Genomic DNA, 57,671 nt, shown 5'->3' with positions numbered 1-57,671 from the left:
TGCGGATCGGCGAGCTGGCGCACCAACTCCGACGCTATCCGCTGCCGCGTCGGCGATTGGGAACGGTAGTACCTGTCCATACCGGACAACACCACCGCGGCCGTCTCCGGCTCCAAACTGTCGACCATATCCGCAAATTCGGCATAATCGCGGCTGCTGTTACGGCACATGATCAGGTAGCCCTTCAGGCGCAGCGTCTCGGCGCCGGTCGGAACCTGCAGGCGATCTCCGGTGGGCAGCTGGACGATGGTGGTCTCGACCGGGCAGCGCCGGGCGTACGCCGGCCGGTCGCCGCCACCGGAGGTGGTTTCCAACGCGTCGATGGCGACCGACAGCCGCCCCCGCCACAGCGTGACGGGGTGGACGGGCCGGTCACCCCAGGGCATCGAACGGGCAATGCCGTTGCGCGACGCCAGGCCGTCGACGAGCTTCTTGGCGCCCGACGGCCCCCGGTTATGGCCGTTGTTGCCGTTCTTCGGCGTGTCGGCGCCGACTACGGCTCCGACGCCGTCGTCGGTGAGGTTCACCTGATGCGGAATTTGCCCCGGGCCCTGCCCGCGGACCTCCCCGGCGCCGTTGGCGTTACGCCCGCAGCCGGTGAAGGCCAGCGGATCGGGTACGGAGACGGCGTCGGGCGCAAGGTGCTTGAGCTTGGCGGCGGACTTGACCACCATGCGCAGGTCGCCGCTGGGCGCGGTGAGCGCCGAAATGTCGTCGGGGATGACCACGACGTCGGCGAGGTCGACCTCGGGCAGCGGTCGGTCGAAGTCCACCGACGGCAGCAGCCGCGCCAGCCAGCGGGGCAGCCACCAGTTCCATTGGGCGAACATCGCCATCAGCGCCGGCACCAGCACCAACCGCACGATGGTGGCGTCGACGGCGATCGCGACCGCACACGCCACCCCGATCTCAGCGACCAGCGGCATGCCGGCGAACGCGAACCCGATGAACACCGCGATCATGATCAGCGCCGCGCTGGTGATGGTGCGCGCGCTGGTGCTCACGCCGTAGGCCACGGCATCGCGGGTGTTGCCGGTGTGCAAGAAGCGCTCCCGGATACGGGTCAGCAAGAAAATCTCGTAGTCCATCGACAACCCGAACGTCATCGCCAGCACCAGCGGCGGGACGGTGCTGTCGATCGACGTGATCTGAGCGAAGCCGAGGTCCTTCAACCAGCCCCACTGGAAGACCATCACCAGACTGCCGTAGGCGGCGGCGACCGAGAGCAGGGTCATCAGCACGCCCTTGAACGCCAGGAACACCGAGTGGATGGACAGCAACAGCATCGCGAACGCGATGAGGGCGACGAACAACAGCACCCACGGCTCGGTCTTGGACACCTGGTCGTCGAAATCCTTGATCAACGCCGTTGAACCGCCGACGTCGACGTGCGCCGTGCCCTCGGCCGGCACCTTGGGCAACTGAGTGCGCATCCAGTCGACCGTGTGCCGGGCGCCCATGTCCTCCGGATCAACCGACAACACCCCCGATAACAGCGCGCTGCTGTTGTCGTCGGCGAATTGCACCGGCCCCACCGAAACGATGTTGGGCGCCTGGGTCATGCGCTGCCGGATCGCCGCCAGCGTCTGGCTGTTCTCGGGCGCTGCGGCGGTGCTGTCAGGGAAAGTCACCAGCACCTGAACCGGGCCCAGCGCACCGGGCCCAAGCGCTTGGGACGCCCCGGCGACCCCGGCACGGATCTCGTGCGAGGAGTCGAACTGGCGCAGCAGGCTGTTACCCAGCACCATCGACGCCGCGGGCGCGGCCATGGCCAGCAGCACCGACGCCGCCAGCACCGACGCGATCCAGGGCCGCCGCATCACCGCCCCGATCCAACGGTTCCAGAACCGCGACTGCGTGCTTTCCGGCCGGCGCGACCAGTGCAGCAGCGCCGACCGCTTGGCCGCCGCCCGCCCGAAGGTACCGAGCACCGCGGGGGTCAGCGTCGTCGACGTCAGCATCGCGACCGCGACGGCCAGAATCGCGCCGGTCGCCATCGATTTCAGTGCCGGGGTATTGATCAGGTAGATGCCGGTGAGGGACGCGACCACGGTGAGGCCGGACAGCACCACCGCCAGGCCGGAGGTGGCCATCGCGGCGTCGACGGCCTCGCGGTGTTCCCGGCCGGCGCGCAGTTCCTCGCGGAACCGCATCAGGATGAACAGCGAATAGTCGACCGCGAGCGCGATGCCGAACATCGACACCGTCGACGTCACGAACACCGACATGGTGATGTAGGCCGACAAGAAATAGACCAGGCCCATGGTCACCACGACCGTGCACACGCCGAGGGCCAGCGGGATCGCCGCGGCGGCCAGCGAACCGAACACGGCGAGCAAGACGATCAGGATGATCGGCAGGTTCCACCGCTCGGCCGCGGCAATATCGTGTTTGGTGTTGGCCGCGGCGGCCGCGGACAGCGCGCCCTGCCCGATGACATAGAGACGCACCCGGCCCTCGGAGGTCTGACCGGGCTGGTCGCCTTTGACGCCGACCTGCTGCCGTAGCCGCTTGGCGATGTCGCTGGTCCCCGAATTGCGGCCGTCCAGCCGCAGCGACAGCACGTACGGTCGGTCGGGCTGCGGCGGGCGCTGCGTGGGGTTGGTTTTCTCGGTGACACCGGGGAATTCGCCGGCGATCTGGCGCAGCTGCGCCACGGCGTTGTTCATGTCCTCGTAGCTGGCGTCCGGCCGCGGGGCGGCCACCAGCGCGAGCGAGGACGCGCCCTGGTCGTGATATTGCGACTCGAGTTGGTCGTGGACCTTCAGCGATTGCGAACCGGCCACTTCGAAGCCGCCGCCGGTCAAATTTCCGGACTGGGTCAGGGCCAAATAGATCGCGGGGACCAATGCGAGCAACCAGCCTGCGAAGACCAACCAACGGTATCTGCGCAGGCTGCGGCTGAGGCGCATCATGAACTGCTGGATTTCAGGCTCCCCGAGTATCTCGCTTACGCGTGGTGGCGACGATACCGCAGCCGACTGTGCATTAGTTGGGCTTAGCGAATTCGTGAGCTGGGCAGACGGCTCTGTATCCAACCCGCAGCCAAGTCGTTGCCGACCGGTGATCTACGGGATCCCGGTCACACCTGGTGGCAGGGCTCCCACCCGGATGGCAGGATGACGCTGGGCCAGGCGGGGGCAGGGGATCCCCGCGATCCGACGGCCATTCATCGCAGCAGTTTGCCGGAAGCCGCGACGACGACGGCGTGAGCAAACCGTGAGGAGTTTTTCGCATGGGGACACGAATTTTCGCGGGCCGGCGCGGGCTGGTCGCGGGATTGATCGCCGCCGCGGTGCCGGCCGCGGCCGTCGCACTGATGGCCGAGCCGCCGGCGAGCGGTGCCAACGACCCGTGCGCGGCCAGTGAAGTCGCCCGCACGATCGGGTCGGTCTCCAAATCGATGGGCGACTACCTGGATTCGCATCCCGAGACCAACCAGTCGATGACGACGATGCTGCAGCAGCAGGCCGGTCCGCAGTCGGTCACGGGACTCAAGACATATTTCGAGGGTCACCCCAAGGTGGCCACCGACATGACGTCGATTGCGCAGCCGTTGACCAACCTGTCGATGCAGTGCAAGCTGCCGATCAGCATTCCGCAGGTGATGGGCGTGATGCAGCAGGCGCAGGGCGCCGGCGGCATACCGGGCGGGCTGCCCGCCTTGCCCGCTTCGCCAGCGGCTGGTCTGGGGGCTGCGCCGGGCGTGACCGCGCCGGCGCCGTCGACGGCGGGCGGCACGCTGCCGGGCCCCTCGCGGCAGAACACCGTCGGCTAACAGGGCCGACTAAACAGGGCCGGTGCGTTAGTGTCGGCCAGCGTCTAACCGGCGCCGCGGGGTTCGGGCGGGGGTAGCGGTCCCTGCAGCGCCGCCTCGTCGACGGTGGCGTCGTCCCAACGCAGCAGTTGCGGCTCGATCGGCGGCAGCGGCCCGGTGGGCGGGTCGTCGTCGGCGCCGCCCGAATTCTCGGTGCGGAACATGAAGAAGAACACCACCCAGCCGACGGCGGACATGAGCAGCCAGCTGATCAGCCGGTAGAGCAGCATGGCCGAGATCGCGTTGGGCAGCGACATGCCGCTGGACACCAGGCCGGGCACCAGCACCGCCTCGACGACCAGCAGACCCCCCGGCATCAGGGGGATGGTGCCAACGGCCCGCGCGGCCGCGTAGGCGACCGTCAGCCCGGCGACCGATGCGTGATCACCGGCCGCGTACGCGGCGAAGGCCAGGCAGGCCACGTCGGCCACCCAGTTGAACATCGACCAGCTGAACGCCACCGCCATGTCGCGTCGGCCCAGGCTCACCGACTCGAGCTGCATCAGGATCTCGCGCCACTTGCCCAGGCCGGTGTCGGCGGGCTTGCCGCGCAGCGAGTTGAACCACGACAGCACCCGGGTGCCGATGCCCTCGATCAACTCCGGGCGCGACGCGACCGCCTGGGCCAGTAACAGCAACGCGACGAAGCCGCCGAGTGTGAACAGCAGCGAGAAAGGGTTGTTCTTGGCGCCCAGGAAGAAGGCCCCGCCCAGCCCGAGCAGGGCCAAGCCCACCGCCTGCAGCACGCCCGACATCACCAGCTGCCAGGACGCCACCACCGTGGAAGCGCCCCAAATGCGTTGCTGCCGAAGCAAAAACGTCGCCGACAGCACCGGACCGCCGGGCAGCGTGGTGCTCAGCGAGTTGGCGGCGTAGAAGGCGGCCTCCGAGCGCAGCTGTTTGACGTGCACCCCGGCGGACTTCAGCAGTGTGCGCTGAATCTGGGCGAAACTGTGCATCGACGCGGCCGCGGCCAGGACGGCGGCGCACAGCCACCACCAGTTGGCTTGGAACAGGCTCGTCCAGGCCTTGGCCAGCTGATCCCAGCCCAGCGCGATCTCGACGGCCAGCACGATCGCGACCAGCGCCAGCACCACCCACCGCACCCACCAGTATTTGCCGCGTGACGTCTCGCGCTCGGGCGCCGGCGAGTCGTCGTCGCGAGCGAATGCGCCGCCGCCCGGCAGGCGGAGGTTGCGGATCGCGGCGCGGTGCGGCACGGGTTTTAGGGTAACCGCGCAGGTGGTGAGGCCCTCAAGGCGCAACTCCGCGCGTGTCGCCGTCGTGACCGGATCGTGTCGACCCGGGCGTTGAGTTCATCCCGCCACGTAGGCTGACCGGATGCCGGCAAACCCCGACGATGCATCCGTCGAACCCCTGGTCCGCAAGACCGCCGCCTGGGCGTGGCGTTTGCTGGTCATCCTGGCCGCGGCGGTCGCCTTCCTGTGGGTGGTGGCGAAACTCGAGATCATCGTCGTCCCCGTGCTGCTGGCCCTGATGCTGAGCGCGCTGCTGGTACCGCCCGTGGACTGGCTGGATCGGCGCGGGCTGCCGCGCGGCGGCGCGGTCGCGCTGGTGCTGCTGGGCGGCTTCGCCTTGCTGGGCGGCATCCTGGCCTTCGTCGTGACCCAATTCGTCGTCGGTTTGCCGGACCTGACCGAGCAGGTCAGCCGCAGCATCGACTCCACCCGCCGGTGGCTGATCGAAGGGCCCGCGCATCTGCGCAGCGAACAGATCACCAACGCGGGTAACGCCGCGATTCAGGCGCTGCACAACAATCAGTCGAAACTGACCAGCGGGGCGCTGTCCACCGCCGCCACCATCACCGAATTGCTCACCGCGGCGGTGCTGGTGCTGTTCACGCTGATCTTCTTCCTCTACGGCGGCCGCAACATCTTCGCGTACGTGACCAAGATTTTCCCGTCCGGCGTGCGCGATCGGGTCGTCGAGGCGGGTCGCGCCGGGTACGGCTCGCTGATCGGCTATGTGCGGGCCACTTTCCTGGTGGCGCTCACCGACGCCGCCGGGGTAGGCGCCGGGCTGGCCATCATGGGTGTGCCGCTCGCCCTGCCGCTGGCCTCGCTGGTGTTTCTCGGTGCCTTCATCCCGCTGATCGGTGCGGTGATCTCCGGGTTGGTGGCCGTGGTGGTCGCGCTGCTGGCCAAGGGCATCGTCTATGCCCTGCTCACGCTGGGGTTGCTGGTCTTGATCAACCAGATCGAGTCGCATCTACTGCAGCCGCTGGTGATGGGACGCGCCGTGTCGATCCACCCGCTCGGCGTGGTGCTGGCGATCTCCACCGGAGGTGTGCTCGCCGGCATCGTCGGCGCCTTGCTGGCCGTCCCGACGGTGGCGTTCCTCAACAATGCGGTCCAGGTGCTGCTGGCCAGGGAGCCGCAGGAGGAAGCCGAACAGCTCGGCGAGGACGACGGAAGCATGGTCCAGGCCGAACCGGACCATCCGAAGCAGAACGCCGACGACTCGGCGGGCCTATAGCCGTCCCTCGCGCCGCAGCAGATCCTGCGCGGACACTCCGCCGCCGGCGCGGCGCCGGGGACGCGACGCGTCGCCGTTATCGCCCTGCCCGCGCGCGTTCATCTTCTCGGTGGCCGCGTCGGTGTCGTTGCCTTCCGACCGGGCCACCGGAAGCGCGGTAGTGGGTTCGGCGGGGTCGACCTTGGGCTCGTGATTCCCCGGCACGGGCATCGCCCGGGTCTGCCCCGCCGACGGCGGCGGCGCGGGCGGGGGTGCGGCCGGGGGCCGCGCCGCGGGCTCGGAGTTACCGGGGGCCGCGAAGCGTGTGGTCTTGGCTTCCGTCGGCTGGCTCGGCCGCGGCTGAATGCGGGGTTTCGCGCCGGCGGGTAGTTCCGCGGCGGGCCGGGGCTCCGCCGGCGCCGGGCCGGGACGGGTCGCGCGTGACGGCTCCGGCGGCGGACCGGGATGCGTCGGGTCGTGCGGCGCGCGGGGTTTGGCGGCCACCAGGCTGGCCGCGACGGGTGGGCGGACCGGCCGGCCGTTGACACCGCTGCGCTTGCGCTCGTCGGGCAGGTCGATCTCGCCCAGCCCGAGCTTGTTCTGCAGCCGCCGGGCCCACCGGGGAGCCCACCAGCAGTCGTCGCCGAGCAGCTTCATCACCGAGGGCACCAGGAACATCCGCACCACGGTCGCGTCCAGCAGCAGCGCCGCCGCCAGGCCGAATGCCAGGTACTTCATCATCACCAGGTCGGAGAACATGAACGACCCGGCTACCACCGCCAGCACCAGCGCGGCGGCCGTGATCAACCGCCCGGTGGTTGCGGTACCGATCCGGATGGCCTCCGCCGTCGACATGCCGCGTTCGCGGGCCTCAACCATGCGCGATACCAAAAACACCTCGTAGTCGGTGGCCAGGCCGAAGCCCACCGCGACGACGAGGGCGATAAGCACCACCATCAGCGGCGTGGGCGTGAAGTTCAGCACGTTCGAGAAGTGCCCGTCGACGAAGATCCAGGTCAGGATGCCCAGCGTCGAGCCGAGCGTCAGCGCACTCATCAGCGCCGCCTTGATCGGCAACACCACCGAGCCGAACGCCAGGAACATCAACAACAGGCTCGCGCTGAGCAACAAGAGCAGCATCAGCGGCGCCTTGTCGAACAGGCTGTGGATGCTGTCCTGCTCGAGCGCGGGCGTGCCGCCGACCAACAGCGTCAACCCCTTGGGTGGGGTGACCGCTCGCAGCTCCTGGATTTTCTTCTCGGCGTCGTTCTTGTTGACCAACCCGTTCTGGATCACCCGGACCGTATCGTCCTTGGGCTGTGTGGTGCCGTTCGGACCGGCGACGCAGGGGTTTCCGGCGATCGTCGGGCATGGCCGCTCCTCCCACGTCTTGTCGGTGAAACCGGTGATCCCCGCGATCCGGTTACGAATGTCGGCGACCTGCTGGTCGGTGACCTTCGTGTGGTTGTTGCTCTGGATCACCACCGTGAGCTGCTCGGTGCGGTATCCCGGGAATCGCTTGTCGAAGTGCTCCTGGGCCAGGCGCACCGCGTTGTCGGGCGGCAGGTATTTCTCGCTCATGCCGCCCAGCGACAGGTTGCCCAGCGGGATGACCAGCAGGATCATCCCGACGGCGATCGGGATGGCGAACGCCAGCGGCCGCTTCATCACCCAGGTGACCAGCTTGCCCCAGAAACCGGCTTCCACCTCTTCGCGGGTCTTGGTCTTCTGCAGCCGGTCGGCGAGCCAGTTGAGGTAGGCCCGCGAATACTTCCAATTCCGCAGGAAGGGCACGCGGAACGCGGTCCGCACGCCCAGCGCGTCGACGTGCCGGCCGAGGATGCCCAGGCAGGCCGGCAGCAGGGTGACCGACAGCAGCGCGGCCAGGCCCACGGCGGCGAAAATCGCGTAGGTCAGCGAGTGCACGAAGCCCTGCGGCAAGACCAGCAGGCTGGCGCTGCAGGCGATGATCAGCGCGGCCGAGAACACGACGGTTCGGCCGGCCGTCATCACGGTGCGCCGCACGGCGGCCTCGGTGTCGTAGCCCTCGGCGATCTCCTCGCGGAATCGGCTCACGATGAACAGCCCATAGTCGATGGCGATACCGAAACCGATCAGCGAGACCACGGGCTGGGCGAAGAAGTGCACCGGGCCGAAGATGGCCGCGAACCGCAGGATGCCCAGCGCCCCGGCGATGCTGAGTCCACCGACGATGACGGGCAGGCCGGCGGCCACCGCCCCGCCGAACACCAGGAACAGCACGACCGTCACCAGCGGCAGCCCGAGATACTCCAACAGCTTCTGGTCGCTGGCAATGGTGCCGGTCAGCGCGCTCGCGACGGGTTCCAGGCCGGCCAGTTCAACCTTGCCGCCGTCGAGTTTTTGCAGGGCGGGCGCGACGGCCTTGTAGTTGTTGAGGATGGTGTCGTCGTCGTCGCCCTTGAGCGGGATGGTGACGAACGTATATTTACGGTCCTCGCTGACCATGCCCTTGATCAGCGGGCTGGTGCTGTCGGGCGCCGCCAGCCAGCCGGCCCAGCCCACGATTTGGTCGGAGTGGTCGGTCTTGAGCTTGTTGAGTTCGCCGACGACCTGATCGCGCCAGGCCTGATCGTCAACGGTCTTGCCGTTGGGGGCGGGCAGGGTGGCCACGATGTGGCTGGTTCGGTCGCGGCCGTAGGTCTGGTCACCCAGGATCGAGGCCTTGACGGACTGGCTGCCGTCGTCGTAGAAACCGCTTTGCGTGACGTGCTTACCCAGGCTCATCCCGAAGATGCCGCCGCCAAGGCACAGAGCCACCATGACCCCGATCACGATGTACCGGTAGCGGTACACGGTTCGACCCCACCAGGCGAACACGTAAGCTCCTTACTGGATCACTAACAGCGACCCGCGCAGCGTCTTTCGGTTTTTCAAGCCAGTGTCACACACGCGTGGTCAATAGCGCGGACAGCGGCCGGAACGGCTGCAGCCACGCTCCCTGCTCGGGCAGCGAATCTAGGCCGATCCGCGGCAATGGTTCCCGGAAGACGCCGTCGATCTCCTCCAGATCAACGAACTCCAAGGTATCCGACGCTAGCGCCCAACTCGCGTGTTCGCGAAATCCGATCACTTGGACGGGGGTGCTGCCGCCGACCCCGGCGCGGGCGATTTCTTCCAGCGGCTGACGGAACGCCTGCCCGTCGGCGGAGGCCACCACCAGCGCCACGAGCCCTTCTCGACGGCGTAGTTCGATGTGCTCGAGCATGTCGCGGTCGACATCGCTGTCCTCGTCGATCTTCGGCTTGGCAAACACCGCGAAGCCCACGTTACGCAGCGCGTCCACCCAGGGCCGGACAACGTCGGCGCTGCCCGGGGCGATGTTGGTGAACACGGTGGCCTCGGGCTCGACGACCATGCCCGGCCGGCTGGCGCTGACCTCCGCGGTGCGCGCCAGCAACCAGCGACCCAGCGCGTCGAAACGGGGCCGCTCCAGCGCGGTGGGGCGACGGCCCAAAATCGAGCCCAGGCCCATGTCGAGGTTGGGGGCGTCCCACACCAACAACACCCGCCGCGGGGCCACGTCGAAGTCGACCATGTCGTCGACCGGCGGCGCCGCCGGCGCTGCGGCGGCCGCTGCGGCGGTCGTTTCTTCTGCGAGGCTCATACTCATCGTCTTTTCCACAAGAATTCCGAGACAGAGCTACCCACTTCTCGGGCTTTCATCTCGTACTTGGTGGTGGGGCGGGCGATCGAGACCGGCAGCTCGCTGTCGGGCTCGACGCGACACAGCAGCGGCTCGGCGTCGCCGACCTCGGCCATGTGCGCGGCGTAGCCCGGATGGTCCGTCGCGGCGTGCAGGATGCCGCCGGGGGCCAGCCGGTCGGCGATCAACTGCGCGGTGCCCGGCTGCAGGAACCGGCGCTTGTGGTGGCGCGCCTTCGGCCACGGGTCGGGGAAATACAACCGGACTCCGGTCAACGAAGCCGGCGCGATCAGGTGCTGCAGGACGTCGACGCCGTTGCCGCGGATCAATCGGATGTTGCGCACCTGTGCGCGATCGATCGCGCACAGCAGCTGGGCCAGCCCCCGCTTGTAAACCTCCACCGCGATGACGTCGACCTCGGGTTCGTTCTGCGCCATTGCCAGCGTCGAGGTGCCGCTGCCGCAGCCGATCTCGAGCACCAGCGGTGCCCGCCGCCCGAACCAAGCAGCGGTGTCCAGCGGGGCGTAGCCACGGGGAAGGTCGGACAGTCCCAGGGTCGGCCACAACCGATCCCAGGTCTCCCGCTGGGCGTCGGACAGAGTGGAACGCCGCGAGCGGAAGCTCGTTGCGGGCAGGTAGCCGCGTGGCGGTGCGCCCGAACCCGACGGCTCCGGCGTCACGGCGTCATCAGTGTCCAGGCCGGATCCCACCTCCACCAGTGCATCCGAACAGGTCCCGACGCCGGGTTGCGCATGCATTTGTCCATCGTGGCCCATGAACGCCCGATGTAGCCGCCCCTGGTCCAGATTGATACCCAACAGTTGCCTTCAACTGGTAACAGATAAACAGTGGCTCGCAACGAGATGACGCAAGTGCCACTATTCGGTGGGGGTTCATGGGGCCCGGCACACAGTCCGGCACCGACGGCGACCCGGCCGTGCGGCCGACGCAAACGCCCGACGCACGCGGCCGGCCGATCGGATCGAATAGGCATCGAGTGGGCAAGGAAATGAAGGTACGGGGGAACCAGCTTTTCGTCGACGAGCTGGCGCGATTTGCCGCCGAGTGCGCCGACCCGCGGGTGACCGCAATCGCCGCCAGGGCCGCCGCGCCGCTGCGGGTGGCGGTCGGCGGCCGACCGCGGACGGGCCGGGACACCGTCGCGCGCGCCCTGGCGCACGTCGCACGCGGAATCACGGTGATTCCTTCGCAGGCCGGCGCCGACTTGGTCGTGCACGTCCTGGCTGAGGTGGTCAAACCCGAGGACACCGACGCCATCGCGGCCGCGGGGCGACCGGTGGTGGCGGTGCTGAACAAGGCCGACCTGACCGGGTTTTTGTCGAGCCGCGACGGACGCGGGCCCGTCGCGGCCGCCCGGGCTCGGTGTGCCCGTCTCGCCGAGCTCGCCGGTGTTCCCGTCCAACCGCTGATCGCGTTGCTGGCCGTCGCCGCCTTCGAGGCGTTCAGCGACGGCACATCGTGGGCGGCGCTGCGGACGCTGGCCGACTGCACCGACGCCGCGGCGGGCCTGGACGGCTCCTTCGCCGGGTTCACGTCGGCCGACAACCCGGTGCCGGCCGGCGCGCGGGTTCGCCTACTGGACAGTTTGGACATGTTCGGCACAGCGCTGAGCGTCGCGGCCGTGCGCCGGGGCGGCAGCCCCGCTCAGGTCCGGTCGCTGCTGCGCCGGGTCAGCGGCGTGGACACGGTCGTCGCCGCGTTGACCGCCCGCGCGGCGGAGCTGCGCTACCAGCGGGTGCTCGAGGCCGTCGCGGAACTCGAGGCGCTGGCCGTCGGGACCGGGGTCGGGGATCGCATCTTCGACTTCCTGTCCTGCGACGCGACGGTGATCGGGCGGATGGCCGCCGCACTCGAGGTGGCCCCGACCCCGGCCCCGGCGGGGCTGCCGAGACCGGAACCGGGCGGCCCGCAGTTGTCCCGGGCCCGCGCCGCGGACATCGCCCGCGGCTCGCTGCGGCTGGCGGCGCACCGCGGGGAGCCACGGTGAGCGGCAACACGGTGGCCGAGGTCGACGAGCTGGTCGCGACGATCGGTCCGGCGCTGGACGCTCCCGCGATCGTGCGGCGCGACGTGGTGCTGGTGACCGGCCCGTGGCTGGCGGGGGTGACGGGGGTGGCCGAGGCGCTGCGCGAGCGACTGCCCGACCAGACGTTCGTGGAATCGGCGGACCTGCGGCCCGGGGAGGCCCCCAAGGCGGTGGTGTTTGTCGTGTCCGCGGCCGCTTCCCTCACCGACTCGGACTGCGCGCTGCTCGCCGCCGCCGCCGAGCACACCGACGTGGTGATACCCGTGGTGTCCAAAATCGACGTGCACCGCGGCTGGACCGACATTCTCGACGCCAACCGTCAGGCCCTGGCCGCGCACGCACCGCGATACGCCGAGGTGCCGTGGGTCGGGGCGGCTGCCGCCCCCGAGCTGGGTGACCGGCAGGTCGACGAGCTGGTCGACACGGTCGCCGCGCAACTCGGTGCCTCGGACGTCGACCGACGAAACCGGCTGCGCGCCTGGGAATCCCGGTTGCAGTCGGTCGCAGGCCGGTTCGACCGCGACGCCGACGGCGCCGGGCGGCGAGCCCGGGTCGACGCGCTGCGTGAGCAGCGCAGCACCGCCCTGCGGGAGCGGCGGCAAGCGAAATCCGCGCGGACCATCACGCTGCGCAGTCAGATCCAGCAGGCCAAGGTGCAGTTGGCGCACTTCGCGCTCAATCGCTGCTCGGCGGTGCGCGGGGAACTGCAGGAGGAGGCGGGGCGGCTGCCCCGGCGGAGCATGGCCGGGTTCGAGGAGCGGGCGCGGGCCCGGGCCGCCGCGGTGATCAGTGAGGTTTCCGAGCACACCACCGCGCACCTGATCGACCTCGCCACCGAGCTGGATGTGCCGATGGAGTTGCCGCCGCCGGCCGCACTGCCGACCGTCAACGTGACGGCCCCGCCGCTGCAATCGCGACGGCAGGAGACCTGGTTGATGCTGCTGCTGGGCGCCGGTTTCGGGGTGGGTGTTGCGCTGACCCTGGCGCGGCTGGTGGCCGGTGTGGCGCGGCGTCTCAACCCGGCGGTGGAGATCGCCGGCGGCGTCGCATGCGTGGCCGTCGGGCTGGCCGTCACCTTCCTGGTGGTCAACCTGCGCGCCCTGCTGCACGACCGCGCCCTGCTCGACCGCTGGGCGGGCGATCTGACGTCGTCGCTGCGCTCGGTGGTCGAGGAGTTGGTCGCGACCCGCGTGCTGGCCGCCGAGTCGCTGCTCAGCACCGGGCTGCTGGCCCGGGAAGAAATCGCGAATGCCCAGGTGGCAGAGCAGGTCGGCGCGATCGACACCGAATTGCGCGAGCACGCCATCGCGGCCGCGCGGGCGGCCGCGGCCCGGGACCGGGAGATGCCGACGATCCAGGCCGCGCTGGACGCGGTGCGTGCCGAACTGAAAGAACCCGGCACTCCCCGGCGCGATCAGCCCGCCGCCGACATCGATGGGGCCGAAATCGCCGATTCGGCTTCGAAAGGCGCATATGACGGCAATTCATGACCGTCTAGGCGCTTCTGAATCGTTGTTGTGAGAAGGCTTATACCTGCCCGGGCCTTCCCCAGCAAGGGGATCACGATAACCTGTAGCTAACGCCACCATGTCAATATCTGTGTGGGCGACTGCATACGCATTCACAAGTGCCCGCACGTAACGGAGACGAATTCAGGAGAGTTCGATGACCTCAGCGACCATTCCCGGTCTGGACACAGCACCCACCAATCATCAGGGGCTGCTGGCATGGGTAGAGGAGGTCGCCGAGCTCACCCAGCCCGACCGGGTGGTGTTCGCCGACGGCTCCGACGAGGAGTTCAACCGGCTGGCCACGCAACTGGTGGAGGCCGGCACCTTGAAAAAGCTGAACGAGGAGAAGCGGCCCAACTCCTACCTGGCGCTGTCGGACCCGTCCGATGTGGCGCGGGTGGAGTCCCGGACCTTCATCTGCTCCGAGCGTGAGATCGACGCCGGACCGACGAACAACTGGATGGACCCCACCGAGATGCGGTCCACCCTGAACGAGCTGTACCGGGGCTGCATGCGCGGTCGCACCATGTGGGTGGTGCCGTTCTGCATGGGTCCGCTGGGCGCCGAGGACCCCAAGCTGGGGGTGGAGATCACCGACTCCGAGTACGTCGTCCTCTCGATGAAGGTGATGACCCGGATGGGCACGGCGGCGCTGGAGAAGATGGGCGACGACGGATTCTTCGTCAAGGCGCTGCACTCGGTGGGCGCGCCGCTGGAGCCGGGCCAGCAGGACGTGCCGTGGCCCTGCAACGACACCAAATACATCACCCACTTCCCGGAAACGCGCGAGATCATGAGTTACGGCTCGGGCTACGGCGGTAACGCCCTGCTAGGCAAGAAGTGTTACTCGCTGCGGATCGCCTCGGCGATGGCTCACGACGAGGGCTGGCTCGCCGAGCACATGCTGATCCTCAAGTTGATCTCCCCGGAGAACAAGGCGTACTACTTCGCCGCCGCGTTCCCGTCGGCGTGCGGCAAGACCAACCTCGCGATGCTGCAGCCGACCATCCCGGGCTGGCGTGCCGAGACCCTGGGCGACGACATCGCCTGGATGCGATTCGGCAAGGACGGTCGGCTGTACGCGGTCAACCCCGAGTTCGGGTTCTTCGGCGTCGCGCCGGGCACCAACTGGAAGTCCAACCCGAACGCGATGCGCACCATGGAGGCCGGCAACACCGTCTTCACCAACGTGGCGGTGACCGACGACGGCGACGTGTGGTGGGAGGGCCTGGAGGGCGACCCGCAGCACCTCATCGACTGGAAGGGCCGCGACTGGACGCCCGACAACGGCGAGAAGGCCGCGCATCCCAATTCGCGCTACTGCACCCCGATGTCGCAGTGCCCGATCCTGGCGCCCGAGTGGGACGACCCGCAGGGCGTGCCGATTTCGGGCATCCTGTTCGGCGCGCGCCGCAAGACCACGGTGCCGCTGGTGACGCAGGCACGCGACTGGCAGCACGGCGTCTTCATGGGCGCGACCATGGGCAGCGAGCAGACCGCCGCCGCCGAGGGCAAGGTCGGCACCGTGCGCCGCGACCCGATGGCCATGCTGCCGTTCCTGGGTTACCACGTCGGTGACTACTTCCAGCACTGGATCGATCTGGGCAAGAACTCCGACGAGTCCAAGCTGCCAAAGGTGTTCTTCGTCAACTGGTTCCGCCGCGACTCCGACGGTGGCTTCCTGTGGCCCGGCTTCGGTGAGAACAGCCGGGTGCTGAAGTGGATCGTCGACCGTATCGAGCACCAGGCCGGCGGACAGGACACCCCGATCGGCATCGTGCCGAGCGCCGAGGACCTCGACCTGGACGGCCTGGACATCGACAGCGACGTCGTCAACAAGGCGCTGGCGGTCAACCCGGCCGAGTGGCGCGAGGAATTGCCGCTGATCGAAGAGTGGTTCGCGTTCGTCGGCGACAAGCTGCCGACCGGGGTCCGCGACGAGTTCGAGGCTCTCAAGCAGCGGCTCTCCGAAGCGAGCTAGCAAAACCTTTCATCGGCGCCGGCGGGCAAGACTCGCCGGCGCCGATTTTTATTGCGGATCGGCGCCGTCGGGCAAACACGCTGCGTTGGTTTTAAATTCGTGTTTGGAACCGCCGGCATCGGTGTATTAGATTGCCAACACACCGATCCTGGGAGGCCGACGATGAAGTCTGTGACATCCAAAACATCCGCCGCGCTGGCGATAACGGCTGCGACGGCCGGCCTCCTGTTTACCGGCTGTTCCCCGTCGAAAGTGATCAACACCGGCGGCGATACCAAATGCAAAGACTTCACCACCCAGGACGAGAAGAAACAGAACGACGAAGTCAGCAAAATGCTGAAGGATAAAAGCGGCGCCGACCCGAGCAGCATCGAAATCTCCGCGACGCGGCTGTCCGCGCAGACGTACTGCCAGACGGTGGGCAAGCCGGACAGCAAGATCTCCGAGGCGCCGCACGGCTGAAGCCGGTGAGGTCCGCCCGCGGGCCAGTCGACACCCGTCAACTTCGGCGGCGGTACAGTCGGCGCATGCAGATTCGCCCCTTCACTTCCGGTTCCGGAGGCGCCAATAAACCGGCGGTCATCCTCTATCCGTCGGGCACGGTCGTCACCTTCGACCACCTCGAGGCGCGGGCCAATCAACTGGCGCACCGGTTCCGGCAAGCCGGGCTGCGCGAAGGCGACAGCGTCGCAATCCTGATGGAGAACAACGAGCACATCCACGCGGTGATGTGGGCGGCTCGGCGCAGCGGCCTGTACTACGTGCCGATCAACACTCACCTCACTCCGGCCGAGGCGGCGTACATCATCGACAACAGCAACGCCAAGGCGATCGTCGGTTCGGCGGTGCTGAAGGACACCTGCGCCCAGCTGGCCGAGCATCTGCCGAACGGCCTGCCGGGACTGCTACTGGTCGCCGGCTCGCTCTCGGAGAGCGAGCTGCCCGGCTGGGAACGTTACCCGGATTGCGTTGCCGGGCAACCCGATACGCCGATCGACGACGAAATCGAGGGGGATCTGCTGCAGTATTCCTCGGGCACGACCGGGCGGCCCAAGGGCATCAAGCGTCAATTGCCGCACGTGAAACCGGAAGATGCCCCGGGCATGATGTCGGCGCTGGTCAGCTTCTGGCTGGACCCCGACGCGGTGTATCTGAGCCCCGCCCCGCTGTATCACACCGCGCCGTCGGTGTGGTCGATGACGATCCAGGCGGGCGGCATCACCACGGTGGTGATGGAGAAGTTCGATGCCGAGGGAACTCTCGACGCGATCCAGCGGCACCGCGTCACGCACGGGCAGTTCGTTCCGGCGATGTTCGTTCGGATGCTGAAACTTCCTCAGCACGTGCGTGATTCGTACGACCTTTCCAGCCTCAAGCGGGTGATGCACGCCGCGGCGCCGTGTCCGGTGGAGATCAAGAAGCAGATGATCGAATGGTGGGGGCCGATCATCGACGAGTACTACGCCTCCTCCGAAGCGCACGGCTCGACGTTGATCACCGCCGAGGATTGGCTGGCCCATCCGGGGTCGGTCGGTAAACCGATGGCCGGTGCCGTGCACATTCTCGACGAGAACGGTGACGAGTTGCCGCCCGGTCAGCCCGGGGAGATCTACTTCGAGGGCGGGCAATCTTTCGAATACCTCAACGACCCAACGAAAACCGCGTCGTCGCGGTCCAAACAGGGCTGGGCGACGGTCGGCGACATCGGGTACCTCGACGAAGAGGGGTACCTCTACCTGACCGACCGCCGCCACCACATGATCATCTCCGGTGGTGTGAACATCTACCCGCAAGAGGCCGAGAACCTCTTGGTGACCCATCCAAAAGTGTTGGACGCCGCGGTGTTCGGCGTGCCCGACGACGAGATGGGGCAGCGGGTGCTGGCGGTCGTTCAGGCGGTGGACCCGGCCGACGCCACCGACGAGTTCGGCGACGAGCTAATGGCGTGGCTGCGAGACCGGTTGGCGCACTTCAAATGTCCGCGGTCAATCGCATTCGAGACGCAGCTGCCCCGCACCGACACCGGCAAACTCTACAAGAACGGCCTGATCGAAAAGTACTCGGTGTGACCGATGCTGCGGGTGGTCGACCTGTCGAATGCGCCGGCGGCCGGCCTCGCCCCGCTGCCCGGCGTGGTCGTCGGCGTCGGCTCGGGCGGGCAGCTCGCTGAAAGCCAATCCTGGTTGGGTGCCGCTACTTTCACGTTGACCGAGGATTACTGTGCCGACCGGCGCGTGGTCACCGTCGCGTCGGTCCCCGAGGCATTGGCCGAGCTGCGCGCACGGTGTGAGCGGTGGCCGCACGCCAGCAGCGTCTGCGACGACGTGCTGCGCGCCGTGCAACCCGACGCCGCGGCGCTGGCCGGGCTGGTGACCGAGTCGCTGGCCTACTCGACCTTGCAGGCCGGGCCGGAGTTCGCGCGCTGGCTCGCCGAACGCGGCCAGGCCGCGCTGCCCGAGACCGCGGACCCGGTGCTCGCCCAGCGCGACGGCGACACCTTGCGGATCCGGTTCAACCGGCCACACCGACACAATGCCTTTTCCACCGGTGCGCGGGCCGCACTGCTCGAGGCGCTGACCGTCGCGCAGCTGGATCCGTCGGTGACCGCGATTGCGTTGAGCGGCAACGGCCCATCCTTCTGCAGCGGCGGGGACCTGGCTGAATTCGGCACCTTCGCCGACCCGGCGAGCGCTCATCTGGCCCGCACCCGGCACAGTCCCGCCCTGGTCCTCGATGCGTTCACGGCCCGGCTCGGCCGGTCGTGCCGCGCCGAAGTCCACGGCCGCGTGCTGGGCAGCGGCCTGGAGATGGCCGCGTTCTGCGGATATGTTGAGGCACAGAAAGATTCGGTGTTCGGATTGCCCGAACTAAGCCTGGGGCTGATCCCGGGCGCCGGCGGTACCGTCAGCGTCACCCGCCGGATCGGCCGTTGGCGTACCGCTTATCTGGTGCTCTCCGGCCGGACCATCGGTGCCGATACCGCGCTGGACTGGGGTTTGATCGACGCGATTGGCGTTGATGCGCAACGGATCGCTCAGTAGCCCCCGAACGTGGTCGGGGTGGTCGACGGAATGCTCGACACCGCCACCACGGCGATCACGATGTACAGGATCGCGATGATCGCGTACGTCACGGCGCCGGCGATCGCTCCGATGATCGCCCACTTCTTGGCGTTGTTCGACGCGTCCTGCGCCTCGGCCACCCGGCCTTGCGCCCACAGCCCGGAGACCTTGTTCGAATAGACAAGCGAGACAATGCCGAATGGAAGGCAGCACAGCACCGTGCACAAAATCGCCCAGACGAGATAGTTATCCGGCTCTTGCTGTCCCGGCCAACCCGTCGGCTGTTGTCCCGGCCAGGGACCGGGCTGCGGTGGCGGCGGCCAGGCGCCCTGTGGTTGGGCCGGCCATTCCGGTTGCTGAGGTTGGCCCTGCCAGTCCGGTGGTGGTGGTTGGCCCTGCCACTCGGGCGAACCTTCGTACGGCCCTGGGGGATAACTCATGGCAGCTACCTTCCTGGCGGTTCCTGCGGTCCGAACAGGTCACTCCCGCGCCGCTCAGCTGGTGCGCAAGTCAGGCAAATATAGCGCACCCCGGGTGGTCGAGCGCCGAAATCTGGTTTGCTCAGATGCCGCCACGGGCGATCAGCTGCCCGGCAATCACATTGCGTTGGATCTCATTCGTGCCTTCACCGACGATCATCAGCGGGGCGTCCCGGAAGTAGCGCTCGACGTCGTATTCGGTCGAGTAGCCGTACCCGCCGTGGATGCGCACCGCGTTCAGGGCGATTTCCATGGCCACCTCGGAGGCGAATAGTTTGGCCATGCCGGCCTCCATGTCACAGCGCTCGCCGCTGTCGTATCGTTCGGCGGCGTAACGGGTGAGCTGGCGGGCGGCGGTGAGTTTGGTGGCCATGTCGGCCAGGTAGTTGCCGACGGCCTGGTGCTTCCAGATCGGCTGGCCGAAGCTTTCCCGCTGCTGCGCGTAGGCCAACGCGTCCTCGAGAGCGGCGGTCGCCACGCCCAGGGCCCGCGCGGCCACTTGGATGCGGCCCGTCTCAAGGCCCTTCATCATCTGCGAAAAGCCTTTGCCCATATGGTCCCCCAGCACGGCCGAGGCGGGTACGGGGTAATTGTCGAACGACAGTTCGCAGGATTCGACGCCCTTGTAACCCAGCTTCGGCAGATCCCGCGAAATCGTCAGTCCCGGGCCCTGTTCGACGAGCAGGATCGAGATCCCCCTGTGCCGCGGCGTCGCGTTCGGGTCGGTCTTGCACAGCAGCGCAATCAGTCCGGAGTGACGCGCGTTGCTGATCCAGGTCTTGGCGCCGTTGATCACCAGGCCGCCGGAACCGTCGGGCAGCGCGGTGGTCGACATGTTCTGGAGGTCCGAGCCGCCGCCGGGTTCGGTCAGCGCCATCGTGGCGCGCACTTCGCCGGTGGCCATCCGCGGCAGATAGGCACGTTTTTGCTGCTCGGTGCCGAACAGCGTGAGCAGTTTGGCGACCACGGTGTGCCCGCCCATGGCGCCCGCCAGGCTCATCCAGCCGCGGGCCAGCTCCTGGGTGACGCGCACGTACCCCGGCATCGACACCGGGGACCCGCCGTATTCCTCCGGGATGGCCAGGCCATAGATGCCGATCCGCTTCATCTGTTCGATCCACGCCTCGGGATAGGTGTTGGCGTGTTCGACCTCGCGGACCGTCGGTTTGACCTCGCGGTCGATGAACGCCCGCACCGTGTCGACCAGCATGTCTTCTTCGTCGTGCACCGTCGATAACCTTTCTGCTCGATGGTGGCGACCCGCTTCGCCCGGACGAGTTTGACCCTCGATCCGACAGCCTGCCAGCATGAGGCGTTGTGACGAGTAACGGGTATGCGGGAATTCGTGAGGGCGGTCCGTACTTTGACGATCTGTCGCCGGGCCAGGTCTTCGATTGGGCGCCGGTGGCGACCCTGTCCGCGGGCCTGGCCGCCGCGCACCAGGCCGTCGTGGGCGACCGGCTACGGCTGGCCTTGGACGCCGACCTGGCCGCCGCGGTGCTCGGCGGTCCGGGACCCCTGGCCTATCCGGGTCTGGTGTGCGACGTCGCCATCGGGCAGAGCACCCTGGTCACCCAGCGGGTCAAGGCCAATCTGTTCTACCGGGGGCTGACGTTTCACCGCTTTCCGGTGATCGGTGACTCGCTCTACACCCGCACCGAAGTCGTTGGGCTGCGCGCCAACTCGGTGAAACCCGGCCGCGCCCCGACGGGGTTGGCCGCGCTGCGGATGACCACGATCGACCAGGCCGACCGGTTGGTGCTCGACTTCCACCGTTGCGCCATGCTGCCCGCCAGCCCCGGGTGGAATCCCGACGATGCCCCCTCCGACGATCTGTCCAGCATCGGCGCCGATGCCGCGCCGCCGGCGGCCGACCCGGTGGGGCAGTGGGACGGAGAAGCGTTCCGAACGCGGGTCCCCGGACCGCATTTCGACGTCGGCATGGCCGGCAGGGTGCTGCACAGCAGCGCCGATGTCGTCAGCAATGCGCCCGAACTGGCCAGGCTTACCTTGAATATTGCTGCGGCACATCATGATTGGCGATCCGGCGGGCGCCGCTTGGTATACGGCGGGCACACCATCGGCTTGGCGTTCGCTCAGGCCAACAGGCTGCTGCCGAACCTGGCGACGGTGCTGGGCTGGGAGTCCTGCGACCACACCGGACCGGTGTACGAGGGCGACACCCTGTACAGCCTGCTGCAGATCGAATCGGCCGAGGCCAGCGCACACGGCGGCGTGCTGGGGCTGCGGTCGCAAGTCTATGCGGTCAGCGACACCGCCGGTGAGCCCGATCGGCCGGTGCTCGACTGGCGGCTGCGTGCCCTGCACTTCTGACCGAGTGGGCGCCACGCGCACAATGGGGACGTGAGCTCGGCCGCCACCAACTGGGGAAGCAGCGGGCTGGCCTACCTGACCGGCCTGCCCGACGCGCCGCCCGACTTCTCCCGCGCCGCCGTGTTGACGCGCGCCGAGCAGGTCGCCGCGTCCGTCGGCGCCCGGTTGGGTGTCGCCGTCGATGCGCCCACCCTGCTGGCCGGGCGGGCCGGGCTGCTCGGATTGACCCGCCGCGGGCGGACCGCCGCGGGAGGCGGCACCCGACTGCTTGCGGCCCGCGACGGCTGGTGCGCGGTCACGTTGTCGCGCCCCGACGACCTCGCCGCCGTGCCCGCTCTGCTTGAGGCCGACGACATCACAGGCGACCCCTGGCCGGTGTTGCAACGCTGGGCGACAACACGTCTCACGTCCGCGATCACCGAGCGCGCACAGCTGCTGGACATCCCCGCGGCCGGGCTCGGTGAGGCCTCGGCGACCGCGCCGCAGGCCCGCCGGATCGGCGTCGCCACCGGCCCCCGCGATTTCGCCGACCTGCTGGTCGCCGACCTGTCGTCGATGTGGGCCGGCCCGCTGTGTGGGCACCTGCTGGCCCGCGCCGGAGCGACCGTCGTCAAGGTCGAAAGCCCACGCCGACCGGACGGCACCCGGCTGGGCAATGCCGAATTCTTCGACTGGATGAACGGCGAAAAGCTGTCCTATTGCCTGGATTTCGACGCCCAGGGCGACGAGCTGCGGGCGCTGCTGACGGTCGCCGACATCGTCATCGAAGGCTCACGCCCCGCGGCGCTCGCGCGGCGCAGACTGGGGCCGCAACACGTTGTGCCACGACCGGGCCGAATCTGGTTGCGTATCACCGGATACGGCCAGCAATCCCTGCGCCCCGCATTCGGTGACGACGCCGCGGTGGCCGGCGGCCTGGTCGGATCCAGTGCCCAGGGCCCGGTGTTCTGCGGCGACGCCATCGCCGACCCGCTGACCGGGCTGGAAGCGACCGCGGCAGTCGCCGAATCGCTGCTACGCGGCGGCGGGGAACTGATCGACGTGTCGATGGCGGGCATCGCCGCGGTTTACGCCGCCCTTCCCCTCGCCGAACGCGGCGAAAGCGGGCCGGTGGCCGTGCCCCAACCCCCGCCGCCGCACCGCCGGGCCGCCGCGTCCGGCGCGGACAACGACACCGTGCGCCGCACCGTGTCCGAACGACATTTGCTGCCATGCTGATTCAGCGGGTCACGCTGCTGGATGGGACGGCGACCGATATCCGGGTCGGCGCGCGGATCGAGGAGATCGGCACAGGTCTGGCTGTTCGGCCCGGCGAGACCGTGCTCGACGGGCGCGGCGGGACGGTGCTGCCGGGCTTGCACGACCACCACGTGCACTTGCGCTCGGCGGCCTCGGCGATCGATTCCGTCCAGCTGGGACCGCCGGCGGTAACCACCAAAGATCAACTGGGGCAAGCGCTGTCGCGGGCGGCGCCGGGACCGGACGGTTGGATCCGGGCGGTCGGCTATCACGACAGCGTCGCCGGGGAATTGGACCGGGCGGCGCTCGACGCCGTCATGCCCAATGCCCCGGTCCGGGTCCAGCACCGCAGCGGGGCCCTGTGGATCCTCAACTCGGCCGCGCTGCGCCTGCTCGAAATGGCCGACCATCCCGACGGACGGCTGCGCGCCGCGGACCCGTGGTCGCGGGCCCTGGCGCGCCGGCATACCGACCTTGCCGAACTGAGCCGACGACTCGTCGCGCTCGGCATCACCGGCGTCACCGACGCCACCCCCGAGCTGGGCGCCGACGACATGGTCTCGCTGATGATGGCGCATCGCCACGGCGAGTTTTGGCCCCGGATAGCGTTTTTGGCGCCGGGCAAGATAATTCTGCATGACGACCAGCTCGACCTCGAAGCGCTCACCGAATGGATCACCGGCCGCCACCGCGACGGGCAGCCGGTCGCCGTGCATTGCGTCACCGCGGCGCAGCTGGTGGTGACGATCGCCGCCCTACGCGCCGCCGGCACCCATCCGCGGGACCGGATCGAGCACGCCGCCGTCGTCGCCGATGACAACCTGGCCGACCTCGCCGACCTCGGCGTCACGGTGGTGACCCAGCCCAACTTCGTCGCCGAGCGCGGTGACCAGTACCTCGCCGAGGTCCCCGCCGCCGAGCACGATCAGCTATGGCGGGTCGCGTCGCTGTGCAAAGCAAACGTCGGCGTGGCGTTGTCCACCGACGCGCCGTTCGGTCGCGGTGACCCGTGGGCGGCGATGCGCGCCGCGGTGCACCGCACCACCCCCAGCGGATCGGTGCTCGGCATCAACGAATGCGTCTCGGCCCCAACGGCGTTGGCAATGTTTTTCGGATGGGCCGATCAGCCCGCGCACCCCAGGGCCGTCGAGGTCGGGCAGCCGGGGGATCTGTGCGTGCTGAGCGCACCGCCCGCCGCGGCGCTGGCCGAACTCGACGCCGAGCTGGTGTCCGCGACCGTCATCGCCGGCACTCTCGCTTACGTGGTTGCCTAACCAACGGCCAGGGCACGCCCGAGCACTTCGCACTGGCCGTCAAAAAAGCGTTGGGATACACCGACTTTCGGTGCGACCAGGTCGAAGCCGTGGAAAGCGCCGGGGATGGTCTCGACCTCGCAGGGCACTCCGGCGCTGCGCAGGCGTTCGGCGTAGGCCAGGTCCTCGTCGTGGAAGAGGTCATGGGTGCCGACGCCGATCCACGCCGGCGGCAATCCACTGAGGTCGCCGCGGCGGGCCGGGACGGCAACCTGCGGATCGGCGTCGCCGAGATAGGCCGCCCAGCCGAATTCGTTACTGCGGGTGTTCCACAGGCGGTAGTCGGGGTTCTCGGGGGCCAGGGAACTGCGGTCGTCGAGCATCGGGTAGGCCAGCAACTGGAACACGGGTGCGACCTCGCCGCGATCGCGGGCCAACAACGCCAGCGAGGCGGCTAGTCCACCGCCGGCGCTAGCGCCGCCGATCGCGACCCGGTTGCGGTCCACCGCGGGCAGCCCGGCCAGCCAGGTCAGCACCGAATAGCAGTCCTCGAGCGGGATGGGATACCGGTGTTCGGGCGCCAGGCGGTATTCCACCGACGCAACCGTGATACCGAGCCTGGTGCTGAAGCCATGGCACACCCGATCGTCCTGCTTGGCGCTGCCCATCACATAGCCGCCGCCATGAATCCACACCAGTGCCGGCGCGGGTGCGGTCACGCCGGGCGGCCGGAACAGCCGAACACCGGCTCCGGACGCCAGGGTGATCACCTCGGCGTGCCGGGACGCGGCGGCGTTGCGCCGCTCGCGCAGCGCTGTCAGCAGGCGGATGGTGGACAGGCTGCGGCGGCTGACGAGTTGGCGCGGCACGATGCGCGCGATCCGCCGCAGATCAGGGTGAACGTCGTTGTTCGGCACGGGCCTAGTATCACCGACCGGGAAAGCGGTCCAGCGGTGGCATCGCGTGTTGTCATCCATCCATGGGTTCGCGACCAGCGCCACAACCGCCAATAGGCTGGCCGGAAAACATGGAGGCAAAGTGGCCACGCTAGTTCCGCGATTTGTCGACACCGTCCTCGGCAAGATCCACGTCCAGGTCAGCGAGGGGACGGGGCCCGCGGTGCTGATGTGGCCCAGCCTGATGATGACGGGCGACCTGTGGGCCGCCCAAGCCGATCGGTTCGGCGGCGACTACCGGCTGGTGCTGATCGATCCGCCCGGCCAGGGCGGCAGTGACCGGCTCACCGGCATGTTCAGTTTCACCGACTGCGCGCGCTGCGTGGTCGACGTGCTGGACGGCCTCGGCATCGACAAGGCACATTTCGTCGGCAATTCCTGGGGCGGGATGATCGGGGCCACCTTCGCCGCGCTATATCCGAACCGGCTCGACCGCGCCGTGTTGATGAACTGCACCGTGTCCAAGGTCGGCGTGGCCCAGCGCATCAAATTCGCTGCCATGCTGCAAGCGGCCCGGGTGCTCGGTGGCGTCAAGCCACCCCTGACCCGGCAGGTGATCCGTAATTTCGTCGGGCCGACGACGCTGCGCACCCGGCCGGAGGTGGTCGAGGCGCTGCGCGCGAAAGTCGAAGCCCTCAACTTCGATTCGGTCAGCTGGGCGGTGCGCAGCGTGGTACCCGCCCGACCCGACCAGCACGCGCTGTGCGCGGGCATCACCGCCCCGGTGCTGGTGGTCGCCGGCGCCGAAGACCCGACCTTCCCGGTGGCCGAGACGCGGGCCATGGCCGACTCCATTCCGGGCGCATCGTTCACCGTGATCGACGGTGCCGCCCACCTGGTGGCGATGGAGGATCCGGGCCGGGTCAACGAACTGCTCGACCAGTTCCTGTTCGGCGGCACCAGCTGAGCAGCACCGTGTGCCCTCGCAGATCGCTTGCTGGTTTAGCCAAAGGGCCGATTCCGCATGGTTAATGCGGGCGAGAGCGGGGTATCGGTCGGAGTGATTCAAATGCTGGCGCCCCGTCGGTGTCGGTGCGTGGGCCATGCCGAGGCGCGTCCGGGTTGCCCGGTCGGGCATGACACGAGGGACGTGAAATGCTGGGGCATCTCTACGATCGGGCGCTGGGTGGCGAGCGATGTTGGATTCGCCACGACGACGGTGAAATTCGGGCGCTGCCAACGCATCGTTGGCTCGGCGCCCGATGTCGTGCGGACGGCGAACCCGTCGATGCCCTCGACGAGGTGTTCGACGAAGCGGTTACCCAGATGTGCGACGGTCCGACCATCGAGCTCGGCTGCGGGCCGGGCCGGTTGGTCGCGCGTCTGTTCGAGCGCGGGATCTTCGCGCTCGGCATCGACCGTTCGGCGGCCGCCATCCGGCTGGCGGGCCGGGGTGGGGCGCCGGCCCTGCTGTGTGACGTCTTCGAACCGCTGCCGGGCATGGGGCGCTGGCAGACGGTGCTGTTGGTCGACGGCAACGTCGGCCTCGGCGGTGATCCGCGGCGGATTCTCGGGCGGGCGGCCGAGTTGCTGCGGCGCGGTGGGCGCTGCGTGGCCGAGTTCGACGTCGACGCCATCGGAATCCGCACCCGCTGGGTACGGTTGGAATCCGCCTACGACGTGGGACCGTGGTTCCGATGGGCATCGGTAGGGGTGGACAGCGCCGCGGACCTCGCGGCGCAAGTGGGGCTGACGTTGACCAGCGTCCGGATGATCGGCGACCGGGTGGTGGCCAGCTTGACCGCGTCCTGAGCAGCCTGCCGACGCTGTTTCGCAGCCCGCTGCGCGGCCCGTGGTTGACGTCGGTGTTCGGCCTGGTGTTGCTGGTCGTGCTGCCGGTCATCGCCATCACCGGCTTGTTGTCCTACATCGCCTATTCGCCGCAACTCGGCCAGGCCATTCCGGCCGACGTGGGGTGGCTGCGGTTGCCGTTGTTCACCTGGCCCACCCGCCCATCCTGGCTGTACCGGCTGACCCAGGGCCTGCACGTGGGCCTCGGACTGGTCATCATCCCGGTGGTGCTGGCCAAGCTGTGGTCGGTGATTCCGCGACTGTTCGCCTGGCCGCCGGCGCGGTCGATCGCCCAGCTGCTGGAGCGGCTGTCGCTGACCCTGCTCGTCGGTGGGGTCCTGTTCGAGATCATCACCGGCGTACTGAATATTCAGTACGACTACATCTTCGGCTTCAGCTTCTACGACGCGCACTACTTCGGGGCCTGGGTCTTCATCGCCGGGTTCCTGATGCACATCGCGATCAAGCTGCCGCGCATGGTCACCGGGCTAGGGTCGCTGTCGCTGCGCGACGTGCTGCGGACCGGTCGCGCCGACACCCGGCCCGAACCGCCGGACCCCGACGGCCTGGTGGCTGCCAACCCGGCCGAACCCACGATGAGCCGCCGGGGTGCCCTGGGGCTTGTCGGCGGCGGGGTGTTGCTGATCGCGGTGCTCACGGTCGGGCAGACCCTCGGCGGCGCCGCCCGCGGCGCCGCGCTGCTGGTGCCGCGCGGCCGCGGCAGGAACGACTTCCCGGTCAACAAGACGGCGGCGGCCGCCAATATCGATCCCGAAAGTGTCGGGGCGCGTTGGGTTTTGCGGCTACGCGGCGGGCCGAGTGAGGTGGTGTTGGATCGGGCGAAGCTGGCCGCCCTACCGCAACATACCGCGCGCCTGCCGATCGCCTGCGTGGAAGGCTGGTCGACCGTGCAGACCTGGAGCGGTGTGCGGCTGGCCGATCTGGCCCGCGTCGCGGGTGTTCCCGCACCGCGCTCCGCACGGGTGATTTCGCTGCAACGCGGCGGCGCGTTCGGACTGGCGACGTTGCAGGCCAACCAGGTTGGCGATCCCGACGCGCTGCTGGCGATGCGGGTGAACGGCGCGGACTTGCCGTTGGACCACGGGTACCCGGCCCGGATCATCGTGCCCGCTCTGCCCGGTGTGCATACCACCAAATGGGTGGGAACTATCGAGTTCGAGGCGTGAGATGCCAAGTAAATCAGCACGTTTCACACATATTTACGGATCGCATCCGCTGCATCTGCTGACCATGGCATTCGGTTTCGGGCTGCTGGGCTACATTCTGGCCACCTTCAAGCCGGCAACGCTGTGGAACCCGGACAGCTGGTGGCAGTCGATCGTGGTGTGGTTCGCCGCCGCCATCGTGGTCCACGACCTGCTCTTCTTTCCGCTTTACGCACTGGCGGACCGCGTGCTGGCCGCACGGCTACGGCGAAAGCAGCTGCGTGAGCAACCAAATATACTGGCCCGCAACTACATTCGGGTACCCGCCCTGGGCGCGGGGCTGACGTTGCTGATTTTTCTGCCCGGCATCATCGAACAGGGTGCGCCCACCTATCACGCGGCGACCGGGCAAACCCAGCAGCCCTTCTTGGGGCGGTGGCTGCTGCTCACCGCGACCATGTTCGGCGTCAGCGCGCTGAGTTACGCGATCCGGGTGGCCGCGGCGCGTCGGCGCGCCCCGCTCAGCGAACCGCAACAACCAGGCTAGAGCGGCACATCCGGCGGATCAGCAAACGAACTTCGGCCATCTTCGCGACTTCGACGCAAACGTCAGTTTGCCTCGACAACGTGAGGGTACAGTCCCGTACATGACGGCCTGGGTTCCGAGCATGACACCCTGCGTGAAGCGATTGCTGCGGGCCCGTCCCGCCGACTATGCGCTGGCATTGAGCGTGATGGGGGCTTCGCTCCCGATGGTCGGCAAGCACCTCGAACCGTTGGGCGGCGTGACCGCGATGGGTGTCTGGGGCGCGCGACACGCGCCGGAGGCGATTTCCGCCCTGAAGCGGGATTGGCTGACACCCGGCATCAACGACGCACGCCGCCGGGATCGAGAGAGCACGCACGACGTCTCGGTCGCCGCCCTGCGTGGTCTGGTGTCGGCCGCGGATCTCGAACTCGACTGGCCCGTGGCCGACCGGACGCCGCCCATCTGGGAGGCGTTGCGGCAGCGCCGATATCTGCACCGTCGGGCAGTCCACTACGGCGACCATCCCGCGCAGGTACTGGACGTCTGGCGGCTCAAGGACCTGCCCGCCCAGCCCGCGCCGGTGCTGATCTTCGTCCCCGGCGGGGCCTGGGTGCACGGCCGCGCCATGATGCAGGGCACCGCCCTGATGTCGCGGCTGGCGGAGCAGGGGTGGGTGTGCCTGGCGATCGACTACCGGGTGGCGCCGCACCACCGCTGGCCCCGGCACATCACCGACGTCAAGACCGCGATCGCCTGGGCCCGAGCCAATGTCGACAAGTTCGGCGGCGACCGCAATTTCGTTGCGGTGGCGGGTTGTTCGGCGGGTGGGCATCTGTCCGCGCTGGCCGGGCTCACCTCCGACGACCCGGACTTCGCGCGCAAGCTGCCCGAGGGTGCCGACAGCTCGGCGGACGCGGTGGTCGGCATCTACGGTCGGTACGACTGGGAGGACCGCTCCACCCCGGAGCGCGACCGGTTTGTCGAATTCCTGGAACGCGTCGTGGTCAGAAAGTCCATCGCACGCCACCCCGAGTTGTACCGCGCGGCATCGCCGATCGCGCGCGTGCACCGCAACGCGCCACCCTTCCTGGTGATGCACGGCAGCAAAGACACGGTCATCCCGGTCGAGCAGGCGCGCAGTTTCGTCGAACGGCTCCGCACGGTGTCGCATTCGACGGTCGGCTACCTGGAATTGCCCGGCGCTGGCCATGGTTTTGACATGATCGACGGCGCGCGCGCCGGCGTCGCGGCCCACGCCACTTCGCTGTTCCTCAATCAGGTGTATCGCACCAAAACGCAGATCCGGGCAAAAGAAGTTATCTAGCCCGGCCCCTGAGTAAGGTCGCTGCTGAGGGGAAGGGGCCAGCGATGAAACGGCTCAGTGGCTGGGACTCGGTACTGCTCTACAGCGAGACCCCGAACGTGCACATGCACACCATCAAGGTCGCCATCGTCGAGATCGACCCCGAGCGTCGCGATTTCAACATCGACTCGTTTCGGGAGGTGATCGGGGCGCGGCTCAACAAACTCGAGCCCTTCACCTACCAGCTCGTCGACATTCCCTGGAAGTTCCACCACCCGATGTGGCGCGAGCACTGCGAGGTGGACCTCGACTACCACATCCGGCCCATGCGGCTGCCCGAGCCGGGCGGGCGTCGCGAGCTCGACGAGGCGATCGGGCAGATCGCCAGCACCCCGCTGGACCGCGGCCGCCCGCTGTGGGAGATGTACTTCATCGAAGGCCTGGCCAACGACCGGGTCGCGGTGGTCGGCAAAATCCACCACGCGCTCGCCGACGGCGTCGCGTCGGCCAACCTGATGGCCCGGGGCATGGACCTGTTGCCGACCCCGGAAAGCGGCCCGCCGATCACCGATCCCGCGCCCACCAAACCGCAGTTGCTGCGCTCGGCGTTCGCCGACCACCTGCGCCAGGTCGCGAAACTGCCGGGGACGGTGCGCTACACCGCCCGCGGCATCAACCGGGTACGGCGCAGCTCGCGCAAGCTCTCCCCGGAGCTCACCATGCCCTTCACCCCGCCGCCCACCTTCATCAACCACCGAATCACGCCGGAGCGGCGATTCGCCACGGCCATCCTGGCGCTGGCGGACATCAAGGAGGCCGGCAAGCGCTGCGGCGGCACGATCAACGACGTGGTGCTGGCAATGTCGACCGGGGCGTTGCGCACCCTGCTGCTGCGCTACGACGGCACCGCCGAACCGTTGTTGGCGTCGGTCCCGGCGAGTTTCGACTTCTCCCCGGACCGGATATCGGGCAACTACTTCACCGGTCTGATGGTCGCCTTGCCGGCCGATCTCGACGATCCGCTGGCGCGGTTGCACGCCTGCCACGACAACGCCGTCTCCGCCAAGGAGGCTTTCCACCTGGTCGGACCCGAATTGATCAGCCGCTGGTCGGCCTACATGCCGCCGGCAGCCACCGAATCATTCTTTCGCTGGGCGTCCAGCCGCGACGGCCAGAACAAAATCCTCAACCTGCCCATCTCGAATGTTCCCGGGCCGCGCGAGCACGGTCGGGTCGGCGGGGCGCTGGTCACCGAGATTTATTCGGTCGGGCCGTTGACGGCCGGCAGCGGGCTGAACATCACCGTGTGGAGTTACGTCGATCAGCTCAACATCTCGGTACTCACCGACGGCGCAACTGTCAAAGACCCGCACGAGGTGACCGAGGCCATGGTCGCCGACTTCATCGAATTACGAAGGGCCGCGGGGATTTCCGAAGAGTTGACGGTGGTCGACGCCGCGATGGCCCCGGCCTGAGCAGCCCGCCGGTCCGCCGCGCCGCGGACTCGGGTAACCAGACTCTTTCCTGATGCCAATGCCATTTCCGCCGGCGGTTACCATCAGTCGATAGCAGCCCCTGGTTTGCCGCCCGATTGTGCACTGACTACCGAGGAGATGTGCAGCGCGTGAGTGGAAACGAAGAAGCCAACGAATCCGAGGTCATCGTCGAACAGCGCGGCCGGATCCTGATCATCACGATCAACCGTCCCCAGGCCCGCAACGCTGTCAACGCCGCGGTGGCCAACGGGCTGGCCGCGGCCGTGGACCAGCTCGACGGCGATCCGGGCCTGTCGGTCGGCATCCTGACCGGCGCGGGCGGCTCGTTCTGCGCGGGCATGGATCTCAAGGCGTTCGCACGCGGGGAACTGCCCATCGTGGCGGGCCGCGGCATGGGATTCACCGAACGCCCACCGGACAAGCCGCTCATCGCGGCCGTCGAAGGCTACGCCCTGGCGGGCGGCACCGAGCTGGCGCTGGCCACCGACTTGATCGTGGCGTCCACGGATTCCGCCTTCGGGATCCCCGAGGTCAAGCGTGGATTGGTCGCCGGTGGCGGGGGCCTGCTGCGGTTGCCGCAGCGCATCCCGTCGGCCATCGCGATGGAATTGGCGCTGACCGGCGACAACCTGAGCGCCGAGCGCGCGCACGCGCTGGGGATGGTGAACGTGTTGGCCGAGCCGGGCAGCGTGCTGGACGCCGCGATCGCGCTGGCCGAGAAGATCGCCGCCAACGGGCCGCTGGCGGTGGCCGCCACCAAGCGGATCATCGTGGAGTCGCGCGGCTGGAGTCCTGTCACCATGTTCGCCGAGCAGAACAAACTATTGGGGCCGGTGTTCGCGTCGAACGACGCCAAGGAAGGCGCCATCGCGTTCGCCGAGAAGCGTGCGCCGCAGTGGACCGGCACCTGAGACAGGTGTAATACACTATGTTCGTAGAGTCGAGGCGACGGCGCAAAAGGGTTGGGATGCAGAGGGATCGAGCATGAGCATTTCGTTGCTTCTCGAGATGGCTGCGTCGAGCAACCCCGATCGCGTCGCCGTGGTCTCGGGGGACACCCGGCTGACGACGCAGGAGCTCAGCGATCTGGCCGACGGCGGTGCCGGGGTGATCGCGGGATCGGGTGCGGCGCACGTAGCCTACGTGGGCGTCGGCGGCGCGATGCTGCCTGTGCTGATCTTCGCCGCGGCACGCGCCGGGGTGCCGTTCACCCCGCTCAACTATCGGCTGTCCGCCGAGGGGATCCAGACGCTGATCGGGCGGCTGTCCGAACCGCTGGTCGTTGTTGATGCCCGATATCGGGAGATGCTCGGTGAGTTCGCCGGCCGGGTGATGGATGCCGATGAGTTTTTGGCGGCGGTGCGCAGCGCCGAGCCGGCCGCGCAGTTTCCCGACCCGGAGTCGGTGGCCGTCGTGCTGTTCACCTCCGGCACCACGTCGCAGCCCAAGGCCGTCGAACTCTCGCACAACAACCTGACCAGCTACGTGACCGGAACCGTCGAATTCGATTCGGCGGCAGAACTTGACGCGGCGCTGATCTGCGTGCCGCCGTACCACATCGCCGGGGTCGGTGCTGCGCTGTCGAACCTGTACGCCGGGCGCAAGATGGTCTACCTGCCCAACTTCGATGCCGCCGAATGGGTGCGCCTGATCGGCGCCGAGCAGGTGACCACCGCGACGTTGGTGCCCACCATGCTCGACCGGGTGGTCACCGTGCTCGAGACGGGTGAGCACGAGTTGGCGTCGTTGCGCAACCTGGCCTACGGCGGCTCCAAGGTCGCCCTGCCGTTGGTTCGCCGGGCGCTCGAACTGATGCCGAATGTGGGTTTCGTCAATGCCTACGGGCTGACCGAGACGAGTTCGACGATTGCGGTGTTGACCCCTGAGGATCACCGCGCGGCGCTTTCGGCCTCAGAGCCCGAGGCGATCCGGCGGCTGGGGTCGGTGGGACGCCCGGTGCCCGGCATCGAGGTCGAGATTCGCGATGAGCAGGGCAACGTGCTGCCCGCCGGGGCCACCGGTGAGTTGTTTGTGCGCGGTGAGCAGGTCTCGGGCCGCTACACCGGGATCGGCTCGGTGCTTGACGAGAACGGCTGGTTTCCCACCAAGGACATCGCGATGGTGGATGAGCAGGGTTATCTGTTCATCGGCGGGCGCAGTGACGACACCATCATCCGCGGCGGGGAGAACATCGCGCCGGCCGAGTTGGAGGAGGTGCTCGTCGAGCATCCGCAGGTGCGCGAGGTCGCCGTGGTGGGGGTGGAGGATCCGCAGTGGGGGCAGGCGATCGTCGCGGTGGTGGTGCCCCGCCCCGGCGCCGATCCCGATCCCGAGGAGTTGCGCGAACACGTCCGCAAAACTCTGCGCGGGTCGCGCACGCCGGACCGCGTCGTGTTCCGCGAGGAGTTGCCGACCACACCCACGGGCAAGGTGCTGCGCCGGGAGATCATCGAAGACCTAACAGGATTGCAGGCCGCCCCGGCCGAGTAGTGAGCAAAGGACGACAAACCATGGTTAAAAACGGAACCCGTCTTGCCAGCCAGGTGTGTGACACCCAGGTCATCGTGGTCAGGACCGCCGATAGTCTCGACGACCTGCGCTGCGGCGGGGCTCCGATGGTACCGATCGGCGCCGAGCGCTCCGGCGAGCTGGATCCGGCCTTCGCCGAGGGCACGGTGATGGGCAAACGCTATGTCGACGACACCGGCGCCGAGGTGCTGGTCACCAAGCCCGGGGCGGGAAGCCTGAGCATCGGTCAGACCGCGCTTGCGCTCAAAGAGGTCAAACCGCTTCCCGCCAGCGACTAGCCGTCCTGCTTGCCGGGAATTCCGTTGCGAGTCACGAATTCCCTTGCCTTGATCAGGAACTCGAGCTGCTCGCCGACCTGGCCGAGCGGCCGCACCGAACGGGTCGATCGCGACAGCACGATCGCGCCCTCCAACGCGGAAATCGACATCACCGCCAGCGAGGCGGCATCGTCGTCGCCAAAGCCGTCCTTGATGAACGCGTGGGTCAAGGCCGTGCACCAACGGGCCAGGATCGCGCCCGCCTCGGCCGTCAGATCCTGGTCGGTCTCGTCGGCGCTGATGGCCGCGGCGACCACCGGGCAACCGGCGTGAAAGTCGCCGCCGATCAGCAAGCGCTCCCAGAGCTTGATGAACTCGCTGAGCAGCGCCCCGGCGCCGCGATCGGCGGCCTTGTCGATGGTGGCGGTGATGGAATCGCCCGAGTAGCGCAGTGCCTCGCGCAGAATCTGGTTGCGTCCGTCGGGAAAGTGGTAGTACACCGAACCGCGCGGGGCGCCGCTGCGCGAGAGTACGGCATCGATGGTGACCCCGGCGGCGCCGCGCTCACGCATCACCTCGGCGGCGCTGATCAGCATCTTCGTCCGGGTACCGCCTCGTTTCGGCGGCGCGACATCGCTTGTGGTCGGCACTGTCGTACCTCCTCGGGCTGAGGTCATGCAGCGTGCTGATGCCGCGAGACCGGCCAGTGCATGTTACGCGGATTGAACCAGAACGACCGGCGTTTCCGGTCGGGTATCTCGCGCGTGAACTGATAGCCAGCGACGTTGAGCTCGATGATCCACATGGTTTGTCTCCCGGCCTAGTGCTGCACTCATGTGCCGGGGCCGGCGGCTCATGATTATGATGAGAATCATATAAGACATTGATCTACTAAGCAACTTGTTAGAGGTACTAAACTCGCAGACCACGGAAAACATGTGACCGATGTCATTTACTCGTGGTGAGCAAAAGCTGAGTAGACCTTAAGGATTATGCTTTATTGCATAATTCCGGGTTCTGGGTTTGACTGATGTGATGACACACACGTTTAACAGCCCGGATCCCCAGATCCTTCCCGAACTGGCCACCATATCGTTGGAGCGCGACGGCCACGTCTTGCTGATCGGGCTGAACCGGGCGGCCAAACGTAACTCTTTCGACCGCGGCATGCTCGCCGACCTCGCGCGCGCCTACGCGCTGCTGGAAGCCGACGAGTCGCTGCGCGCGGGTGTGCTGTTCGCCCACGGCGACCACTTCACCGCCGGGCTGGACCTGGTCGACGTTGCGCCGGCCATCGCCGCCGGTCAGTCCCCACTGCCCGAGGACGGCCGGGACCCGTGGCGGCTGGACGGGACTTGGACGGAGGCCGCGTCGACCCCGCTCGTCGCGGTTGCGCACGGATGGTGCATGACGCTGGGCATCGAACTGCTGCTGGCCGCCGACATCAGGATCGCGGCCGCCGATACCCGCTTCAGTCAGCTCGAGGTGCGGCGCGGGATCTACCCGTTCGGCGGCGCGACGATTCGGCTGCCCCGCGAGGCCGGCTGGGGCAACGCCATGCGCTGGCTGCTGACCGGCGACGAGTTCGATGCCCGCGAGGCACACCGCATCGGGTTGGTGCAGGAGGTGGCCAACGACGCGGCCGCGGCGCTGGCCCGGGCGCGCCACATCGCGCACACCATCGCCGACCGTGCCGCCCCGCTGGGGGTGCGGGCCACGCTCGAGTCGGCACATCTCGCCCGCACGCGGGGCGAGGCGGCGGCGGTCGAAAGGCTGCGGCCCGTCGTCACCGAACTGTTCGCCAGCCAGGACGCCGCCGAGGGCGTGCGGTCGTCCATCGAACGCCGCGACGCGAACTTCTCCGGCCGCTAAGCGGCCGCTCGCCAGGCGCGCAGCCGTCAGCCCTCGACGGTGTAGCCCATCGGCATCAGCACACTCTTCTGCTGGGTGAAGTGCTCGACGCCTTCGGGACCGTTCTCCCGGCCGATGCCCGAGTTCTTGTAGCCGCCGAACGGGCAGCACGGGTCGAACGCGTACCAGTTGATCGCGTAGGTCCCGGTGCGAATCTTCTCCGCGATCTCGATGCCCCTGGGCACGTCGGACGTCCACACGCTGCCGGCCAGCCCGTACGCCGAATCGTTGGCGATCTTGATCGCATCCTCTTCGCTGTCGAACGGGATGATGCTCAGCACCGGGCCGAAGATCTCCTCCTGCGCGATCGTCATCTTGTTGTCGACGTCGGCGAATACGGTGGGCTGCACGAAGAAACCGTTCTCCAACCCCTCGGGGCGGCCACCGCCGCACACCAGCCGGGCGCCCTCCTCGACGCCCTTGGCGATGTAGCCCTCCACCCGGGCGCGCTGCTTCTCCGAGATCAGCGAGCCGATCTGGGCGGCCGGGTCCGACGGCGGCCCGACGGGCAAGGCCTGCACGAAGGCGCTGACCGCGGCCACGATTTCGTCGTAGCGCGAGCGCGGCGCCAGGATGCGGGTCTGGCCCACGCACGCCTGCCCGGTGTTCATGATCCCGGAGAACACCAGCATCGGGACCGCCGATGCGAGGTCGACGTCCTCGAGAAGGATGGCCGCCGACTTACCGCCGAGCTCCAGCGTGCACGGCTTGAGCATCTCCGCGGCCCGCCGGCCGATCTCCTTGCCGACGGCCGAACTGCCGGTGAACGTGAACATGTCGACGTCCGGATTCGATGTCAGGGCTTGGCCGGTCTCGACACCGCCGGGCACCACCGACAGCACGCCCTCGGGCAGGCCGGCCTCGGCGAAGATGTCGGCCAAAGCGTTTGTCGTCAACGGGGTTTCGGCAGCCGGCTTGAGCACCACCGTGCAGCCGGCCAGCAGCGCGGGCCCCAGCTTGTTGACCGCCAGGAACAACGGCACATTCCAGGCGACGATCGCGCCGACGACGCCGATCGGTTCGCGGTAGACGATGGTCTGGCCGTAGGAGCCATTGCGGATCTCCCGCCACTTGACCTGGTCGACGGCCGGGCCGGCGAAGAAGTTCATCGCGCCCATCGACCCCATCCAGTGCATGGTCTCGATGGTGGTCGGCGGCTGTCCCGTCTCCCCGGCCAGCAGCGCACTCAGCAGCTCCTTGCGTTCCTCCATCAACTTCACCGCGTTGGCGATCACGGCCGCGCGTTCCTTCGGCGGGGTCGACGGCCACGGCCCGCTGTCGAAGGCGGCGCGGGCCGCCGCCACCGCCGCGTCGACGTCGGCGGCCGCGGCCAGCGGCGCCTTGCCGAAGTACTCGCCGGTGGCCGGACAGTGCACCTCGATCACCTCGGCAGTCGAGGGCTCCGTCCACTTGCCGCCGATGAAAAGCTTGTCGTATTCGGTCTTGATGTCGGTCATGTTGCGCCGCTCCTCTTAGCCATTCGAGTCAAGCTGCCCTGCTTATCGTCCGACGGGCATGGCGCCACCCTACCCAAGGCAGACCAAAACGAGAACATGTTTCATTCTCCGGGCGAAAGCACCAGCGCGAGATTGCTGACCAGGAACTCCCGCAGCACCGGCACCGACGTCAGCCACCAGGCCCATCGCGGGTGGTAGCGCGGAAATGCGGCCCGCAGCGCGCCGGTGTGCGCGGCCCAACTCAGTCCGTCCGCGGCCGACACCGCGAACAACGACGACCCGTAGTCGTTTCTGGCGCGATGGCCGTGTTTTCGGGCGTAGCGGGCCGCGGCGCGGGCGCCGCCCAGGTAGTGCGTCAGGCCCATCTCGTGCCCGCCGAACGGGCCCAGCCACACGGTGTAGGACAGCACCGCCAACCCGCCCGGCCGGGTGACGCGCAGCATCTCGGCGCCGAGCTGCCAGGGCCGCGGAACGTGCTCGGCGACGTTGGACGACAGGCAGATGTCGACGGAGTCGTCGGCGAACGGCAGCGCCATGCCCGACGCGCGGACAAGGGTCCGCGTCGTCGGAGCCAGCGCGGGCCCCGCGGCGTGCATTTCGTCTGGGTCGGGTTCGACAGCGAGGTAGCGAACTCCGGCGTCGGCGAATGCTTCGGCGAAATAGCCTGGCCCGCCACCCACGTCGAGCACGGTCCGACCGGTGGGTGGTTCGCCGTGGGCGGCCAGCCACAGGTCGCCGATCATCGCCACGGTGTCGGCCGCCAGCATGCGGTAGAAGCGGGCGGGGTCCGCCTGCTCGTAGCGGAACTCCGATAACAGCCGCACCGACCGCGACAACGTCGCTCGTCGCGCAAACACGTCAGTGACCGCCACCGGCCACACCCTACGTCGGGCAACGGCTAGGCTGACGATGATGTCTGGTCTGCGCTCGGTACTGCTGCTGTGCTGGCGCGACACCGGCCACCCGCAGGGCGGTGGCAGCGAAACGTACTTGCAGCGCATCGGCACGCAACTGGCCGCTTCGGGCGTCGCCGTCACGTTGCGCACTGCCCGCTATCCGGGCTCGCCGCGCCGGGAAGTCGTCGACGGCGTGCAGATCCATCGTGCGGGTGGGCGCTACTCGGTCTATGTATGGGCGCTGCTGGCATTGGCTGCCGCGCGGCTCGGGCTTGGGCCGTTGCGCGCGGTGCGCCCCGACGTGGTGGTGGACGCGCAAAACGGCCTGCCGTTTTGCGCCCGCCTGCTGTTCGGCCGGCGCGTGGTGGTGCTGGTGCACCATTGTCACCGCGAGCAGTGGCCGGTCGCCGGGCCGGTACTCGGCCGGCTGGGCTGGTTCGTCGAGTCGTGGCTGTCGCCGCGGCTGCACCGTCGCAATCAGTACCTGACCGTGTCGCTGCCGTCGGCGCGCGACTTGGTTGCCCTCGGCGTGGACACCGAGCGGATCGCGGTGGTGCGCAACGGACTTGACCAGGCACCGGCCGTTTCGCTGTCCGGCCCGGGTTCGTCGGTGCCGCGGGTGGTGGTGCTCTCGCGGCTGGTGCCGCACAAGCAGATCGAGGACGCGCTGGAGACGGTCGCCGAGCTGCGGCCGCGGTTCGCCGGCCTGCATCTGGACATCGTCGGCGACGGTTGGTGGCGGCAACGGCTCGTCGACCACGCGGGCAGCCTGGGCATCTGCGACGCCGTGACGTTCCACGGGCATGTGGACGATGTGACCAAACACCATCTGCTGCACAGGGCGTGGGTGCACGTGCTGCCGTCACGCAAAGAGGGTTGGGGATTGGCGGTCGTCGAGGCCGCGCAGCATCGGGTGCCCACTGTCGGCTACCGATCCTCGGGCGGCCTGTCCGACTCGATCGTCGACGGTGTCACCGGAATCCTGGTCGACGACCGTGCCGAGTTGGTGGACCGCCTCGACGAACTGCTGCGCGACTCGGTGCTGCGCGATCAGCTCGGCGCCAAGGCGCAGACCCGCAGCGGCGAGTTCTCCTGGACACAAAGCGCGGAGTCGATGCGCGCCGTGCTGCAAGCCGTGAAGGCCGGCGAATTCGTCAGCGGCGTCATCTAAGTCGCGTCTTAGCCCCCCCGGCCCGCCCGTGGCCGCGAAATTTAATCCTCTGCGACGTCTACCGGCGTGTCGTCGCCGTGGTCTAAGTGTCGCGCCGTGGGAGGCTTCGGCGCACCGTGCCGTCGGCGCCGAACCGCGGCGACCAGCGCCCCGCCCGCACCCCCGATCAGCAGCACCAGCCACACCAGATGCGCGATCACGACGGTCTGCCGCCGGGCCGGCGCCACCCCGGCGGCCGGGCCGCCGACCCGGTACAGCGTGATGTGCTCGTCGCGGTAGACCGGGGTGAGCGTGCTCAACGTGTGTGCCGCCGCTCCGAGATCCCCGGCCGTGTCCGCCTCGACGACCAGCCAGCCCACCCCGGCCGGGACCAGTGCGGACGCGTCGACCCCGGACAGCAGCAGCTCCTGTATCGCCCGGGCGCGGTGGCCCTCGCCGGGCACCACCCGGCCCGAGATCGCCAAGTCGCCGGTGGACAGCACCTCGGCGCGCACCCAGCGGGGCAGCGGATCGAGCACCGGGAACGGGCCGGACCACGCGAACCGCCGCATCGAACCGGCCGGTAACACCGCGACCGGCGCGGGTGCGGTGTTGATCCGGGCGGCCACCGCCGCCCAGCCGGGCGGGTAGTGCACCGCCGCCACCTTGCCGCCCACACCCCAGGCCGCATCGGGCAGCACCGCGATCAGCGCGAGGCAGGCGGTCAGTGCCGCGGCGATGTCGGCCGGGGCGGACAGCCACCGGCGCACCGTCACGACCGCCCCCGCCCCGGCCAGCGCGTATCCCGGCATCGCCAGCGCCACCCACTTCTGCCCGTCGCGCAGCACGCCCAGGCCCGGCACGGCATCGACGACCGAGGCCAGCAGGTGCAGTCCGGGACCGGTCGCCAGCGCGGCCGGAAGCAGCACCGCGGCCGTCGCGAGCCCGAGCAGGGGTACGACGGTCCGGTGCCGAAGCACGGTCGGCAGCCCGGCCGCCACCACGCTGAGCAGCACCAGCGTCGACACCGCGGCGAACAGCGTGGCCCGCGAGCTCGGCACGGCTTCGCTGTTCCAAATCCCACCCAGGCCGGCCAGACTGCCCAAGGTGCCCAGCCCGGGCTCGGCGCGCGGCGCGAACGCGACCACCCCGACCGCCGCGTCCGGGGCGGCCAAGGACGCATCGGACGCCGCCACCAGCCATGGCAGCGCCGCCGCCAGCGCGGCGCCCAGGACCGCCGCGACACACAGCCACCGCCGGCCAACGCCCGGGCCCACCGCGCAGACCAGGCCCACGGTCGCGGCGAGCATCAGCCCGGTCGGCGTCAGCCCGGCCAGGGCGATCCAGAACGCCAACGCGAACCACCCGGTGGACTGCGAGCGCAGCCGCAGCACCGCCGTCGCAACCCAGGGCAGACAGCCGTAGCCGACCAGCAAGCTCCAGTGCCCCTGCAAAAGCCGTTCGGCCACATAGGGATTCCAAATCGCCAGGGTCGCCGCGACGAACTGACCCGACAGGCCCGCACCCGGCAGGGCGGTCGCGACGAGCCGCGCCGCCCCCCAACCCGCCAGCCACAATCCCAGGACCAGCAGCGCTTTGACCACCACACCGCCGTCGATCAGCTGTGAGGCCAGGGCCACCGCGAAATCCTGCGGCGTCGCCCGCGGCGGGGCCGTCAAGCCCAGAGCGGTGTCCGATAGGTAGGAGCGTGGCGTCGACACCGCGTCGCGCAACAACAGGTATCCCGGGCGCAGCAGCGGACCGGTCACCAGCAAGCTCAGCAGCAGCGCGTAGGCGGGGAGCGCCCACGACGCCGCCCGGCGCTGTGGTGCGGTCACCGTCGGCCCGACCGCGGGCTAGTCCCGATCGGGTGGGCCGGCTTCGGGCGGGGTCGGCTCGGGCGGCTCGCCGGGCAGCGGCTCGGGGCCGGGCGGATCGTCACGCGATTCCGAGCGTTGGGTCGGCAGCTTCTCGGTCTCCGCCTCGGCGCCGGGCACCCGTTCCTCGAGGCCGCTGCGGCCGAAGAACTCTTCGTCGCCGCGGTCCAGGCCCGGATCGGTCAGCGCGCTCTCGGTGCGCAGGCTGAACGACGCCAGCACGGCGCCGCCGATCAGCGCGATCAGGCCGACCGCGGTGAAGGTGATCGGCAGGACCCGTGACCACAGCGCGAGCCGATCGCGCTCATCGCGGGCAGCGTTGACCTGAGATTCGACGGTGTCCTCGTTGGACGTGACCTTGTAATCGGTCAGCGTCACCTCGGGCTTGAGCGGGTCCCGGGCGTAGTAGTGGTTGGCGTGCTCGGTCTGCTTGACGATGGTGCCCGAGACCGGGTCCACCCAGAACGTCCGTTGCGCCGCGTAGTAGCGGGTCATGGTGATCTGCTCGGCCGGATCGCCGCCCTGGATGCCCCACATCGCCGCGGAGGTGGTCACCTTGCCGTCTTCGTCGCCGGCGTACAGCGACGGGTATTTCACCGGCGCCACCAGCTTGCCGTCGGCGCCGTAGCCGATGTTCTGCGTGAACTTGTAGGTGGTCAGGCCGTTGACGTCCTCTTCGTCGTCGAAGTTGACGTCGTAGGTCTTCTGCGCAACGGCGTCGAAGTACGGATAGGTCTTTTTCTCGGTGTGGAACGGGAACCGGTAGGACAGGCCGTCGTGGCGCACCGGGATCGAGGTGGGCGGGTTCTCGTCGTTCATCGTGCGTGGCTTCTGTACGGCGCCGCCCGTATGGGTGTCGTCGGAGACGGCCAGCGCGGTCTTGCGGTTGAGGGTGACGGTGTCGACTAACGCCAGCAGCAGCCCGGTGTCCTTTTGCTTATCGGTGCGGCGCAGCGTGCTGCCGACCTGCAGCGTGACGACGTCGGCGTTGGCCGGCGACTCGACGCTGACCTGCTGCTGGGAGACCAGCGGCACGTTTTGGTTGACGACGACGTGGTCACCCGACAGCGACGCCATGTCGATTGCGGTTCCGGCGCCGTCGCTGACCAGCGTGGCGTCGATGTTCAGCGGGATCTTTGCGATGCGGCTGGTCGTGTAGGTCGACAACAACAGCGCGGCGATCAGCAGGGCGGCACCGAGTCCGATGATTCCGCATGCGGCGAACCGCAACATAACCGCTCGGTTCACGTTGCCGTGCCCTCCTAAGTGCTCTAGGCAAACCCGTTTGACCCTAACAGCACTACCCATTTCGGCCGGCAAGACAGCGCAGGCAGACTGGGATCGTGACCGAGGGCCAGCAGGTGGGCGGAACCCGCAGCTTCCTCCCTGCCGTCGAGGGTATGCGTGCGTGCGCGGCCATGGGCGTGGTCGTCACGCATGTGGCCTTTCAGACCGGGCATTCCAGCGGCGTCGACGGCAGGGTGTTCGGCCGCTTCGACCTCGCCGTGGCGGTGTTTTTCGCGCTGTCCGGATTCCTGCTGTGGCGGGGCCACGCCGGCGCCGCGCGGGGCCTGACGCCACCCCCGCCGACCGGTCACTACTTGCGGTCGCGGGTGGTGCGCATCATGCCGGCCTATTTGGTGGCGGTGGTCGTGATCCTCACCCTGCTGCCCGACGCGGATCACGCCAGCCCGACGGTGTGGCTGGCAAACCTGACCCTCACCCAGATCTATGTGCCGCTGACTCTGACCGGCGGCCTGACCCAGATGTGGAGCCTGTCGGTCGAGGTCACTTTCTATCTGGCGCTGCCGATCCTCGCGCTACTGGCTCGGCGCTTGCCGGTGCGCGGGCGGGTGCCGGTGATCGCCGCGCTGGCCGTGCTCAGCTGGGGGTGGGCCTGGCTGCCGTTGTTCACCGGGCAATCGGCGTCCGGCAACCCGCTGAATTGGCCGCCGGCGTTTTTCTCCTGGTTCGCCGCGGGGATGCTGCTCGCCGAATGGGTGCACGCCCCCGTCGGGGCGGCCCATCGGCTGGCGCGGCGGCGGTGGCTGATGGCCGGCATCGCGCTGCTGGGCTTCGCGGTGGCGGCCTCCCCGCTGGCGGGCCCGGAGGGACTGGCGCAGGGCAGCGCGGCGCAGTTCGCGGTCAAGACGTCGATGGGCGCGCTGGTCGCGTTCGCGTTGGTCGCGCCGTTGGTGCTGGACCGCCCCGACACCGGTCACCGGGTGTTGGGCAACGTCGGGCTGGTGACGCTCGGCCGCTGGTCCTACGGCCTGTTCATTTGGCACCTGGCCGCGCTGGCCATGGTGTTCCCGGTCATCGGAACCTTCCCGTTCACTGGCAACATGCCGACGGTACTGGTGCTGACGCTCGTCTTCGGGTTCGCGATCGCGGCGGTGAGCTACGCGCTCGTCGAGGCGCCGTGCCGGCAGGCATTGCGGCGGTGGGAACACCTCGAGCGGCCGGCCGTCAGCGCTGCAGTGCTCGACGCCGAGGCCGACGCGATCGCGCCCTAACCGGTGCGGTCCATCCACTGCTCCAGCGCCTGCGCCGAGGGCAGGGCGATGGCTTGCTCGATCTTGGCGAACAGATCGGTTCCGTACTCGACGGCGGACTTGACGAAGTTGCCGAGCGCTGCGAGGTGGATCCCGTCGGTGAGCAGGTAGGCGCTCTCGCCGACCACGCTGACGTGGCTAGGTTGCGCGGTCTCACGCACAAAAGCCTTGGGCCAGTGGTTGTCCCGGTTCCAGTCGTTGACCAGTTCCATCAGCCGCGCGCGCTCTCCGGCGTGGTAGTAGCCGGCCGGGCTGACCGTGATCTCCAAAATGTCGGGCCGCACACCGTTGATCCGCAGAACCACATGCAGCTTGCCCCGCTCGACGTTGGACAGCACCAGCAGAAACTCCTGCCCGTCGTCGCTGCGGAAAAACCGCAACCGGCGCGACCGCAGATATCGCTCGATCAGCTCGCTGCTCAATGGCTCGATCTTCATGGTCCCTCTCCATCAATCGACCCGATGGTGCGACGGGTGCCTTGGAGGATCCTTGGTGTGCCGTCGACCGGTGCGGGTCAGCTCGCCTCGGCAGTCGACAGCCGCGCGATGATCTCGGCCCGCACCGCCGAGCGCCGGGCTTTGCCGGCGTCGTCGCGCAGTGGCGTGTCGACGAATTCGACGAAGTCCGGGGTGGGCGGCACCTTGTACCCCGCGAGGTGCTCGCGCAGAAACTCCTGCACCCCCGCGCCGTCCAGGGTGGAGTTTTCGCTCGTCTGCACCAGGGCGTAGGGCACCTGGCCCAGGTCGCCGCCGTTCGGGTCGGGAACCCCGACGACCAAGCAGGACAGCACATCCGGATGCGCCGACAGCGCGTTCTCGATTTCCGCGGGATACACGTTGCGGCCCCCGACGGTGAACATGTCGACCCGCCGGTCCGACAGATACAAGAAGCCGTCGTCGTCGAAATAGCCCAGATCGCCCAGCGAGTCCCAGCCGTCGCGGGTCTTGGCCGTGGCGCCGACGTAGCGGTAGGTCGGCGCGCTGCCGGGGCTGGGACGCATGTAGATCTCGCCGATCACGCCCGGCGGACACGGGTTGCCGTCGTCGTCGAGCACCTTCATCTCACCGGCGACGACCACGCCCACCGAACCGCGGTGGGTCAGCCACTGATCACCGGAGATGAACGTCAGCGCCTGTAATTCGGTGCCGCCGTAGAGTTCCCATACTTTTTCCGGGCCCAGCAGGTCGATCCAGGCCTGCTTGATGGTGGGCGGGCACGGCGCGGCCAGATGCCAGAACCGCCGAATCGACGAGAGGTCGTAGGCCGTCGGGTTGGCGTGATAGACGGGCAGCGTCCGCTGCATGATCGTCGGCACCACCGTCAGGAACGTCACCCGGTGGTCGGTGACCAGTTGCAGGAACCGGTGCGGATCGAACCGGCTCATCAGCACCAGGTGATGGCGCATCAGCAGCGCGATGGTGGCAGCGGTGAACCCGGTGTTGTGCGACAGCGGCACGGGCACCAGGGTGACGTCACCCTCCTGAGCTCCCAGCGGATAGCCGATGGCCGGCGGTATCCGGCTTCCAAAGTGTGGGCCGCCGGACTCGATGAGTTTGGGCCGCCCCGTGCTGCCGCCCGAGCCCATCGCTTTCCACACCGGCGACACCGCCTCCGGCAACGCGGCGTCGGACAGCGCCGGATCGGGTGTGAAACCCGTTGGAACGCAGGATAAGTCGGGATGCTCCCGACCCACCAGCAAGGCCGGCGGTCGCAGCTGAAGCAGGCCCGCCAACTCGGCGGCCGGTAACCGCGCGGACAGCGGCTGGGGTACGGCGCCGAGTTTCCAGCACGCCACGACGGCCTGGATCCACTCGACGGAGTTGGGCAGCACAATCGTCACGTAGTCGCCGACGCCCACCCCGCGCTCGGCGTAGGCGCGGGCCAGCCGGTTGGTTGAGGCGTCGAGTTCGGCGCGCGTGAGGGTCAGGCCGTCGCAGGTGACGGCGGGCTCGTCCGGCGCGAGCGCGGCCAGCGCCGAAATTTGCGTCCCGATCGGGGCAACGGGCTCACCCTCGGTCATTTAGTAGGCGCCCGTCCGCTCGAAGATGCGCCGCGGATTGTCGACCAGCATGGCGTGTAATTGCTCGTCGGTGACGCCGCGCTCCTTGAGCGCCGGGATGACGTCGTTGTGAATGTGCAGGTAGTGCCAGTTGGGTGCGATCTGTGGCACCAACTCTTCGGGCAGCGCGTCGAAGTAGCAGTTGGCGTCGTGGGAGAGCACCATCTTGTCGGCGTGCCCGCGCTCGCACATCTGCGCCACGATCTTCACCCGCTCCTCGAACGGCGAGATCACGTCCAGACCGAACCGGTCCATCCCGAGGTAGGAGCCGGCCGCGATCAGCTCCTCGAGGTAGCCGACGTCGGTGCTGTCACCGGAATGCCCGATGACCACCCGGCTCAGATCGACCCCTTCCTCTTCGAAGATCTTCTGCTGTTCCAGCCCGCGGCGTAGCCCGGCGTGGGTGTGCGTGGAGATCGGCACCCCGGTGCGCTTGTGCGCCCGGGCGACGGCGCGCAGCACCCGCTCGACACCGGGAGTGATGCCCGGCTCGTCGGTTGCGCACTTGAGTATTCCCGCCTTGACGCCGGTGTCGGCGATGCCCTGCTCGATGTCGCGGACGAACATCTCGGTCATGATCTCCGGACCGTCGAGCATGCCGCCGGGGCCCTCGTAGTGGAACCGGAACGGGACGTCGTTGTAGGTGTAAAGGCCGGTCGCCACAACGATATTCAGCTCCGTGGCGGCCGCGACGCGCGCGATGCGCGGAATGTAGCGGCCCAGGCCGATCACGGTGAGGTCGACGATGGTGTCCACCCCACGAGCCTTCAACTCATCGAGCCGGGCGATCGCGTCGGCCACCCGTTGTTCCTCGTCGCCCCAGGCTTCGGGGTAATTCTGGGCGATCTCCGTGGTCATGATGAACACGTGCTCGTGCATCAGGGTCACGCCGAGATCGGCCGTGTCGATGGCACCGCGCGCAGTATTGAGTTCGGACACGTCGCTGATGCTAGGCCGCAGCGCACCCGAGCAACAGGGTGTTTTTCCGGCGCGGCCGGCGGCCCCATCGGAGGCGTCGCCGTCAGTCCGTTTTGCGCACGACTTCGAGCCACTCCGTCAACTCGGGCGAGGTAGTCAGCAGCTGCAATCCGGAGGTGTCGAATTCGCGCCTGAGTTCCTCCACCGTGAGGACCTCGAGATGGAAGCACTGCCGCAGCTCTGAACCGTCGACGATGAGCGCGTATTCTCCCTCGACGACCCCGTCGAGGTCGCTGTGCACCGTGACACGAGCCGCCACGTCGCCGATCACTTTGTGTTCCGTCCAGCCTGAGGTCCGCGTGGCCCAATAAGACGGCGGCTTCCACTGGATGATGGCCTTGCCCGTCGGGGCGAGGTGGTGCTCGATCGTCGCCAACACCGCTCGCCTAAGGGCGATGCCGGGGTAATGAATGAGGTTGGTCGGCAACAGGACTGTATCGAACCGTTGCGTCAGGCGCAGGTCCTCGATGCGGGCGCGTACCGTCCGCGCGTGCCGAACTTCGGCGAGCATGTAGGCCGAGTCGTCGACGGCGGTGACGTGATGACCCAGTTGTGTCAGCGGGTCGGCGATTCGTCCGGTGCCGGCGCCGAGTTCGAGCACGGTGCTCCGCGGTCGCAGCAGGGCGTGAATCTGCTCCGGCTCGCCCGTCGGGGGCAGGCGGCGGTAGAGCTCGATCAAGCTTCCGTCGGCGGTGCGCTCTGTTCCGGTGGCGTGCTGGCAGTAGCACTGCGCCGTAACCGTTCTCATGTCGGATCGTCCCCTCTAGGCGAGTTCGTAGAAGCTTGGCCCGTCCAGGTAGCGCAGCGTCCAGAGATCGCGAGCCACCACTTCGCCGACCTCGTGTGCGAGCGTGACAAAGATCGGATAGGTCAGGTCATTGGTGGTAAGAGGCAGTTGTTCGCCCGGGTTCACCCGGATGGTCATGTCGTGGAAACTGGCCAGTTCCTTGATGGCCTCCACGTTGCGGTAGCCGGTCAACGTGCCCTCGCGGGGGGCGACCATGACCGTTCGGGCGACATGCTGGTGCAGGCGATACGGCTGCCCGCTGCGTTGGGCGAATCGCTCGGGCCGCATGTAGGCGTCCACCATCCATTCGATCTGCGACTGGCCGGTGGCCAACCGTGCACTGGCAGGAAGGTTGGCGCCGGCTATCCGTGCTCCCACTTCGACCAGGCACGGCCCATCGGCCGTCATCTTGATCTCGGCATGCGCCGCACCATGTCGGATGCCCAGGGCGTCAAGCACGGCGAACGCGTAACCGACCAGTTGGTCTTGCACTTCGCCGGTCGCCGGCAGCATTCGCCAGGCCACCAGCAGGTCGGGGACGCCATTTGCGTTGATCCGATGGGACTCCCAGATATCGCACAGCTGGTGTGTTCCATCGCAGCTGACCGTGTCGACCGTGTATTCCGCACCCACCAAGCACTCCTGGGCTACGACACCGTCGTTGTGCTCGGACAGCACGTTCCGCCGGCGGTCGAGGTGTCGAAAGGCCTGCACGGCGTCCTCGGGGCTGCGGCACCAGGTGACGCCGTCGTTGCCGGCACTGCGCAATGGTTTGAGAACGATGGTGCCGCCAATTTCGTTGTGCCAGTTGCGGAGTTGATCTTCGTCAACAACCACGATCTGGCGGGCTCCGCGTAGACCTTGCTCTTTGATCCGCTCGATCATCAGATACTTGTCGCGCCGGGCGGCGCTCAACGCCGTTCCGTTGGTCGGCGCGCCGGTGATCGGATGGAGGGCTTCGCTCAGCGCGTCGGCCAGCTCCACTCCAGGCTCGGTTCCGGCCACCACCGCGACCGGCCGAAAGGGCAACAGCGCGGTCAACGTCGCGGACAAGTCGCCGCGGTGCACTATGTCCACCTCGTACGGGTAGTGATCCGGCAGACCACGTAACGCTTGCGGTACCTCAGGACCGCTTTGCACGCGCAGCGGGATGTAGCCGGCGCGACGGAAGTCCTCGGCCAACTCGGTGCCGATGGACGCGTAGGTATCGACCAATACGACATGTCGGGTGGCGGTGTTGTGTTGGTGGTGCACGTCTCTGTCTCTTTTCAATCAGTACGCGGCCAGCTCTTCGAGTTCGTGCTCGCGAGTTGGCAACAGGAACGCCCGTTGGCAGGTGAGAAACACCGTGCCGTCCGCCTTTATCCCACGGGTGGCACAGCTGACAATGCCCTGATTCGGCCGGGACTCCGACAGGCGCTTGTCCAAATACTCGGTCTCGGCGTAAATGGTGTCTCCGACGAACACCGGGGCGACGAGACGGATGTTGTCCCACCCCAGGTTGGCCAGCCCCTTAGCGCTGGTGCTGGGAACGCTCATGCCCGACACGATCGACAACGTAACCAGGCTCGACACCAAAGGCCGCTGCCATTCTGTCTTTTCGCAATAGGCGTTGTCGATGTGCAACGGATGCAGGTTATGCGACAGCAGCGACATCCAGATGTTGTCCGCCTCGGTCAGCGTGCGGCCCGGACGGTGCTCGACGATTGCGCCGATCTCTACGTCTTCGAACACCAAACCGCGTGATTCTCGCCAGCGTCGATCACCAACCTTCGTGTAGGCACGGACCTCATGCATGAGTCATCCAAATAGCAGTTGTGTCAACGGCGTTCGCCTTTTCCAGTAGACGTCGCGCCGCGGCGACCATGGGCGGACCGACCATTTGCCCGTCCAGGACACCGATCTGCCCGGACTGTCCGTGCGCCATCTCGATGACGCGTTGGGCTCGTTCTACCTCTGCGGGCAACGGCGTGAAGCTGTCGTTGATCACCGGCACCTGGCGGGGGTGCACAGCGGCCTTGCCGGCGAAGCCGAGCTCGCGCGCACGGTTCACGTCGATCTTGAGGGCCAGGTCGTCGCCGAGGTCGAAGGTGGGCGCGTCGATCGCCGGGATGCCGGCCACGGCGGCCGCAGTGACGATGCGTGAGCGGGCATAGAGCAACGGTTCCCATTCCATTGATATGCCGAGATCGGCCGCGAAGTCGGCGGCTCCGAACACCAGTGCACGTACACGCGTTGTGGCGGTTGCGATTTCCTCAACCGCAGCCAGGCCGGCCGCGGTTTCGATCGTCGCCAGAAGGTCGACATCCGCAAGTTCGTCGCCCAGCATGTCCTCCAGGATCAGTAAATCGTGCGCGCAGTTGACCTTTGGTACCAGCAGCGCGTCGGGCTTGATGGCGCCGTAAACCAGCGCGAGGATGTCGTGTAGGCCGTCGGCGGTGCGCAGGCTGTTGATCCGCAAGGCGCGGAAGTGCCCGGTCGATGGTCTTGCGAATATCCGAGACGCGTGGTGACGAGCCGCTGCGCGCTGAGCGGGCGGCACGGCATCCTCGAGATCCAGGGTGCATATGTCGGCGCCGGATCGCAAAGCCGTCTGGTAGCGCCGCGGACTGGTGGCGCTCGTCATCAGCATGGTACGAAACGCGTTGTGCTGCACGGGCTGTAGCTTGTTCATCCTCAGACACCAACCAGTTCTCGTGATTCCGGCGCCATTAGTTCGTGAAGAGTCCCGGCGAATTGGCGGATATCCTCGGGGTCGTTGTCTGACCGCAGCATGATTCGCAGCCCCGCGTGTCCCCTGGCGGTGACCGGGAAAAAGACCGCGGAGGTGTAGTAGCCGCGCTCCATGATTTCTCGGGACAGGTCGACTGCTTTGGTGTCATCACCGATCTCGATCACCCGGATCGGGGTATCCAGGCCAGCCTGCGGGGTGGCGATCAGGCTGTCGAACAAGGCGGCATTTTGCCGCAGTTGTTGCTGCCGCACCGCGAGCTGGGCTGAATTGTGCACCCGCAGGGAACCCAGGCAGGCGCCGATCGTTGGTGCGTTGGCCGGCTTGGACCAGGCCAGCGGCCCGCCGAATCGCATCAGAATGTCGTAATGCTTCTCGGGACCCAACATGATGACCCCGCCGCTGGCGCCGTAGGCCTTTCCGAGCGAGGCGACGATGACGGTCAGCGGGTTGAGCTGCGCGGGCATCATGGAGCGCACGATTCCTTCGCCCCGTGCGCCGTACATCGACAACGAGTGGGCCTCGTCGAAGAAGAGGAACAGGCCGTAGCGATCCTGCAACTCCATCAGCTCTTTGACCGGCGCGACCCCACCGAGCGAGTAGGCGCCGTCGGCGATGTAGGCAACCCGCTTGTGCTTCTTGCACATGTCTTCGAGGTAGTTCAGGTCGTTGTGCGGGCTGGTGTAGACGGGTGCCTCGTCGGCGCAGATGGGCTTGACGTAGTTCAGCGAGAAGTGGGCATGCTTGTCGAAGACCATGACGCGCGGTTCCCCGTCGTCGGTCAGGTGCCCCGACGCGATCAGGGGCAATACCGCGGAACTGGCCACCGCCGTGGAGATCGCGGAGATGCAGCGAGCCCGGTACAACGCCGAGAGTCCGGCTTCGAGCTCGTCGATGATGGAGAACCGGATCCGCAGCCGTGAGGCCGACAGTGCGAACGTCTGCTCGGAATCGATTGCCGCACGGGCGCCTTCCAGTACCCATGGGTGTGAGTGCAGTCCGAGGTACGAGCACGAAATCATGTTGATGAAACGGTGGCCATCGCTCTGCCGCTCCAGCCGATCGTTGCCGATGTAACGAACGCTGTTGTCCAGCAGCTTGTTATCGGCTGCGGCCTGCCATGCGGGATTGCCGATGGCGACGGCCTTGGCATTGTGTTGGAATCGGTGGATCTGGGGCGCGGCATTCATCGACAGTCTCCTCGAAACAGGTTTCGGTAACGCGGGTTTCGCGTGGCCGACAGCCGTTCCTTGAACGGTTTCCGTTCGAAGGATCCGTGTCTAACGATGGCCACCGTGGTTTTTCAACACGTTGCAGAGTAGGGAGATCCGCAACCGGGGGCTATCCGCCGATCGGTTCTCGGTGGGATGAATCTCGTTCCCCCAATCGGGGGACACCCGATTCATCCTCGGCGGTGGCTAGTTGACCGACAGACGTCGCCGCCTGCGCAAGGCACTCTTATCGACATGCCGAGCACCGCTGTGGTGATGACCTGATGCCCTGGCTCGCCCTTCTCACCGGCAACGGGCTGCACGCCGTGATCACGGCACTGTTGGGGTTATCGATGATCACCGTCGCGGACAGCCTGGTGATCTTGGCGATCGCCGCGGCGGCGTGCGCGGTGCTCGGAGCCGTCGCGACGCGCAGGGGCCTTTCCGATTCTTCGACCACCGGGTCTACCAGGCGCAGCTTCGGCTGGCTGAATCTGTGGACCGCGCTGACGTTCGTCGCCTTTTTCTGCGGGGTGGCGGTCTACAGCGCGGTGGTTGTCTTCACGCTGGCCGCCTCGGTGGCCCCCCTCGCGGTGACGGCCTGGTCGGCCCTGCGGGCGCGGCGCAGCCAGGCTCCGACGCGGCCGGGGTTCGCTCAATGGTCGGCGGTATGTCTGTTGGCGGCGCTGGGCGCCTCGTTGGTGGTGGCACTGGCCGGGTCGGATCCGCGCGGGATCGGGGCGTTGCTGGTCGCGGCGGCCCTCGGCGTTGTCGACGGCGCCGCCGGCGGCGGCGTTGCCGTCGTTTCGCGCGACTTGGGGACCGGCGGGGTCGGCGTGTGGCAGGTGATGGCACATCGTTACTACGGCACCGTCGCGGTGGCTGCTTTCGCCTTGCTGGTGCTGGTTCCGTCCGGTGTGCTCGCCGCGCCCAGTTTGCCGTTGAGCACCTCGGTCGCAGCCGCGTTCGCCTCCCTGGTGGTGCCGTTCTTGTTGATGCAGTACGCCATTCAGCGGTTGGCGCCGGTGCTCGTCACCGCGGCGCTGGCACTGGTACCGGTCATCGCGCTGTTCGTTGAGGTCGCGGCCGGGCGGCCGGTGAACTGGCCGGCCATATTGCTCGGGGTGCTGATCGTGCCGGCCAGCCTCGCGATATTTGCCACCCGAGCCCAACACGCATAAATCGACGATTCGTTGGCAGTACCGTCGACGTTGCGGCCACGCTGGTGATCTACCGTCAAGCCGCCTGGACCGTCCGAACCGCGGGAGACCACCATGTTGCTCAATCCGAATCATTTGCAACGCCGCTACCCTGACCGTCGCTCGGCGGAGATCATGGCCGCGACCGTGGACTTCTTCGAGTCCCGGGGCAAGGCGCGGCTGAAGTCCGACGACCACGAACGCCGGTGGTACTCCGAATTCCTCGATCACATCGGCCGGGAGCACATCTTCGCCTCGCTGCTGACGCCCTCGCAATACGGCACCTCGGCCGAGGTGGCCTGCCGCTGGGACACCTACCGGATCAGTGAGTTCGCCGAAATCGTGGGCTTCTACGGGTTGAACTACTGGTACCCATTCCAGGTCACCGCGCTTGGCCTCGGGCCGATATGGATGAGCGCCAACGAGGACGCCAAACGCAAGGCCGCCGCGCAGCTTCAGGCCGGCGAGGTGTTCGGCTTCGGCCTGTCCGAGCAGTCCCACGGCGCCGACGTCTACCAGACCGACATGGTGCTGCGGCCCGACGGCGACGGCGGCTGGACGGCCAACGGCGAGAAGTACTACATCGGCAACGCCAACGTCGCGCGGATGGTGTCGACCTTCGGCAAGATCGCCGGATCCTCGCCGAAGGACGACGAGTACGTCTTCTTCGTCGCCGACTCCCAGCACGATCGCTACGACCTGATCAAGAACGTCGTCAACTCGCAGAACTTCGTCGCCAACTATGCGCTGCGCGATTACCCGGTCGGCGAGGCCGACCTGTTGCACCGCGGCCCGGACGCCTTTCACGCCGCGCTCAACACGGTCAACGTGTGCAAGTACAACCTCGGCTGGGGTGCGGTCGGCATGTGCACCCACGCCATGTACGAGGCGGTCACTCACGCGTCCAACCGGCACCTGTACGGAACGGTCGTCACCGACTTCAGCCACGTGCGGCGGCTGCTCACCGACGCCTACGTGCGGTTGATCGCGATGCGGCTGGTGGCCAGCCGGGCCTGCGACTACATGCGGAGCGCGTCGGCGAACGATCGCCGCTATCTGCTGTACAGCCCGCTGACCAAGGCGAAGATCACCAGCGAAGGCGAACGGGTGATCACCGCACTCTGGGACGTCATCGCCGCCAAGGGCGTCGAAAAGGACACCATTTTCGAGGCTATGGCCCGGGAAATCGGTTTGCTGCCAAGGCTTGAGGGCACCATGCACATCAACATCGGATTGCTCGGCAAGTTCATGCCCAACTACCTGTTCGCGCCGAACGCCGATCTGCCGCTGATCGACCGTCGCGACGACGCGGCCGATGATGCGTTCCTGTTCGCCCAGGGGCCGACCGGTGGGCTGGGCAAGGTGCGCTTCCACGATTGGCGCGCGTCGTTCGACAGCTATGCGCACCTGCCCAACGTGGCGCTGCTGCGCGGCCAGATCGACGTGCTGGCCGAGATGCTGGCCAGCGCCACCCCGGATGCCGCGCAGCAGAAGGACATCGACTTCGCGTTCGGGGTGGGACAGTTGTTCGCCACGGTGCCCTATGCCCAGCTGATCCTGGAGGAGGCGCCGCTGTCCGGGTTGGACCAACGGGGAGCCGAGGCCCTGATCGACGAGATCTTCGCCGTGCTGGTGCGCGACTTCAACGGTTATGCCGTTGAGCTGCACGACAAATCAGCCACCACCGATGAACAAGCCCGATTCGCCACGCGCATGGTCCGCCGCCCGGTCCACGACCCGGTGCGCTACGACCAGATCTGGAAAGAACACATCGAGCCGATCAACGGCGCCTACCAGATGCGGCCATAGGACTTGCGACCGTCAGCCGAACGTCAGTCGGGAATCCTGTCGAAGGTGTCGGGGTGGGGACCGGTGCGACCCGGCTCGCCACGGTCGAGGCTACTGATGGAATCCATCTGCTCGGGACTGAGCGCGAAGTCGAAGATATTGAAATTGGACTCCATGCGTTCGCGGTGCACCGATTTCGGGATGACGATGTAACCGCTTTGGATATGCCAACGCAGCACCACCTGTGCCGGCGTCTTGCCGTGCGTCTCGGCGATCCGAGTGATCAGTGCGTCGCCGAGGACCCGCCCTTGCGCGATCGGCGACCAAGCCTCTGTCGCAATCTGGTGCTGGCGGAGGTGGGTGACCACCTGCTGGTTGGTGAAGTACGGGTGCAGCTCGATCTGGTTCACCGCGGGCACGGTGGGCGACGCCTCGACGAGCCGCCGCAGGTGCGGGACCTGGAAGTTCGACACGCCGACGCTGCGTGCCCGGCCGTCCTTGGCGAACTCCTCCAACACATTCCAGGTGGAGACGAAGTCGCCGTCATACCGAGTGGGCAAGGGCCAGTGGATGAGAAACAGGTCGACGTGATCCGTGTCGAGAGCGGTCAACGTGGCGTCGAAGGCGCGCCGTGCGTCGTCGGGGCGGTGATGTGCATTGTTGAGTTTGCTGGTGATGAACACCTCGTCGCGGTCTAGTCCCGCATCCCGGATGCCTTGGCCGACTTCGCGCTCGTTGCCGTACATCTGTGCGGTGTCGATGTGGCGGTAGCCCACCGCAAGAGCAGACTGCACCGCCGCGGCGGTCTGCTCCGGTGGAATTTGGAACACACCGAAACCCAGTTGAGGGATCGTGTTGCCGTCATTGAGCGTGATCGACGGGATCGGGTTCATTTGCTTGCTCTCCTATCTCGGACGTGCGCTGCGGGTCGTACCCGCGCCGAACCGCACGTCCGGCGGGTCGCGCCCTGTTACTTGTCGGCTTACTTGTCGGCAGGGTTGAGTGCGCAGAACACCAAGCCGGCCGCAACGCCGGCAATCAGTTCTGGCACCAGATAGATCAGGGTCGACCAGCCGAGCAGCCCCATCGCCGCTCCGCCCAAAACGACGGCGGGGTTGAATGCACCGCCCGAAATGTCACCCACGCTCACCGCACCAACGAGGACGGTGAAACCGATCGCCAGCCCATAGAAGGAGTTGGACGGATGGTCCTTGCTGGTTGCCACATTGAGCACCACATAGGCCAGCGCGAACGTGAACAGGAACTCGACGACAAGCGCGCTCGTCATGGCGTGGCCGGGCGGGGTAAACGGGTGAGCGTCCGAAGCGCTGATCGAGGCGCCGACGACGACCGCGGCGAGTAGGCCCGCGCACAACTGCGCGCTCCAATAGCCGGCCGCATCACCCGCGCCGATCCTGCGACGGACGAACGCGGCCATCGTCACGGCCGGGTTGTAGTGGCCGCCGGAAATGTGGCCGCCCGCGTAGACCATCACCATGAGCACCGCGCCGATTGCGAGCGGGGCAAGCGGGTTGGTGGTGCGAGAGCTGGCACCGACGGTGAACACGAGGAAGAACGTTCCGATGAACTCGGTCACCAATTTGCGCGCCGTTGACTGGCCGCGCGTAGTCGAGCTGGACGGGGGTTTCGAGGACACGTGAGAGGCAGCGGCCATGACCATTCCAATAGGATACTGAACGTTTAGTTTCCAAACTAAAGCAAGTGCCGCGGCTTTTGAACCGTCAAAGTTATGACGTCGGTCTCATAGTGGTCCGTAGGTGGTCCGTAGGTGCTCTCAGTAGGCCAACCCGCGCATGGCCGTTTCCACGATCGCGTCCGCGCTGGCGTCGTCCAGGGGGGCGTGGCCGGCGACCAGGCGGTACATCACCGGGCCGAAAATCAAGTCGATCGCCACCTCGGGGTCGATATCGGGGCGGAGTTCACCGCGCGCGACACCGCGATCCCAGATCGCACGGACCAGCTTGCGACGGGATCCCACGAGGTAGTCGCGCAATTGCGCACGGACCTGCGGGTCGAATTGCGCCTCACCGACCAGTTGGGCATACGCTCGGCCGCTGTCGCTGGTGTAGAAGCGGGTCATGCCCCGCACCGCAAGGCGAAAATCGTCGAGCGCCGACCCGGTGTCGTGATCGGCCGACTCGACCGACATCTCCGTCAGAAAGGCCTCGACGGCCAGGGCGTACTTGTTCGGCCACCACTTGTAAATCGTCGCCTTGCTCGCCCCGCTGCGAGTGGCGATCTCCTCGGTGGTCATGGCTCGCAAGCCGACCTCGTGCATCAGCTCCGACGTCGCCCGCAGCACGGCGGCTTGCGACTCCTGGCTGCGCGGTCGGCCAGGACGGGCCCGCGGCTGATCCAAAGTGATCTGGCACCTCTTCTGCCAATTACCGAAAACTACGTCAAAGAGTCAAAGAGATGTTGACGATTGTGGTTGCTTGACCACCCGTCGCTCTTATTGCACCCGCGGTGCATGCCCACCCGCGGCGCAACCCCTTGACTGTGTCGCGCATCACACTAGACTGACCGGTGGTCATCAAGGCAAGGAGGCCGGATGCCGACGGTCACATGGGCACGCGTCGACCCCGCTCGTCGCACCGCGATCATCGAGGCGGCCGAGGCCGAATTCGGGGCCCACGGATTCTCGTCGGGCAGCCTCAACGTCGTCGCGCGCCGGGCCGGCGTCGCCAAGGGCAGCCTGTTCCAGTACTTCGCCGACAAGCGCGACCTGTTCGCGTTCATCGCCGACATCGGCAGCCAGCGGGTGCGGGTCTACATGGAAAACCTGATCCACAAGATCGGCCCGGAGCGGCCATTTTTCGATTTCCTCACCGAATTGCTCGACGGCTGGGTCGCCTACTACGCCGAGCATCCGCGAGAACGCGCGCTGCACGCCGCGGCCACTCTGGAGGTCGACACCGATGCCCGCATCAGTGTCCGCAGCGTGATCCACCGCCACTACCTGGAAGTGCTGCGGCCCCTGGTGCGCACCGCCCAGACGCGCGGCGACCTACGTGCGGACGCCGACACCGACGTGCTGCTGTCGTTGCTGCTGCTGATCTTCCCGCACTTGGCCCTGGCCCCCTACATGCGCGGCCTGGACCCCATCCTCGGGCTCGACGAACCCAGCCCCGAACAGCCGGC

The 57,671-nt window shown here is 67.7% G+C and carries 51 protein-coding genes (2 of these 51 running past the window's edge); 26 read left to right on the top strand and 25 right to left on the bottom strand.

What is annotated here, in order from left to right:
* A protein-coding gene (locus AWC25_RS11665) for an MMPL family transporter (RefSeq protein ID WP_069399884.1) crosses the window boundary here: on the bottom strand, window positions 1-2,915 show its 5' portion. Its footprint begins 112 nt before the window's first position; the window shows 2,915 of its 3,027 coding nt (coding positions 1-2,915); its start codon is at window positions 2,913-2,915; the stop codon falls past the left edge of the window.
* A 320-nt stretch (window positions 2,916-3,235) separates the two neighbouring features.
* On the opposite strand from AWC25_RS11665, the gene AWC25_RS11660 reads away from it, so the two are divergent.
* The gene (locus AWC25_RS11660) at window positions 3,236-3,778 is read left to right on the top strand and encodes a hemophore (protein ID WP_069399885.1); all 543 of its coding nucleotides are present in this window, start codon (window positions 3,236-3,238) and stop codon (window positions 3,776-3,778) included.
* A gap of 44 nt (window positions 3,779-3,822) precedes the next feature.
* Here AWC25_RS11660 and AWC25_RS11655 read toward each other — a convergent pair whose 3' ends face one another.
* The gene (locus AWC25_RS11655) at window positions 3,823-5,037 is read right to left on the bottom strand and encodes a lysylphosphatidylglycerol synthase transmembrane domain-containing protein (protein ID WP_142278794.1); all 1,215 of its coding nucleotides are present in this window, start codon (window positions 5,035-5,037) and stop codon (window positions 3,823-3,825) included.
* Window positions 5,038-5,158: 121 nt separating this feature from the next.
* Here AWC25_RS11655 and AWC25_RS11650 point away from each other — a divergent pair, with 121 nt between their 5' ends.
* On the top strand, window positions 5,159-6,313 hold the full coding sequence (locus AWC25_RS11650; protein ID WP_069399886.1) for an AI-2E family transporter: 1,155 nt from the start codon (window positions 5,159-5,161) through the stop codon (window positions 6,311-6,313).
* On the opposite strand, the gene mmpL3 is transcribed toward AWC25_RS11650, so the two are convergent.
* The 3 genes from mmpL3 to trmB all read right to left on the bottom strand — a co-directional run bounded on the left by mmpL3 (window position 6,308) and on the right by trmB (window position 10,753).
* Window positions 6,308-9,151: a trehalose monomycolate exporter MmpL3 gene (mmpL3, locus tag AWC25_RS11645; RefSeq protein ID WP_084229262.1), complete on the bottom strand. Its 2,844-nt coding sequence runs from the start codon at window positions 9,149-9,151 to the stop codon at window positions 6,308-6,310. The genes AWC25_RS11650 and mmpL3 overlap by 6 nt on opposite strands.
* A gap of 64 nt (window positions 9,152-9,215) precedes the next feature.
* Window positions 9,216-9,869: a PIN domain-containing protein gene (locus AWC25_RS11640; protein WP_372513408.1), complete on the bottom strand. Its 654-nt coding sequence runs from the start codon at window positions 9,867-9,869 to the stop codon at window positions 9,216-9,218.
* Between the two features lie 71 nt (window positions 9,870-9,940).
* Complete coding sequence (trmB, locus tag AWC25_RS11635; protein WP_142278799.1) at window positions 9,941-10,753, bottom strand: tRNA (guanosine(46)-N7)-methyltransferase TrmB; 813 nt, start codon at window positions 10,751-10,753, stop codon at window positions 9,941-9,943.
* Window positions 10,754-10,986: 233 nt separating this feature from the next.
* Between trmB and AWC25_RS11630 the strand changes: the two genes are divergently transcribed.
* The 6 genes from AWC25_RS11630 to AWC25_RS11605 all read left to right on the top strand — a co-directional run bounded on the left by AWC25_RS11630 (window position 10,987) and on the right by AWC25_RS11605 (window position 18,557).
* Window positions 10,987-11,985, top strand: coding sequence for a hypothetical protein (locus AWC25_RS11630; protein ID WP_069399968.1), 999 nt, complete (start codon window positions 10,987-10,989; stop codon window positions 11,983-11,985).
* Complete coding sequence (locus tag AWC25_RS11625; protein WP_232326960.1) at window positions 11,982-13,514, top strand: hypothetical protein; 1,533 nt, start codon at window positions 11,982-11,984, stop codon at window positions 13,512-13,514. Before AWC25_RS11630 ends, AWC25_RS11625 begins: the two co-directional genes overlap by 4 nt.
* A 175-nt stretch (window positions 13,515-13,689) precedes the next feature.
* Window positions 13,690-15,516, top strand: coding sequence for a phosphoenolpyruvate carboxykinase (GTP) (locus tag AWC25_RS11620; RefSeq protein ID WP_069399889.1), 1,827 nt, complete (start codon window positions 13,690-13,692; stop codon window positions 15,514-15,516).
* 162 nt (window positions 15,517-15,678) lie between these two features.
* Entirely contained in the window at window positions 15,679-15,978 is a 300-nt protein-coding gene (locus tag AWC25_RS11615) for a hypothetical protein (protein ID WP_069399890.1), read from the top strand.
* Window positions 15,979-16,043: 65 nt separating this feature from the next.
* Window positions 16,044-17,585, top strand: coding sequence for a fatty-acid--CoA ligase FadD4 (fadD4, locus tag AWC25_RS11610; RefSeq protein WP_085166810.1), 1,542 nt, complete (start codon window positions 16,044-16,046; stop codon window positions 17,583-17,585).
* A gap of 3 nt (window positions 17,586-17,588) precedes the next feature.
* Entirely contained in the window at window positions 17,589-18,557 is a 969-nt protein-coding gene (locus AWC25_RS11605; RefSeq protein WP_085166809.1) for an enoyl-CoA hydratase/isomerase family protein, read from the top strand.
* Here the strand turns inward: AWC25_RS11605 and AWC25_RS11600 are convergent.
* Entirely contained in the window at window positions 18,551-19,018 is a 468-nt protein-coding gene (locus AWC25_RS11600; protein WP_085166808.1) for a CD225/dispanin family protein, read from the bottom strand. The two genes, AWC25_RS11605 and AWC25_RS11600, sit on opposite strands and share 7 nt — an antisense overlap.
* A 121-nt stretch (window positions 19,019-19,139) precedes the next feature.
* Complete coding sequence (locus AWC25_RS11595; RefSeq protein ID WP_069399969.1) at window positions 19,140-20,267, bottom strand: acyl-CoA dehydrogenase family protein; 1,128 nt, start codon at window positions 20,265-20,267, stop codon at window positions 19,140-19,142.
* Between the two features lie 107 nt (window positions 20,268-20,374).
* Here AWC25_RS11595 and AWC25_RS11590 point away from each other — a divergent pair, with 107 nt between their 5' ends.
* From AWC25_RS11590 to AWC25_RS11580, 3 genes are read left to right on the top strand one after another with little or no spacing between them, the layout of a single operon-like run.
* A complete protein-coding gene (locus AWC25_RS11590; protein ID WP_069399894.1) occupies window positions 20,375-21,391 on the top strand; it encodes a MaoC family dehydratase in 1,017 nt (338 codons plus the stop codon).
* A gap of 30 nt (window positions 21,392-21,421) precedes the next feature.
* Window positions 21,422-22,609, top strand: a complete 1,188-nt coding sequence (locus AWC25_RS11585) for a CoA transferase (protein ID WP_085166807.1) — start codon at window positions 21,422-21,424, stop codon at window positions 22,607-22,609.
* Window positions 22,603-23,904 carry an amidohydrolase family protein gene (locus AWC25_RS11580; RefSeq protein WP_069399896.1) on the top strand — a complete coding sequence of 434 codons (1,302 nt, stop codon included), beginning with the start codon at window positions 22,603-22,605 and terminating at the stop codon, window positions 23,902-23,904. Before AWC25_RS11585 ends, AWC25_RS11580 begins: the two co-directional genes overlap by 7 nt.
* Here AWC25_RS11580 and AWC25_RS11575 read toward each other — a convergent pair.
* Window positions 23,901-24,800, bottom strand: coding sequence for an alpha/beta hydrolase (locus tag AWC25_RS11575; protein ID WP_069399897.1), 900 nt, complete (start codon window positions 24,798-24,800; stop codon window positions 23,901-23,903). The two genes, AWC25_RS11580 and AWC25_RS11575, sit on opposite strands and share 4 nt — an antisense overlap.
* Window positions 24,801-25,008: 208 nt before the next feature.
* Here AWC25_RS11575 and AWC25_RS11570 point away from each other — a divergent pair, with 208 nt between their 5' ends.
* The 9 genes from AWC25_RS11570 to AWC25_RS11530 all read left to right on the top strand — a co-directional run bounded on the left by AWC25_RS11570 (window position 25,009) and on the right by AWC25_RS11530 (window position 33,931).
* A complete protein-coding gene (locus AWC25_RS11570) occupies window positions 25,009-25,746 on the top strand; it encodes an alpha/beta fold hydrolase (RefSeq protein WP_085166838.1) in 738 nt (245 codons plus the stop codon).
* A gap of 188 nt (window positions 25,747-25,934) precedes the next feature.
* Window positions 25,935-26,591 (top strand): class I SAM-dependent methyltransferase, encoded by a 657-nt coding sequence (locus AWC25_RS11565; RefSeq protein WP_069399972.1) that lies wholly within the window; start codon window positions 25,935-25,937, stop codon window positions 26,589-26,591.
* Window positions 26,588-27,817 (top strand): molybdopterin-dependent oxidoreductase, encoded by a 1,230-nt coding sequence (locus AWC25_RS11560; RefSeq protein WP_069399971.1) that lies wholly within the window; start codon window positions 26,588-26,590, stop codon window positions 27,815-27,817. The genes AWC25_RS11565 and AWC25_RS11560 overlap by 4 nt, the downstream gene beginning before the upstream one ends.
* A gap of 1 nt (window position 27,818) precedes the next feature.
* Entirely contained in the window at window positions 27,819-28,343 is a 525-nt protein-coding gene (locus AWC25_RS11555; RefSeq protein WP_069399898.1) for a hypothetical protein, read from the top strand.
* A gap of 100 nt (window positions 28,344-28,443) precedes the next feature.
* Window positions 28,444-29,649, top strand: a complete 1,206-nt coding sequence (locus AWC25_RS11550) for an alpha/beta hydrolase (protein ID WP_069399899.1) — start codon at window positions 28,444-28,446, stop codon at window positions 29,647-29,649.
* A 44-nt stretch (window positions 29,650-29,693) separates the two neighbouring features.
* Window positions 29,694-31,103, top strand: a complete 1,410-nt coding sequence (locus AWC25_RS11545; RefSeq protein WP_069399900.1) for a WS/DGAT/MGAT family O-acyltransferase — start codon at window positions 29,694-29,696, stop codon at window positions 31,101-31,103.
* Between the two features lie 140 nt (window positions 31,104-31,243).
* Window positions 31,244-32,035 carry a crotonase/enoyl-CoA hydratase family protein gene (locus tag AWC25_RS11540; RefSeq protein WP_085166806.1) on the top strand — a complete coding sequence of 264 codons (792 nt, stop codon included), beginning with the start codon at window positions 31,244-31,246 and terminating at the stop codon, window positions 32,033-32,035.
* A gap of 73 nt (window positions 32,036-32,108) precedes the next feature.
* On the top strand, window positions 32,109-33,614 hold the full coding sequence (locus AWC25_RS11535) for a class I adenylate-forming enzyme family protein (protein WP_069399902.1): 1,506 nt from the start codon (window positions 32,109-32,111) through the stop codon (window positions 33,612-33,614).
* Window positions 33,615-33,634: 20 nt separating this feature from the next.
* Window positions 33,635-33,931, top strand: coding sequence for a hypothetical protein (locus AWC25_RS11530; RefSeq protein WP_069399973.1), 297 nt, complete (start codon window positions 33,635-33,637; stop codon window positions 33,929-33,931).
* On the opposite strand, the gene AWC25_RS11525 is transcribed toward AWC25_RS11530, so the two are convergent.
* Window positions 33,928-34,560, bottom strand: coding sequence for a TetR/AcrR family transcriptional regulator (locus AWC25_RS11525; RefSeq protein WP_232326961.1), 633 nt, complete (start codon window positions 34,558-34,560; stop codon window positions 33,928-33,930). The two genes, AWC25_RS11530 and AWC25_RS11525, sit on opposite strands and share 4 nt — an antisense overlap.
* 23 nt (window positions 34,561-34,583) lie before the next feature.
* Entirely contained in the window at window positions 34,584-34,715 is a 132-nt protein-coding gene (locus AWC25_RS27675; protein ID WP_264033741.1) for a hypothetical protein, read from the bottom strand.
* A 230-nt stretch (window positions 34,716-34,945) separates the two neighbouring features.
* Here AWC25_RS27675 and AWC25_RS11520 point away from each other — a divergent pair, with 230 nt between their 5' ends.
* Window positions 34,946-35,782 carry a crotonase/enoyl-CoA hydratase family protein gene (locus tag AWC25_RS11520; protein WP_085166805.1) on the top strand — a complete coding sequence of 279 codons (837 nt, stop codon included), beginning with the start codon at window positions 34,946-34,948 and terminating at the stop codon, window positions 35,780-35,782.
* A gap of 26 nt (window positions 35,783-35,808) precedes the next feature.
* Here the strand turns inward: AWC25_RS11520 and AWC25_RS11515 are convergent, their stop codons facing one another.
* Complete coding sequence (locus tag AWC25_RS11515; RefSeq protein WP_069399905.1) at window positions 35,809-37,278, bottom strand: aldehyde dehydrogenase; 1,470 nt, start codon at window positions 37,276-37,278, stop codon at window positions 35,809-35,811.
* A gap of 101 nt (window positions 37,279-37,379) precedes the next feature.
* Window positions 37,380-38,150 (bottom strand): class I SAM-dependent methyltransferase, encoded by a 771-nt coding sequence (locus AWC25_RS11510; protein WP_085166837.1) that lies wholly within the window; start codon window positions 38,148-38,150, stop codon window positions 37,380-37,382.
* A gap of 40 nt (window positions 38,151-38,190) precedes the next feature.
* Here AWC25_RS11510 and AWC25_RS11505 point away from each other — a divergent pair, with 40 nt between their 5' ends.
* Complete coding sequence (locus AWC25_RS11505; RefSeq protein ID WP_069399975.1) at window positions 38,191-39,345, top strand: glycosyltransferase family 4 protein; 1,155 nt, start codon at window positions 38,191-38,193, stop codon at window positions 39,343-39,345.
* 41 nt (window positions 39,346-39,386) lie between these two features.
* Here the strand turns inward: AWC25_RS11505 and AWC25_RS11500 are convergent, their stop codons facing one another.
* Both AWC25_RS11500 and pgfA read right to left on the bottom strand, forming a co-directional pair.
* Window positions 39,387-41,162: an MmpA family trehalose lipid delivery protein gene (locus AWC25_RS11500; RefSeq protein ID WP_069399906.1), complete on the bottom strand. Its 1,776-nt coding sequence runs from the start codon at window positions 41,160-41,162 to the stop codon at window positions 39,387-39,389.
* Window positions 41,163-41,180: 18 nt separating this feature from the next.
* Window positions 41,181-42,449, bottom strand: coding sequence for a cell envelope lipid trafficking protein PgfA (gene pgfA / locus AWC25_RS11495; protein WP_158089741.1), 1,269 nt, complete (start codon window positions 42,447-42,449; stop codon window positions 41,181-41,183).
* A gap of 152 nt (window positions 42,450-42,601) precedes the next feature.
* Between pgfA and AWC25_RS11490 the strand changes: the two genes are divergently transcribed.
* Window positions 42,602-43,717 carry an acyltransferase family protein gene (locus tag AWC25_RS11490; protein WP_084229269.1) on the top strand — a complete coding sequence of 372 codons (1,116 nt, stop codon included), beginning with the start codon at window positions 42,602-42,604 and terminating at the stop codon, window positions 43,715-43,717.
* Here AWC25_RS11490 and AWC25_RS11485 read toward each other — a convergent pair.
* The 8 genes from AWC25_RS11485 to AWC25_RS11450 all read right to left on the bottom strand — a co-directional run bounded on the left by AWC25_RS11485 (window position 43,714) and on the right by AWC25_RS11450 (window position 51,501).
* Window positions 43,714-44,193, bottom strand: coding sequence for a YbjN domain-containing protein (locus AWC25_RS11485; RefSeq protein ID WP_069399909.1), 480 nt, complete (start codon window positions 44,191-44,193; stop codon window positions 43,714-43,716). The genes AWC25_RS11490 and AWC25_RS11485 overlap by 4 nt on opposite strands.
* Window positions 44,194-44,270: 77 nt before the next feature.
* Entirely contained in the window at window positions 44,271-45,776 is a 1,506-nt protein-coding gene (locus AWC25_RS11480) for an AMP-binding protein (protein ID WP_069399910.1), read from the bottom strand.
* Window positions 45,777-46,754, bottom strand: a complete 978-nt coding sequence (locus AWC25_RS11475; protein ID WP_069399911.1) for a phosphotriesterase family protein — start codon at window positions 46,752-46,754, stop codon at window positions 45,777-45,779.
* 82 nt (window positions 46,755-46,836) lie between these two features.
* Complete coding sequence (locus AWC25_RS11470; RefSeq protein WP_069399912.1) at window positions 46,837-47,541, bottom strand: class I SAM-dependent methyltransferase; 705 nt, start codon at window positions 47,539-47,541, stop codon at window positions 46,837-46,839.
* Window positions 47,542-47,556: 15 nt separating this feature from the next.
* A complete protein-coding gene (locus AWC25_RS11465) occupies window positions 47,557-48,834 on the bottom strand; it encodes an ATP-grasp domain-containing protein (protein WP_084229265.1) in 1,278 nt (425 codons plus the stop codon).
* An 18-nt stretch (window positions 48,835-48,852) separates the two neighbouring features.
* On the bottom strand, window positions 48,853-49,377 hold the full coding sequence (locus tag AWC25_RS11460) for a MaoC/PaaZ C-terminal domain-containing protein (RefSeq protein WP_069399913.1): 525 nt from the start codon (window positions 49,375-49,377) through the stop codon (window positions 48,853-48,855).
* Window positions 49,370-50,236, bottom strand: a complete 867-nt coding sequence (locus AWC25_RS11455) for an HpcH/HpaI aldolase/citrate lyase family protein (protein ID WP_158089740.1) — start codon at window positions 50,234-50,236, stop codon at window positions 49,370-49,372. The genes AWC25_RS11460 and AWC25_RS11455 overlap by 8 nt, the downstream gene beginning before the upstream one ends.
* A 20-nt stretch (window positions 50,237-50,256) precedes the next feature.
* Window positions 50,257-51,501 carry an aminotransferase class I/II-fold pyridoxal phosphate-dependent enzyme gene (locus AWC25_RS11450; RefSeq protein WP_069399915.1) on the bottom strand — a complete coding sequence of 415 codons (1,245 nt, stop codon included), beginning with the start codon at window positions 51,499-51,501 and terminating at the stop codon, window positions 50,257-50,259.
* Between the two features lie 305 nt (window positions 51,502-51,806).
* On the opposite strand from AWC25_RS11450, the gene AWC25_RS11445 reads away from it, so the two are divergent.
* Both AWC25_RS11445 and AWC25_RS11440 read left to right on the top strand, forming a co-directional pair.
* A complete protein-coding gene (locus AWC25_RS11445) occupies window positions 51,807-52,703 on the top strand; it encodes a hypothetical protein (protein ID WP_069399916.1) in 897 nt (298 codons plus the stop codon).
* A 93-nt stretch (window positions 52,704-52,796) separates the two neighbouring features.
* Window positions 52,797-54,530: an acyl-CoA dehydrogenase family protein gene (locus AWC25_RS11440; protein ID WP_085166803.1), complete on the top strand. Its 1,734-nt coding sequence runs from the start codon at window positions 52,797-52,799 to the stop codon at window positions 54,528-54,530.
* Between the two features lie 23 nt (window positions 54,531-54,553).
* Here the strand turns inward: AWC25_RS11440 and AWC25_RS11435 are convergent, their stop codons facing one another.
* From AWC25_RS11435 to AWC25_RS11425, 3 genes are all read right to left on the bottom strand, one after another.
* The gene (locus tag AWC25_RS11435) at window positions 54,554-55,402 is read right to left on the bottom strand and encodes an aldo/keto reductase (RefSeq protein WP_069399918.1); all 849 of its coding nucleotides are present in this window, start codon (window positions 55,400-55,402) and stop codon (window positions 54,554-54,556) included.
* 89 nt (window positions 55,403-55,491) lie between these two features.
* Entirely contained in the window at window positions 55,492-56,106 is a 615-nt protein-coding gene (locus AWC25_RS11430; RefSeq protein ID WP_232326963.1) for an MIP/aquaporin family protein, read from the bottom strand.
* A gap of 198 nt (window positions 56,107-56,304) precedes the next feature.
* Window positions 56,305-56,889, bottom strand: coding sequence for a TetR/AcrR family transcriptional regulator (locus AWC25_RS11425; RefSeq protein WP_232326964.1), 585 nt, complete (start codon window positions 56,887-56,889; stop codon window positions 56,305-56,307).
* 192 nt (window positions 56,890-57,081) lie between these two features.
* On the opposite strand from AWC25_RS11425, the gene AWC25_RS11420 reads away from it, so the two are divergent.
* Window positions 57,082-57,671: the 5' portion of a TetR/AcrR family transcriptional regulator gene (locus AWC25_RS11420; RefSeq protein ID WP_069399921.1), read on the top strand. 100 nt of this gene lie beyond the right edge of the window; only the first 590 of its 690 coding nucleotides appear in the window; it begins with the start codon at window positions 57,082-57,084; its stop codon lies beyond the right edge, outside the window.

Origin of the sequence: Mycobacterium sherrisii, assembly GCF_002102355.1 — a bacterium.
Lineage (GTDB): Bacteria > Actinomycetota > Actinomycetes > Mycobacteriales > Mycobacteriaceae > Mycobacterium > Mycobacterium sherrisii.
The sequence above is the reverse complement of the archived record's forward strand: the minus strand, read 5'-3'. Positions and strand labels throughout refer to the sequence as shown.

What these genes read in the sequence shown, in the direction of transcription:
- AWC25_RS11570 (WP_085166838.1), top strand. Translation starts at nt 25,009, where the DNA reads ATGTGGCCCAGCCTGATGATGACGGGCGACCTGTGGGCCGCCCAAGCC.
- AWC25_RS11550 (WP_069399899.1), top strand. Translation starts at nt 28,444, where the DNA reads ATGACGGCCTGGGTTCCGAGCATGACACCCTGCGTGAAGCGATTGCTG.
- AWC25_RS11520 (WP_085166805.1), top strand. Translation starts at nt 34,946, where the DNA reads ATGACACACACGTTTAACAGCCCGGATCCCCAGATCCTTCCCGAACTG.
- AWC25_RS11535 (WP_069399902.1), top strand. Translation starts at nt 32,109, where the DNA reads ATGAGCATTTCGTTGCTTCTCGAGATGGCTGCGTCGAGCAACCCCGAT.
- AWC25_RS11630 (WP_069399968.1), top strand. Translation starts at nt 10,987, where the DNA reads ATGAAGGTACGGGGGAACCAGCTTTTCGTCGACGAGCTGGCGCGATTT.
- AWC25_RS11505 (WP_069399975.1), top strand. Translation starts at nt 38,191, where the DNA reads ATGTCTGGTCTGCGCTCGGTACTGCTGCTGTGCTGGCGCGACACCGGC.
- AWC25_RS11485 (WP_069399909.1), bottom strand. Translation starts at nt 44,193, where the DNA reads ATGAAGATCGAGCCATTGAGCAGCGAGCTGATCGAGCGATATCTGCGG.
- AWC25_RS11515 (WP_069399905.1), bottom strand. Translation starts at nt 37,278, where the DNA reads ATGACCGACATCAAGACCGAATACGACAAGCTTTTCATCGGCGGCAAG.
- AWC25_RS11620 (WP_069399889.1), top strand. Translation starts at nt 13,690, where the DNA reads ATGACCTCAGCGACCATTCCCGGTCTGGACACAGCACCCACCAATCAT.
- AWC25_RS11580 (WP_069399896.1), top strand. Translation starts at nt 22,603, where the DNA reads ATGCTGATTCAGCGGGTCACGCTGCTGGATGGGACGGCGACCGATATC.
- AWC25_RS11600 (WP_085166808.1), bottom strand. Translation starts at nt 19,018, where the DNA reads ATGAGTTATCCCCCAGGGCCGTACGAAGGTTCGCCCGAGTGGCAGGGC.
- AWC25_RS11640 (WP_372513408.1), bottom strand. Translation starts at nt 9,869, where the DNA reads ATGGTCGACTTCGACGTGGCCCCGCGGCGGGTGTTGTTGGTGTGGGAC.
- AWC25_RS11650 (WP_069399886.1), top strand. Translation starts at nt 5,159, where the DNA reads ATGCCGGCAAACCCCGACGATGCATCCGTCGAACCCCTGGTCCGCAAG.
- AWC25_RS11450 (WP_069399915.1), bottom strand. Translation starts at nt 51,501, where the DNA reads ATGAATGCCGCGCCCCAGATCCACCGATTCCAACACAATGCCAAGGCC.
- AWC25_RS11605 (WP_085166809.1), top strand. Translation starts at nt 17,589, where the DNA reads ATGCTGCGGGTGGTCGACCTGTCGAATGCGCCGGCGGCCGGCCTCGCC.
- AWC25_RS11545 (WP_069399900.1), top strand. Translation starts at nt 29,694, where the DNA reads ATGAAACGGCTCAGTGGCTGGGACTCGGTACTGCTCTACAGCGAGACC.
- AWC25_RS11460 (WP_069399913.1), bottom strand. Translation starts at nt 49,377, where the DNA reads ATGCATGAGGTCCGTGCCTACACGAAGGTTGGTGATCGACGCTGGCGA.
- AWC25_RS11660 (WP_069399885.1), top strand. Translation starts at nt 3,236, where the DNA reads ATGGGGACACGAATTTTCGCGGGCCGGCGCGGGCTGGTCGCGGGATTG.
- AWC25_RS27675 (WP_264033741.1), bottom strand. Translation starts at nt 34,715, where the DNA reads ATGTGGATCATCGAGCTCAACGTCGCTGGCTATCAGTTCACGCGCGAG.
- AWC25_RS11595 (WP_069399969.1), bottom strand. Translation starts at nt 20,267, where the DNA reads ATGCTGGTCGACACGGTGCGGGCGTTCATCGACCGCGAGGTCAAACCG.
- fadD4 (WP_085166810.1), top strand. Translation starts at nt 16,044, where the DNA reads ATGCAGATTCGCCCCTTCACTTCCGGTTCCGGAGGCGCCAATAAACCG.
- AWC25_RS11615 (WP_069399890.1), top strand. Translation starts at nt 15,679, where the DNA reads ATGAAGTCTGTGACATCCAAAACATCCGCCGCGCTGGCGATAACGGCT.
- AWC25_RS11555 (WP_069399898.1), top strand. Translation starts at nt 27,819, where the DNA reads ATGCCAAGTAAATCAGCACGTTTCACACATATTTACGGATCGCATCCG.
- AWC25_RS11530 (WP_069399973.1), top strand. Translation starts at nt 33,635, where the DNA reads ATGGTTAAAAACGGAACCCGTCTTGCCAGCCAGGTGTGTGACACCCAG.
- AWC25_RS11470 (WP_069399912.1), bottom strand. Translation starts at nt 47,541, where the DNA reads ATGAGAACGGTTACGGCGCAGTGCTACTGCCAGCACGCCACCGGAACA.
- AWC25_RS11440 (WP_085166803.1), top strand. Translation starts at nt 52,797, where the DNA reads ATGTTGCTCAATCCGAATCATTTGCAACGCCGCTACCCTGACCGTCGC.
- AWC25_RS11435 (WP_069399918.1), bottom strand. Translation starts at nt 55,402, where the DNA reads ATGAACCCGATCCCGTCGATCACGCTCAATGACGGCAACACGATCCCT.
- AWC25_RS11565 (WP_069399972.1), top strand. Translation starts at nt 25,935, where the DNA reads ATGCTGGGGCATCTCTACGATCGGGCGCTGGGTGGCGAGCGATGTTGG.
- AWC25_RS11445 (WP_069399916.1), top strand. Translation starts at nt 51,807, where the DNA reads ATGCCCTGGCTCGCCCTTCTCACCGGCAACGGGCTGCACGCCGTGATC.
- AWC25_RS11490 (WP_084229269.1), top strand. Translation starts at nt 42,602, where the DNA reads ATGCGTGCGTGCGCGGCCATGGGCGTGGTCGTCACGCATGTGGCCTTT.
- trmB (WP_142278799.1), bottom strand. Translation starts at nt 10,753, where the DNA reads ATGGGCCACGATGGACAAATGCATGCGCAACCCGGCGTCGGGACCTGT.
- AWC25_RS11480 (WP_069399910.1), bottom strand. Translation starts at nt 45,776, where the DNA reads ATGACCGAGGGTGAGCCCGTTGCCCCGATCGGGACGCAAATTTCGGCG.